The sequence below is a fragment of the Propionibacterium acidifaciens genome, from assembly GCF_003798325.1.
GTDB classification, from domain to species: domain Bacteria; phylum Actinomycetota; class Actinomycetes; order Propionibacteriales; family Propionibacteriaceae; genus Propionibacterium; species Propionibacterium acidifaciens.
The window spans coordinates 57,672-114,021 of record NZ_CP033719.1 but is presented as its reverse complement, the minus strand read 5'-3'; the positions used below and the strand labels follow the sequence as shown (position 1 = coordinate 114,021).

Annotated in this window: 51 protein-coding genes, 2 tRNA genes and 1 pseudogene (2 of these 54 only partly in view); 40 read left to right on the top strand and 14 right to left on the bottom strand. The window is 72.2% G+C overall.

Going from position 1 to position 56,350, the window contains the following annotated elements:
- On the bottom strand, positions 1 to 125 hold the start of the coding sequence (locus EGX94_RS00495; RefSeq protein WP_043121631.1) for a zinc-dependent metalloprotease. The gene continues 1,255 nt to the left of window position 1, outside the view; only the first 125 of its 1,380 coding nucleotides appear in the window; the start codon lies at positions 123 to 125; its stop codon lies beyond the left edge, outside the window.
- Between the two features lie 238 nt (positions 126 to 363).
- On the opposite strand from EGX94_RS00495, the gene EGX94_RS00490 reads away from it, so the two are divergent.
- The 3 genes from EGX94_RS00490 to EGX94_RS00480 are packed head-to-tail and all read left to right on the top strand — an operon-like array spanning position 364 to position 4,961.
- On the top strand, positions 364 to 1,407 hold the full coding sequence (locus tag EGX94_RS00490; protein WP_043121628.1) for a YlbL family protein: 1,044 nt from the start codon (positions 364 to 366) through the stop codon (positions 1,405 to 1,407).
- Between the two features lie 57 nt (positions 1,408 to 1,464).
- Positions 1,465 to 2,040, top strand: a complete 576-nt coding sequence (locus EGX94_RS00485; protein WP_021797577.1) for a PPA1309 family protein — start codon at positions 1,465 to 1,467, stop codon at positions 2,038 to 2,040.
- Positions 2,037 to 4,961 (top strand): UPF0182 family membrane protein, encoded by a 2,925-nt coding sequence (locus tag EGX94_RS00480; protein WP_021797587.1) that lies wholly within the window; start codon positions 2,037 to 2,039, stop codon positions 4,959 to 4,961. Before EGX94_RS00485 ends, EGX94_RS00480 begins: the two co-directional genes overlap by 4 nt.
- Before the next feature lie 18 nt (positions 4,962 to 4,979).
- Here the strand turns inward: EGX94_RS00480 and EGX94_RS00475 are convergent, their stop codons facing one another.
- A complete protein-coding gene (locus EGX94_RS00475) occupies positions 4,980 to 6,341 on the bottom strand; it encodes a M16 family metallopeptidase (RefSeq protein WP_021797581.1) in 1,362 nt (453 codons plus the stop codon).
- Positions 6,338 to 7,615 (bottom strand): M16 family metallopeptidase, encoded by a 1,278-nt coding sequence (locus EGX94_RS00470; protein ID WP_021797584.1) that lies wholly within the window; start codon positions 7,613 to 7,615, stop codon positions 6,338 to 6,340. Before EGX94_RS00470 ends, EGX94_RS00475 begins: the two co-directional genes overlap by 4 nt.
- 158 nt (positions 7,616 to 7,773) lie before the next feature.
- On the opposite strand from EGX94_RS00470, the gene EGX94_RS00465 reads away from it, so the two are divergent.
- From EGX94_RS00465 to bioB, 8 genes are all read left to right on the top strand, one after another.
- Entirely contained in the window at positions 7,774 to 10,116 is a 2,343-nt protein-coding gene (locus tag EGX94_RS00465) for a nitric-oxide reductase large subunit (protein ID WP_226906034.1), read from the top strand.
- Between the two features lie 5 nt (positions 10,117 to 10,121).
- Entirely contained in the window at positions 10,122 to 10,859 is a 738-nt protein-coding gene (locus EGX94_RS00460; protein ID WP_021797586.1) for a hypothetical protein, read from the top strand.
- Positions 10,860 to 10,862: 3 nt separating this feature from the next.
- Complete coding sequence (locus EGX94_RS00455; RefSeq protein ID WP_021797575.1) at positions 10,863 to 11,642, top strand: slipin family protein; 780 nt, start codon at positions 10,863 to 10,865, stop codon at positions 11,640 to 11,642.
- 112 nt (positions 11,643 to 11,754) lie between these two features.
- Positions 11,755 to 12,999 carry an alpha/beta fold hydrolase gene (locus tag EGX94_RS00450; protein ID WP_021797579.1) on the top strand — a complete coding sequence of 415 codons (1,245 nt, stop codon included), beginning with the start codon at positions 11,755 to 11,757 and terminating at the stop codon, positions 12,997 to 12,999.
- A gap of 120 nt (positions 13,000 to 13,119) precedes the next feature.
- The gene (locus tag EGX94_RS00445; protein WP_021797585.1) at positions 13,120 to 14,331 is read left to right on the top strand and encodes a cobalamin-independent methionine synthase II family protein; all 1,212 of its coding nucleotides are present in this window, start codon (positions 13,120 to 13,122) and stop codon (positions 14,329 to 14,331) included.
- Positions 14,332 to 14,360: 29 nt separating this feature from the next.
- Positions 14,361 to 14,651, top strand: a complete 291-nt coding sequence (locus EGX94_RS00440) for a GNAT family N-acetyltransferase (RefSeq protein WP_021797583.1) — start codon at positions 14,361 to 14,363, stop codon at positions 14,649 to 14,651.
- Positions 14,652 to 14,772: 121 nt separating this feature from the next.
- Positions 14,773 to 16,188 carry a sugar porter family MFS transporter gene (locus tag EGX94_RS00435; protein ID WP_021797582.1) on the top strand — a complete coding sequence of 472 codons (1,416 nt, stop codon included), beginning with the start codon at positions 14,773 to 14,775 and terminating at the stop codon, positions 16,186 to 16,188.
- Between the two features lie 130 nt (positions 16,189 to 16,318).
- Complete coding sequence (gene bioB / locus EGX94_RS00430) at positions 16,319 to 17,425, top strand: biotin synthase BioB (RefSeq protein ID WP_043149908.1); 1,107 nt, start codon at positions 16,319 to 16,321, stop codon at positions 17,423 to 17,425.
- A 214-nt stretch (positions 17,426 to 17,639) separates the two neighbouring features.
- Here bioB and EGX94_RS00425 read toward each other — a convergent pair whose 3' ends face one another.
- Positions 17,640 to 18,458 carry a class I SAM-dependent methyltransferase gene (locus EGX94_RS00425; protein ID WP_021798354.1) on the bottom strand — a complete coding sequence of 273 codons (819 nt, stop codon included), beginning with the start codon at positions 18,456 to 18,458 and terminating at the stop codon, positions 17,640 to 17,642.
- A gap of 938 nt (positions 18,459 to 19,396) precedes the next feature.
- On the opposite strand from EGX94_RS00425, the gene EGX94_RS00420 reads away from it, so the two are divergent.
- The gene (locus EGX94_RS00420; RefSeq protein WP_021798359.1) at positions 19,397 to 19,969 is read left to right on the top strand and encodes a manganese efflux pump MntP; all 573 of its coding nucleotides are present in this window, start codon (positions 19,397 to 19,399) and stop codon (positions 19,967 to 19,969) included.
- Positions 19,970 to 20,303: 334 nt separating this feature from the next.
- On the opposite strand, the gene EGX94_RS00415 is transcribed toward EGX94_RS00420, so the two are convergent.
- Positions 20,304 to 20,377: transfer RNA gene (locus EGX94_RS00415), tRNA-Met, on the bottom strand.
- 451 nt (positions 20,378 to 20,828) lie between these two features.
- Here EGX94_RS00415 and EGX94_RS00410 point away from each other — a divergent pair.
- The 7 genes and pseudogenes from EGX94_RS00410 to EGX94_RS00380 all read left to right on the top strand — a co-directional run.
- A complete protein-coding gene (locus tag EGX94_RS00410) occupies positions 20,829 to 22,352 on the top strand; it encodes an ABC transporter substrate-binding protein (protein ID WP_021798358.1) in 1,524 nt (507 codons plus the stop codon).
- Positions 22,353 to 22,357: 5 nt separating this feature from the next.
- Entirely contained in the window at positions 22,358 to 23,326 is a 969-nt protein-coding gene (locus EGX94_RS00405; protein WP_021798355.1) for an ABC transporter permease, read from the top strand.
- Positions 23,323 to 24,141 (top strand): ABC transporter permease, encoded by an 819-nt coding sequence (locus EGX94_RS00400; protein ID WP_021798360.1) that lies wholly within the window; start codon positions 23,323 to 23,325, stop codon positions 24,139 to 24,141. Before EGX94_RS00405 ends, EGX94_RS00400 begins: the two co-directional genes overlap by 4 nt.
- Position 24,142: 1 nt before the next feature.
- A complete protein-coding gene (locus EGX94_RS00395) occupies positions 24,143 to 24,991 on the top strand; it encodes an ABC transporter ATP-binding protein (protein ID WP_021798361.1) in 849 nt (282 codons plus the stop codon).
- Complete coding sequence (locus EGX94_RS00390; RefSeq protein WP_021798356.1) at positions 24,981 to 25,859, top strand: ABC transporter ATP-binding protein; 879 nt, start codon at positions 24,981 to 24,983, stop codon at positions 25,857 to 25,859. The genes EGX94_RS00395 and EGX94_RS00390 overlap by 11 nt, the downstream gene beginning before the upstream one ends.
- 10 nt (positions 25,860 to 25,869) lie before the next feature.
- Positions 25,870 to 27,063 carry a phosphoglycerate dehydrogenase gene (serA, locus tag EGX94_RS00385; protein ID WP_021798357.1) on the top strand — a complete coding sequence of 398 codons (1,194 nt, stop codon included), beginning with the start codon at positions 25,870 to 25,872 and terminating at the stop codon, positions 27,061 to 27,063.
- A gap of 309 nt (positions 27,064 to 27,372) precedes the next feature.
- A pseudogene (locus EGX94_RS00380) lies at positions 27,373 to 27,603 on the top strand (DUF4956 domain-containing protein); the annotation flags it as partial.
- A gap of 311 nt (positions 27,604 to 27,914) precedes the next feature.
- Here EGX94_RS00380 and EGX94_RS00375 read toward each other — a convergent pair.
- From EGX94_RS00375 to aroA, 3 genes are read right to left on the bottom strand one after another with little or no spacing between them, the layout of a single operon-like run.
- The gene (locus EGX94_RS00375; protein WP_021797482.1) at positions 27,915 to 28,739 is read right to left on the bottom strand and encodes an inositol monophosphatase family protein; all 825 of its coding nucleotides are present in this window, start codon (positions 28,737 to 28,739) and stop codon (positions 27,915 to 27,917) included.
- A 48-nt stretch (positions 28,740 to 28,787) separates the two neighbouring features.
- On the bottom strand, positions 28,788 to 29,828 hold the full coding sequence (gene rsgA / locus EGX94_RS00370) for a ribosome small subunit-dependent GTPase A (protein ID WP_021797472.1): 1,041 nt from the start codon (positions 29,826 to 29,828) through the stop codon (positions 28,788 to 28,790).
- A complete protein-coding gene (gene aroA, locus EGX94_RS00365; protein WP_028706016.1) occupies positions 29,825 to 31,159 on the bottom strand; it encodes a 3-phosphoshikimate 1-carboxyvinyltransferase in 1,335 nt (444 codons plus the stop codon). Before aroA ends, rsgA begins: the two co-directional genes overlap by 4 nt.
- Before the next feature lie 161 nt (positions 31,160 to 31,320).
- Between aroA and EGX94_RS00360 the strand changes: the two genes are divergently transcribed.
- A complete protein-coding gene (locus EGX94_RS00360) occupies positions 31,321 to 31,947 on the top strand; it encodes a sigma-70 family RNA polymerase sigma factor (RefSeq protein WP_021797473.1) in 627 nt (208 codons plus the stop codon).
- Entirely contained in the window at positions 31,944 to 32,255 is a 312-nt protein-coding gene (locus EGX94_RS00355) for a zf-HC2 domain-containing protein (protein WP_021797480.1), read from the top strand. The genes EGX94_RS00360 and EGX94_RS00355 overlap by 4 nt, the downstream gene beginning before the upstream one ends.
- A gap of 139 nt (positions 32,256 to 32,394) precedes the next feature.
- On the opposite strand, the gene EGX94_RS14180 is transcribed toward EGX94_RS00355, so the two are convergent.
- Positions 32,395 to 32,469 carry a 50S ribosomal protein bL37 gene (locus EGX94_RS14180; protein WP_377174161.1) on the bottom strand — a complete coding sequence of 25 codons (75 nt, stop codon included), beginning with the start codon at positions 32,467 to 32,469 and terminating at the stop codon, positions 32,395 to 32,397.
- 172 nt (positions 32,470 to 32,641) lie between these two features.
- Here EGX94_RS14180 and EGX94_RS00350 point away from each other — a divergent pair, with 172 nt between their 5' ends.
- Complete coding sequence (locus EGX94_RS00350; protein WP_021797483.1) at positions 32,642 to 34,126, top strand: sensor histidine kinase; 1,485 nt, start codon at positions 32,642 to 32,644, stop codon at positions 34,124 to 34,126.
- Positions 34,127 to 34,244: 118 nt separating this feature from the next.
- Here EGX94_RS00350 and EGX94_RS00345 read toward each other — a convergent pair whose 3' ends face one another.
- The 5 genes from EGX94_RS00345 to EGX94_RS00325 all read right to left on the bottom strand — a co-directional run bounded on the left by EGX94_RS00345 (position 34,245) and on the right by EGX94_RS00325 (position 39,316).
- On the bottom strand, positions 34,245 to 34,493 hold the full coding sequence (locus EGX94_RS00345; protein WP_021797476.1) for a WhiB family transcriptional regulator: 249 nt from the start codon (positions 34,491 to 34,493) through the stop codon (positions 34,245 to 34,247).
- A 426-nt stretch (positions 34,494 to 34,919) separates the two neighbouring features.
- On the bottom strand, positions 34,920 to 36,314 hold the full coding sequence (locus tag EGX94_RS00340; protein ID WP_021797475.1) for a glycosyltransferase family 87 protein: 1,395 nt from the start codon (positions 36,312 to 36,314) through the stop codon (positions 34,920 to 34,922).
- Positions 36,311 to 37,675 carry a glycosyltransferase 87 family protein gene (locus EGX94_RS00335; RefSeq protein WP_021797479.1) on the bottom strand — a complete coding sequence of 455 codons (1,365 nt, stop codon included), beginning with the start codon at positions 37,673 to 37,675 and terminating at the stop codon, positions 36,311 to 36,313. The genes EGX94_RS00340 and EGX94_RS00335 overlap by 4 nt, the downstream gene beginning before the upstream one ends.
- The gene (locus tag EGX94_RS00330) at positions 37,672 to 39,078 is read right to left on the bottom strand and encodes a glycosyltransferase 87 family protein (RefSeq protein WP_021797471.1); all 1,407 of its coding nucleotides are present in this window, start codon (positions 39,076 to 39,078) and stop codon (positions 37,672 to 37,674) included. The genes EGX94_RS00335 and EGX94_RS00330 overlap by 4 nt, the downstream gene beginning before the upstream one ends.
- Positions 39,079 to 39,244: 166 nt before the next feature.
- Positions 39,245 to 39,316: transfer RNA gene (locus EGX94_RS00325), tRNA-Arg, on the bottom strand.
- Positions 39,317 to 39,520: 204 nt separating this feature from the next.
- Between EGX94_RS00325 and lysA the strand changes: the two genes are divergently transcribed.
- From lysA to atpD, 18 genes are all read left to right on the top strand, one after another.
- Complete coding sequence (lysA, locus tag EGX94_RS00320; RefSeq protein ID WP_028706018.1) at positions 39,521 to 40,924, top strand: diaminopimelate decarboxylase; 1,404 nt, start codon at positions 39,521 to 39,523, stop codon at positions 40,922 to 40,924.
- Between the two features lie 9 nt (positions 40,925 to 40,933).
- Positions 40,934 to 42,262: a homoserine dehydrogenase gene (locus EGX94_RS00315; RefSeq protein WP_021797468.1), complete on the top strand. Its 1,329-nt coding sequence runs from the start codon at positions 40,934 to 40,936 to the stop codon at positions 42,260 to 42,262.
- Positions 42,263 to 42,295: 33 nt separating this feature from the next.
- Positions 42,296 to 42,910, top strand: coding sequence for a bifunctional phosphoserine phosphatase/homoserine phosphotransferase ThrH (gene thrH / locus EGX94_RS00310; protein WP_021797474.1), 615 nt, complete (start codon positions 42,296 to 42,298; stop codon positions 42,908 to 42,910).
- A gap of 449 nt (positions 42,911 to 43,359) precedes the next feature.
- On the top strand, positions 43,360 to 45,129 hold the full coding sequence (gene rho / locus EGX94_RS00305) for a transcription termination factor Rho (protein WP_123826405.1): 1,770 nt from the start codon (positions 43,360 to 43,362) through the stop codon (positions 45,127 to 45,129).
- A gap of 148 nt (positions 45,130 to 45,277) precedes the next feature.
- Positions 45,278 to 45,499, top strand: coding sequence for a 50S ribosomal protein L31 (rpmE, locus tag EGX94_RS00300; protein ID WP_021798054.1), 222 nt, complete (start codon positions 45,278 to 45,280; stop codon positions 45,497 to 45,499).
- Positions 45,500 to 45,619: 120 nt separating this feature from the next.
- Positions 45,620 to 46,696 carry a peptide chain release factor 1 gene (gene prfA, locus EGX94_RS00295; RefSeq protein WP_021798056.1) on the top strand — a complete coding sequence of 359 codons (1,077 nt, stop codon included), beginning with the start codon at positions 45,620 to 45,622 and terminating at the stop codon, positions 46,694 to 46,696.
- Positions 46,693 to 47,586 carry a peptide chain release factor N(5)-glutamine methyltransferase gene (gene prmC, locus EGX94_RS00290; protein WP_123825755.1) on the top strand — a complete coding sequence of 298 codons (894 nt, stop codon included), beginning with the start codon at positions 46,693 to 46,695 and terminating at the stop codon, positions 47,584 to 47,586. The genes prfA and prmC overlap by 4 nt, the downstream gene beginning before the upstream one ends.
- A 5-nt stretch (positions 47,587 to 47,591) precedes the next feature.
- On the top strand, positions 47,592 to 48,341 hold the full coding sequence (locus EGX94_RS00285) for an L-threonylcarbamoyladenylate synthase (protein WP_021796985.1): 750 nt from the start codon (positions 47,592 to 47,594) through the stop codon (positions 48,339 to 48,341).
- A 7-nt stretch (positions 48,342 to 48,348) separates the two neighbouring features.
- Entirely contained in the window at positions 48,349 to 49,467 is a 1,119-nt protein-coding gene (locus EGX94_RS00280; protein ID WP_021796975.1) for a glycosyltransferase family 4 protein, read from the top strand.
- Positions 49,464 to 49,916, top strand: coding sequence for a hypothetical protein (locus EGX94_RS00275; protein WP_021796983.1), 453 nt, complete (start codon positions 49,464 to 49,466; stop codon positions 49,914 to 49,916). The genes EGX94_RS00280 and EGX94_RS00275 overlap by 4 nt, the downstream gene beginning before the upstream one ends.
- The gene (locus EGX94_RS00270; RefSeq protein ID WP_021796971.1) at positions 49,906 to 50,163 is read left to right on the top strand and encodes an AtpZ/AtpI family protein; all 258 of its coding nucleotides are present in this window, start codon (positions 49,906 to 49,908) and stop codon (positions 50,161 to 50,163) included. The genes EGX94_RS00275 and EGX94_RS00270 overlap by 11 nt, the downstream gene beginning before the upstream one ends.
- The gene (gene atpB, locus EGX94_RS00265) at positions 50,160 to 51,047 is read left to right on the top strand and encodes a F0F1 ATP synthase subunit A (RefSeq protein ID WP_021796967.1); all 888 of its coding nucleotides are present in this window, start codon (positions 50,160 to 50,162) and stop codon (positions 51,045 to 51,047) included. The genes EGX94_RS00270 and atpB overlap by 4 nt, the downstream gene beginning before the upstream one ends.
- Before the next feature lie 50 nt (positions 51,048 to 51,097).
- Positions 51,098 to 51,319 (top strand): ATP synthase F0 subunit C, encoded by a 222-nt coding sequence (locus EGX94_RS00260; protein ID WP_021796988.1) that lies wholly within the window; start codon positions 51,098 to 51,100, stop codon positions 51,317 to 51,319.
- A 10-nt stretch (positions 51,320 to 51,329) separates the two neighbouring features.
- The gene (locus tag EGX94_RS00255) at positions 51,330 to 51,884 is read left to right on the top strand and encodes a F0F1 ATP synthase subunit B (protein ID WP_021796980.1); all 555 of its coding nucleotides are present in this window, start codon (positions 51,330 to 51,332) and stop codon (positions 51,882 to 51,884) included.
- A gap of 5 nt (positions 51,885 to 51,889) precedes the next feature.
- Positions 51,890 to 52,660 carry a F0F1 ATP synthase subunit delta gene (locus EGX94_RS00250; protein ID WP_021796978.1) on the top strand — a complete coding sequence of 257 codons (771 nt, stop codon included), beginning with the start codon at positions 51,890 to 51,892 and terminating at the stop codon, positions 52,658 to 52,660.
- A gap of 54 nt (positions 52,661 to 52,714) precedes the next feature.
- Positions 52,715 to 54,349, top strand: a complete 1,635-nt coding sequence (gene atpA, locus EGX94_RS00245) for a F0F1 ATP synthase subunit alpha (RefSeq protein WP_021796984.1) — start codon at positions 52,715 to 52,717, stop codon at positions 54,347 to 54,349.
- Between the two features lies 1 nt (position 54,350).
- Complete coding sequence (locus EGX94_RS00240; RefSeq protein ID WP_021796974.1) at positions 54,351 to 55,286, top strand: F0F1 ATP synthase subunit gamma; 936 nt, start codon at positions 54,351 to 54,353, stop codon at positions 55,284 to 55,286.
- A protein-coding gene (atpD, locus tag EGX94_RS00235) for a F0F1 ATP synthase subunit beta (RefSeq protein ID WP_021796968.1) crosses the window boundary here: on the top strand, positions 55,287 to 56,350 show its 5' portion. 388 nt of this gene lie beyond the right edge of the window; the window shows 1,064 of its 1,452 coding nt (coding positions 1–1,064); the start codon lies at positions 55,287 to 55,289; the stop codon falls past the right edge of the window.

Below are 56,350 nucleotides of genomic sequence, written 5' to 3'. Positions count from 1 at the left end.
CGGCCCATGAGCGCGTTGAGGTCGACCCCGTCCCCGGGCGGGTTGAGCCCCAGCCGACGCAGCAGCTCGCTGAGCGGATCCTCGCCCGATGCGCCGGCGGAATGGCTGGTGGTCTCGTCGCTCATCACTGGACTCCTCGTGGTGCGGCGCGGTCGAGGGGGACCGCTGCGTGCCTGCCCCCATTCAAGCGCGCCCGATCAATGCGGCGGGCCCCGCCCGGACCCTCGCCGCGGTCCCACCGCGCCGGGCCCGGCCCGGTGCACCCGATCGGCCCCTGAGCGGTGGGTGGACCGCTGAGCGGTGGGTAGACTGCGGGACCATGAGGGCAGTTGTTCCGACGACGAGGCGCACGGGGGCGCCGGCATGACGCGTCAGACCTGGACGGCGGTCGTCTCCGCGCTGACCCTCATCGTCCTCGCGGGCGTCATCGCCTTCACCCCGATCCCCTACGTGGCCTGGGACCCGGGCGTGACGAACGACGTGCTCGGCTCCTCCGACGGCGTCGACGAGATCACGATCAGCGACGTCGCGACGAGCGGCACGACGGGCCGCCTGCTCCTCACCTCCGTGTCGGTCACCTCCTCCGACGCGGCGCTGACCCTGCCCGCCGCGTTCCTCAACTATCTGCGCGGCTCCCACGACGTCGTGCCACGCGACTGGGCCTACCCGGTCGGGCGCAGCGACTCGGACCTGGCCAACGACGAGGCCCAGTCGATGAACGAGGCCGAGCAGGGCGCCACCGTCGCGGCGCTCGGTGCGGCGGGCATCCCCGTCCAGGAGAACCCTCTCGTCGACTCGGTCTCCACCGGCGGGCCCGCCTACGAGCTGCTGCAGACCGGCGACATCATCGAGACCGTCAACGACACCCCCGTGACCACCTCCGACGAGGTCAACGGCATCGTCCGGTCGCTGGCCGTCGGCGCCACCGCGACCTTCGGCATCGTGCGGGGCGGCTCCTCGATGGTCGTCCCCGTCACCACCCAGGCCAGCTCGACCGACCGCACCGTGCCGCGCGTGGGCATCACGATGCGCCCCGGCTACCGCTACGCGCCGCGCATCGAGTTCAACGTGCCCGGCAGGGTCGCCGACGAGAGCTCCGGCCTCGTGCTTTCGCTGGCCATCTATGCGAAGCTGCGCAGCGAGGACCTCATGGCCTCGCGTGTCGTCGCCGGCACCGGCACCATCGAAGCCAACGGCACCGTCGGCGCCGTCCCCGCGGTGGCGGAGAAGATGCGCGGGGCCGAGCAGGACGGGGCGCAGATCTTCCTCGTCCCGGCGGCCAACTGCTCCGATGCGGCGGGCGGCGCCACGGACATGGAGCTCGTGCGGGTGGCGAAGCTGTCCGACGCGGTCTCGTCCCTGGACGCCCTGGCCCAGGGCCACCCCGAGACGGTGCCGCGCTGCTGATCCCCCGTGCCGCCGGTCCCGTCCGGATCCCCGTCCCAAGAGCAGAGGAGTCGTCCGATGAGTCCCCAGTCCCAGACCGGTCCCGGGGCGCCCGGCGGCGGTCTCGCCGCGGCCCACGAGCTGCTCGCGGCCGCCCTCGTCGAGATCGAGCGCTACGTGGGCGCCTCCGGCTGGGACCAGCCGGCCCGGCTCTTCGCGCTGGCCCCGACCGCCCGGCTCCTGGAGGCCGAGCCAGTCCTGGCCGGCCAGCTCACGGTGACCGCCCCCGACCAGCTGTCCTCGATCGAGCAGGACGACTTCCACCCCGGCCAGGACGTCCTGGCCGGGCTGGCCGCCATCGCCTGGCCCGACACGGTGGCCGGCTGCGCGGTGTGCACCGAGCGCTCCTTCCTGCCGGCCGGCGTCGAGGACCGCATCCCCGACGACCCGGACGAGGCGGCCGAGTTCGTGGCCGCCCATCCGGCCCGCGAGGACATCCGCGTCGTCATGGGCGCCCTGCGCGACGGGACCACCTACGGCGTGGCCCGCCTGGCCAGCCACCCCGACGAGCTCCTGGCCGGGGACGGACTCGTCCCGGCCCTGTCCGGCGCACTCGTGCGCACCTTCGAGTGGGAGGACACCGACCAGTCATGAGCAGCGCATCGCAGGTCAGGAAGCAGCCGCGCCGCCACACGGCCCTGGGCGCGACCCTCGCCATCCTCGTGGTGCTCGTCGTCGTGTGGTGGATCGTCAGCGAGGTCGTCACCGACTGGCTGTGGTTCCGCAATCTGCACTTCGGGCAGGTCTTCACCACCCGGGTGGTCACCGGCGCGGTCCTCGCCGCGGCGCAGGGCGTGCTGCTGGGCGGCGCCTGCGCGCTCAACATGGCCCTCGCCTGGCGCAGCCGGCCCCAGCGCCCCGTGAGCGACTCGCCGACCCTCGACCACTACCGCTCGGCCCTGGCCCGGCGCACGGCCGTCATCGTCGCCGTCCCGTCCCTGCTCGTCGCGCTGGGCGCCGGCTCGTTGGCCGTGTCGCACACCGACGAGACCCTGGCCTTCCTCCACCGCACCCCCTTCGGCCAGTCCGACGCCTACTTCGGCATGGACGCCTCCTTCTACGTCTTCACGCTGCCCTTCCTCCAGGACGTCTTCTCCGCCGTCCTGGCCGCCCTCGTCATCGGCACGCTCGCCGCGGCGGCCGTCCACGTCGTCACCGGCTCCCTGTACGCCACGCCGGTGGCGGTGCGCCGGCACGGCTCCGGGGACGAGAGCGGCGCCCACCCGCCGACGGTCGAGCTGCGGAACCCACTCAACGCGGCCGCCCAGGTGCACCTGTCGGTGCTGCTCGGCCTCATCATGGTCGTCTACGGCTTCCAGCGGCTGCTGTCGCGCTACGAGTTCGCGATCAGCGACAACGACGCCCTGTTCACCGGTATCGGCTACACCGACGACCACGCGCGCATCACCGCCCGCCTCATCGTGGCGATCATCGCGTGGATCTGCGCGCTCATGTTCTTCGCCAACGTGAGGCTCAAGCTGTGGCGTGTGCCCGGCACGGCGATCGTCCTCATGATCGTCTCGAGCCTCATCATCCAGGCGATCTACCCGGTCGCCATCCAGCAGTTCACCGTGCGCCCCAGCGAGGTCAGCCAGGAGCGCAGTTACATCGAGCGGCAGATCGAGGCGACCCGGGCCGCCTACGACGTCGACGACGTGACGGTCTCGGACTACTCGGCGGAGACCAATGTGAGCGCCGGTCAGCTCAAGTCCGACGCGGAGGCCCTGCCGGGCATCCGGCTCATGGATCCGGCGCTGATCGCCGAGACCTACGAGCAGCTGCAGCAGGTGCGCGGCTACTACCAGTTCCCCGGTGTGCTCGACGTCGACCGCTACGCCATCGACGGGAAGACGACCGACACGATCATCGCGGCCCGCGAGATCAACATCGCCGGGCTGCCCGACCAGAGCTGGATCAACACGCACACCGTCTATACGCACGGCTACGGCGTCGTCGCGTCCTACGGCAACCGCAGCTCGTCCAACGGGGAGCCGGTGTGGACCGAGGGCGACATCCCGCCCCAGGGCCGGCTCGACGTCGACGAGTCGCGCATCTACTACGGCGAGGCCGAGAACCAGTGGGTCGTCGCCGGCAACGAGCCCGGCGCAGCGCCCATCGAGCTCGACACCCCGGGCGGCTCCGAGTCCGGCGGCGAGCAGCACTCCACGTACACCGGCGCCGGGGGAGTGGCGATCGGCAACCACGTGACGCGCGCCATGTACGCCACGACCTTCACCGACCTGAACCTCCTGCTGTCGAGCAATGTGAACAGCGCCTCGCGCATCCTGTACAACCGCACGCCGCGCGAGCGCATCGCCCAGGTCGCCCCCTGGTTGACCGTCGACCAGGACCCGTATCCGGCCGTCGTCGACGGGCGGGTCGTGTGGATCGTCGACGCCTACACGACGAGCGCCGACTACCCGAACTCCCAGCACGTCACCCTGCAGGACACCATCGCCGACTCGGCCCGGCAGACCTCCGGCGAGGACACCCAGGTCAACTACATGCGCAACTCCGTCAAGGCGGTCGTGGACGCCTACGACGGCACGGTCGACCTCTACGCCTGGGACGCCGACGACCCGATCCTCCAGACCTGGATGAAGGTCTACCCCGGTCTGCTCAAGGACCGCGGCGAGATCTCCTCCGACCTCATGAGTCATCTGCGCTATCCGCAGGACATGTTCAAGGTGCAGCGCCAGATCCTCGGGCGCTACCACATGGAGAACCCCGACAGCTGGTACAACCAGTCGGATCTGTGGGAGGTCCCGGCCGACCCGCGCGACTCCAGCGGCGCCTACGAGCCGCCCTACTACCTGTCGATCAAGTGGCCCGGCGACGAGTCCCCGGTGTTCAGCCAGACGGCCGTCTACGTGCCGAAGAACCGTGAGAACATGGCGGCCTACATGTCGGTCGTGGCCGACGCGTCGAGCCCCGACTACGGCACGCTGCGCGTCCTCAAGCTGTCCGACACGGCCCAGGTGCCGGGCCCGAACCAGACCTACAACGCGATCGTCTCCGACCAGCAGGTGGCCGACAAGCTTCTCCCGTTCATCGGCCAGGGCTCCGGGAGCTCGGCGGACGCGCTCTACGGCAATCTGCTCACGCTGCCGCTGGGCAACGGCCTCATCTACGTCGAGCCGATCTACACCCAGCGCAAGTCCGCCGGCACCGGGGCCTCGGCCGGCACCTACCCGGTGCTGCGCTTCGTCGTCGTCCGGTTCGGCACCCACATCGGCATCGGGGACACTCTCCAGGAGGCTCTCGACTCGGTCTTCGCCGGCGATGCCGGCGCGAGCACGGGCGAGGACACCGCGGGGCAGCCGTCCGAGCAGCAGGGCGGGGGGACCGGCCAGATGTCGAACGAGGAGGCGGCCAAGCAGCTGCTCCAGGAGGCGAGCGACGCCTTCGGCAGGGCGGACCAGGCGCTGAAGAACGGCGACCTGGGGGAGTACCAGGCCCAGATGCAGACCGCCCAGGACAAGACCCGGGAGGCCTACGAGAAGCTCAACGGCTGACCCGGACCGGTGGGGTCGTCACAGGACGGGGTCGATGACCTCGACCTGGAAGCCGTCGCCGCGCAGCTCGGGCACGATCCTCGAGGCGTCGCCGCACAGCACGGCGCGCATCCTCCCCTCGTGGGTGGCCCTGCCGACGGTGCCCTCGAAGGCCGCCGTGGCATGGGCCGCGTCGGTCGTCGCGAGTCCGTCGTGCAGGACGTTGACCCAGTCCGGGTCGACGCGGTGCGAGGCCAGCACGCCGGCTTGGCCGGCGATCGCGTCGGCGGTGTCGTAGCGCAGCGGGGCGACGCCCACGAGGTAGCGGATCGCGTCGTCGACCTCGGAGCGCCCGAGCGGGGCACGCGACAGGTCGAGCAGCTCGAAGACGCCGCGGAAGGCCCGCGCCGCCACCTCGGTGCGGAAGCTCGCCTGGATGGTGAAGCTTCCGTTGAACCGGCCGGCGGCCAGGCCGGCCTGCACCCCGTAGGTGTAACCCCGGCGCTCGCGCAGCTCCATGTTGAGCCGGCTGCCGAACAGCCCGCCGACGGCGCCCGTCGCGACCTGCATCGGCGCCCAGTCCGGCCAGGCCCGGCCCGGCACGACGAGCCCGACGCGCAGATCGGCGGCGACGGCGTCGGGACGGTCGATGACGTAGGTGGGGCAGGGCTCCGTCTCGGGCGAGGGGGCCCTCGCGCCGCTGCGCACCCCCGTCGCCGGCCAGGCGCCGAAGACCTCGGCGGCGTGCTCGACGAGGCCCTCGGGCAGGGCGCCCGCGAGGATCAGGACGGCGCCGTCGGGACGCCACCAGCGGTCGTGGAAGGCCCGCACGTCCTCCGCGGTGATCGTCGGCACCGACTCGGAGGTGCCGGCGGCGGCCAGTCGCTGGCGGCTGCCGACGACCCAGGTGCGCTGGGCCAGGCCGATCGCGGCCATCGCCGCCGAGTTCGCCCGCTGCTGGGCGATCTCGGTGAGGCGCAGGGCCTTGTGGCGGGCGACGTCCGCGTCGGCGTAGGCGGGCGTGCGGACGATCTCGTCGAGCAGTTCGAGGCCGGCGTGCGCGTAGGGCGCGGCGACCTCGACGCCGCACCGGGTGCCCCACCATCCGGCCGAGCCGTCGAAGAGCGCGCCGATGTCCTCGATGCGCCGGGCGAGCGCCTCGCCCGGGTGGGCCAGCGAGCCCTCGTCGCAGCAGTGCACGGCCAGCCGCGCGACGCCCTCCCCGCCGACCGGCTCGTCGGTGAGGGCCACGTCGAGGGCGATCTCGGCGGTGATGACGTACTGGCCGGGCAGGTCGTACGCCCAGATGCTCATGCCGTTGTCGAGGCGGGTGACCCGCGGCAGCGGGAAGCGCCAGTCGCTCGTCGGGTCGACCTGCGGGCGCGGGGCCTGGGGACTCATCGGGTGTCCTCCGCTTCGTAGACGAGCACGGCTCGGTGCTCGGGGGCCAGCCAGCTGCGGGCGGCCTCGGCGATCTGCTCGCCGGTCACCCCGTGCATGCGGGCGAGCAGCGTGTTGACCAGGTCCGGGTCGTCGGACAGGCTGGCGAAGCCGCTGATCTCGTCGGCGCGGGCCTCGACCCCGGCCAGGCGGGCGAGCCACTCGCGGTCGAAGACGGCGTTGACGCGGGTCAGCTCGGCCTCGTCGGGACCCTGCTCGCCGAGGCGGACGAGCTGCTCGAGGATCGTCGCGACGAGCTCCTGCGGGTCGTGGCCGCGTCGCACCCGGGCGCTGAGCGAGGCCATCGAGACGCCGCGGGCCAGGCCGAAGTCGCCGGAGCTGACGGCGTCGGCGCTCTCGCGCTCGCGCACGAGCAGGTTCGGCAGCCGGCTGGACTGGCCCGAGGCCAGCACGGCCAGGGCCTGCTCGACGGCGAAGCGCTCGGGGGAGTTGGCGTCGGGACTGCGCCAGCACAGGTGCACCATCGTGCTCGGCACGGCGCGCCGCACCCGGACGGTGGGGACGCCCTCGTGCCGGGGCAGGGCGGCAGTGGGCCGGGCCGGTTGCGCGGGCTCGGAGTCCAGACCGCCGAAGTACCTCTCGACGAGGGCGAACGCGCGGTCCGGCACGACCGGGCCGCAGAGCGTCAGGACGGCGTTGGACGGCTGGTACCAGCGCCGGTGGAAGTCCTGCACGTCCGACAGGGCGGCGGCGTCCAGATCGGCCGTCGAGCCGATCGTCGGGTGCCCGTACGGGTGCCCGGACGGGAAGTTGAGTCCGAGCAGCAGCTCGAGCTGGTCGCCGTAGGGCACGTTGTCGTAACGCTGGCGCTTCTCCTCCTCGACCACCTCGACCTGGGTCCGGAAGCCGGTCCCGGTGACCGCGAGCGTGCTCATCCGGTCGGCCTCGAGCCACAGCGCCAGCTCGAGCGCGCCCACCGGGACGGTCTCGAAGTAGTTGGTGCGGTCGAAGCTCGTCGTCGCGTTGGCGCTGCCGCCGACCGACTCCATGAGGGCCAGGTGCTCGCTCGCGGCGACGTGCTCCGAGCCGGCGAACATGAGGTGCTCGAAGAGGTGCGCGAAGCCGGTCGCCCCCGGGGGCTCGTCACCCGAGCCGACGGCGTACCAGATGTTCAGCGCCTCGGCCGGGGCGCCGGGATCGTGGTTGACGACGACGCGCAGCCCGTTGGCCAGGGTCTGCCGGGCGATGCGGTAGTCGAGATCGATGTGCGGCACGGGGGCAAGTCTATGGGGCGCCCGCCGGGGCCCCTCCCGGGAGGGGCCGGGTCGTCCCCGGACGACCGGTGTTCGCCCTCGGAATAAAAACAAGAGGTCAGGGAGAAATCAGGTGAGAAATAAACATGGAAGCGGCCATGGTAATTATCATGGCTGCCATGTCTTCTTCGCGCAGAGCTGTCGGACAGGGGACCGCGCCGCGACGCCCCATGGTGGTGAGCGGAGGCTGGGTCCAGGGCGTCGCCCTCGTGATGCTCCTCGGCTTCACCGTCCTGGGCGTCCTCGCCTGGCGCACGTACACGGACTCGATCCCCGTCCCCGACCGGGTCACCGACTCCTCCGGCCAGGTGCTGTTCACCCACGACGACATCTCGGCCGGCCAGCAGCTGTTCCAGAACCGCGGCCTCATGCAGTACGGCTCGGTCATGGGTCACGGCGGCTACCTCGGCCCCGACTTCACCGCCGACTACCTGCGCCGCGCCAGCGACGACACGCTGCAGCGCCACCGGGACGCGGGGGACGCCGACCCGACGGCGGCCAACATCGAGGACTGGCGCACCAACCGCCTCGACGAGGCGAGCGGGACGCTCCGGCTCTCGGACTACCAGGCCGACGCCTACCGGACGCTGACCGACCACTACGCCGACTACTTCGGGCAGGACTCCCACAACCTCGGCCTGCTCGCCAACGACATCACCGATCCGCAGCAGGTCCACCAGCTGGTGAGCTTCTTCGCCTGGACGGCGTGGGGCTCGGCGGCCCAGCGGCCGGGCCACGACTACTCCTACTCGAACAACTGGCCCGCCGAGAAGAATGTCGGGAACAGCCCCACCGCCGACATGGTGCTGTGGTCCGCGCTGTCCCTGCTCGTGCTCATCGGCGGCATCGGCGTGATGTTCGCCATCTACGGGCGCTGGAGCGCCAGGATCGGCTGGCACGCCTCCGACGCGCCCGCCATCCTGTTCGTCCCACCGGCCAGGGTCGGTCTCACGAGGTCCCAACGCGTCACCGCCTGGTTCTGGGCGGCCATCTCGGCACTCTTCTTGCTCCAGACGATCGTCGGCGCGGCGGCCGAGCACTACCGCGCCGATCTCACCAGCTTCTTCGGCTTCGACCTGGCCGGCTGGTTCCCCTACAACCTGGCCCGCACCTGGCACGTCCAGCTCTCGCTGCTGTGGACGGCGGCGTCCTTCCTGGCCGGCGGCATCTTCCTCGCGCCCTTCATCTCGGGCCGCGAGCCCAGGCACCAGAGCAGATGGGTGGGCGTGCTCTTCGTCGCCGTGTGCGTCGTCGTGTTCGGCTCCCTGGGCGGCGAGATGCTCTCGATCTACGGCGTCTCCTGGGCCAAGGGGCCGCTGCTCGGCCAGCAGTGGGAGTACCTGGACCTGCCGAGGATCTTCCAGGCGGCGCTGACCGGGGGCATGTTCCTGTGGGTCTTCATCATCGTGCGTGCCATCCGGGGTCGGCTCAGGACCGAGTCGCACGGCAATCTGCCCTGGGTCTTCTTCTTCTCGGCCCTGTCGATCCCGGCCTTCTACGCGGTGGGCATGCTCGCCGGCACGACGACGCAGATCTCCGTCGCCGAGTACTGGCGCTTCTGGGTCGTCCACCTGTGGGTCGAGGACTTCCTCGAGCTGTTCACCACCGTCATGGTCGCGTACATCTTCGTCATGCTCGGCGTGGTGCGTGAGAGGGTCGCCCTGGGGATCATCTACATGGACGTCATCCTCTACTCGGTCGGCGGCGTGCTCGGCACGATGCACCACGTCTACTTCTCGGGCACCCCGAGCTCGAACATGGCCGTCGGCGCCGTCTTCTCGGCCGCCGAGGTGATCCCGCTCACCTTCCTGACCGTCGAGGCGTGGGCCTTCACCCAGCTGGGCGCCCGGCGCGAGGCGAGGTCGAGCACCCCGTTCCCGCACCGCTGGTGCGTCATGTTCCTGGTCGCCGTCGGCTTCTGGAACTTCGTCGGGGCAGGCCTCTTCGGCTTCATCATCAACCTGCCGATCGTCTCCTACTACGAGATCGGCACGGCGCTGACCGCCAACCACGCGCACGGCTCGATGATGGGCGTCTACGGCATGATGGCGATGGCCCTGGCCATGTTCGCCCTGCGCTACCTCATCCCCCAGGACAGGTGGAACGAGAGGCTCGCCAAGGTCTCCTTCTGGTGCTCCAACATCGGTCTGGCCTGGATGGTCTTCGTCACCCTGCTGCCCCTCGGCGCCCTGCAGCTGTACCGCTCGGTCGGCTCGGGCTACTTCGAGGCGAGGTCGCTCAACTACATCACCGAGCACCGCAACGTCGTGCTCGAGTGGCTGCGCATGCCCGGCGACGTCGTCTTCATCGTCGGCGGGGTCGTGCCCTTCCTCGTCATGGCCGTCCAGGGCTGGATCCACCGCCACGACGGGCGCACCGTCGACGAGCTGCCCGTCGAGCGCCTCTTCGTCGAGGTGGGCGGGGAGGACCACGGCTACGCCGAGCTCGCAGGGGAGGACTGACGGCGATGGGTGCCGAGGACACGACCATCCAGGTCTACCTGTCCTGCCTCTACGCGGTCGTGCTCGTCGGCTTCGCGTGGGTCCTGGACGTCCTGGGCCGGCGCAGCGCCCGGCGCTCGCGCGACTGGCGGACGGGCAACTTCGTCTTCCACGAGGACCACGGGGCGTGGAAGTGCCACGAGGACCAGTGGCTGTGGCCGGCCAGCTTCGACCCCGTCAAGCGGGTCATCCGCTACCGGGGCCAGGACGAGATCTGCGGGCGCTGCCCCGTCAAGGACGGGTGCGCCCCGCACCTCGGCCCCCGCGAGATCACCCAACCGGTGGATCCCTGGCCCCACTCCGAGGCCGGGGTCTTCCACAGGGGCATGTCGCTGGCGATCATGGCCGCCGGCACGGCCCTGCCCCTGGCGATGCTGTTCGTCGCCTCCGGCGCGGCCCAGCGCGTGGCCCTGGCCGCCTCGGCGGTGTTCGTCGTCGTGGCGGCCTGGCCGATGGTCCGCTCGCTGCGCAACACGCCGACGAACGCGCCGGAGGACCTGCCGTTCGAGGCCTCGGCGCCCGAGGAGGCCGGGACCGCCTCCGACTCGAAGGACGGGCGTGCCGTCGTGGCCCGCGGCGCGCACGGGCAGGTGCAGTCCGAACGCGCGGCCGACGAGGCCTCCCGTCTCATCGAGCGCTACGCCTCGCACTGGTCGAGCGGGCGCACCCGCTACGCCTCCGCAGCCGACAAGGAAAGGGACTGAGTCATGGGCGCCACCCAGTGGTTCTTCACCGTGATCGCCCTGGCGGTCCTCGTCGCGGGCCTGCTCGTGACCTGTCTGAGGATCGTTCCCGAGTACGAGCGGGCCGTCATCTTCCGGCTCGGCAAGGTGCGGCCCCTCCACGGGGCGGGGCTGGCCTTCATCGTCCCGGGGCTCGACAGGCTCGTCCGCGTGGACACCCGCACGGTGACGCTGACCATCCCCCCGCAGGAGGTCATCACGCGCGACAACGTGCCCGCCCGGGTCAACGCGGTCGTGCTGTTCAACGTCACGGATCCGATGGACGCGGTGATGAACGTCGAGAACTACGCGGTGGCCACCAGCCAGATCGCCCAGACCACGCTGCGCTCGGTGCTCGGGCGCGCCGACCTGGACACCCTGCTGGCCCACCGCGAGAGCCTCAACCACGACCTGCGCGAGATCATCGAGGTGCGGACCACCCCTTGGGGCGTCGACGTCTCGGTGGTGGAGATCAAGGACGTGGAGATCCCCGAGGCGATGCAGCGCGCCATGGCCCGGGAGGCCGAGGCCGAGCGCGAGCGCCGCGCCAAGGTCATCAACGCCCGCGGCGAGCTGCAGGCCTCCGACGAGCTCAGGCGGGCTGCGGATGTGCTCTCCGCCAGCCCCGCGTCCCTCCAGCTGCGCTATCTGCAGACGCTGCTCGAGCTCGGCGCCGACCAGAACTCGACGGTCGTCTTCCCCCTGCCCATGGACCTCATCGGGCCCCTCGTCGCGGGGCTCGCCGCCGGCCGGGACTCCGACTGATCCCAGGGTGCCGCGGCCCCCGCCCCGCGCGGGTGCCCTCCAGCATGGGTTCATGTTCAGGCCCAGGCCAACACCCGCAGCCAGTTCAGCAGATGCCCTCTAGCATGGGTCCATGACGTGGCAGCGCAGCATTCCCGGTCTCCTGACCCGTGAGGTCCGGATCAACGTCCCCCTCGACCACTCGGACCCCGACGACGAGCGCGGCATCGAGATCTTCGCCCGCGTCGTCGCGACCCCGGAGGGCACCGAGCGGCCCCACCTGCTGTTCCTCCAGGGCGGCCCGGGCTGCGAGTCGCCGCGCCCGAGCCTCGACCCGGTCTGGCCCGGCTGGCTCGGCCGGGCCCTCGCCGACCACCAGGTCGTGCTGCTCGACCAGCGCGGCACCGGCCTGTCGAGTCCCGTGAGCGAGCCGCTCGGCTCGGCCGCCGACCAGGCCGAGTACCTCACCCATCTGCGCGCCGACGAGATCGTCGCCGACGCCGAGGACCTGCGCGCCCACCTGGGCATCGAGCGCTGGTCCGTCCTCGGCCAGTCCTTCGGCGGCTTCACCGCCCTTCACTACCTGTCGAGCCGTCCCGATGCGCTCCGGGCGGTCTACTTCACCGGCGGCCTGCCCGCCGTCGGCCGCAGCGCCGAGGAGATCTACGCCGCCTGCTACGAGACGATGGCCGGCAAGTCGGAGGAGTACTACCGGCGCTTCCCGTCCGACCGCGACCGCGTCGCGCGCCTCGTCGGGCTGGCCGGCCAGGAGGCCATCCGCACGCCGGGCGGCGACCTCGTGGGCCCCTCGCGCCTGCGCTCGCTCGGCCACCTGCTCGGCGCCTCCGGCGGGGCCGAGAGGCTGCACTACCTGCTCGAGCGCGACCCGGGTTCGCGCGGCTTCCGTCACGACCTGGCCGGGCTGCTGCCCTTCGGCGGACGCGACGTGCTCTACACGGTCCTCCACGAGTCGAGCTACGCCGACGGGGTCGTGACGAACTGGGCCGCCGCCCGGACGCTGCCCGGGGCCTTCCGGGCCGACCCCACCCTGCTGACCGGCGAGCACGTCCTCCCCGAGTGGTTCGACGAGGATTCCTCGCTGCGCCCCTGGAAGGACAGCGCCCGCCTCATCGCCGAGCACGCCTGGCCGAGGCTCTACGACCCGCGGGCCCTCGGCGAGGCGGACGTGCCGTGCGCCGCCGCCGTCTACGCCCACGACGCCTACGTGCCGCTGCACCACAGCCTCGAGACCGCCGCGCTGCTGCCCGACATGCACGTGTGGATCACGAGCGAGTACGAGCACAACGGCTCGAACGCCTCGGGCGGCGCGGTGCTCGACCGCCTCATCCGCCTCGCCGACGGACGGCTGGTCCGCTGAGCCGTTGGTCGACGGGGCCGGCCCGGGACCCGTTCGGCGACGGCGAACCGCGCCGCGCCCGTCCCCCGCCCGGAGCCGGATACCCTGGGGCGGGTAAGCACGATCGTCCGGAGGAACGGTATGGCCCATCGCATCCCGACCACCCACGTGGGCTCCCTGCCCCGCACCGACGAGCTGCTCGCGGCGAACGACCGGCGCGCCCGCGGCGCCATCGGCGACGAGGAGTTCGCCGCGGTCCTGGCCGACGGCGTCCGGCGCGTCGTCGCCCGCCAGCGCGAGACCGGCCTCGACATCGTCAACGAGGGCGAGTACGGTCACATCACCTCGGGCCCCGTCGACTACGGCGCCTGGTGGAACTACTCCTTCTCCCGTCTCGGCGGGCTCACGATGACCGACGAGGACCGCTGGGCGAATCCCGACATCGTGCGCTCGACACCCGGGAGGCTGCGGCTGACCTCCTTCCCCGACCGCCGCGACCGCGCGGCCTTCCGCGCCGCCTACGAGGACCCCGACTCGGGCATCCTCACCGGCCGGGCCGCGGTGGGCAATCCCAGGATCACCGGTCCGCTCACCTACATCGGCGCCGGCGCCGTCGGGGCCGACATCCGGCTGCTGCTCGAGGCCCTGGCCGACGCCGGCCTGGCGCCGTCCGACGGCTTCATCGCCGCGCTGTCGCCCGGCTCGGCGGCCCGCATGCGCAACGAGTACTACGACGACGACGTCGATCTGCTCGCCGCCTGCGCCGACGCGATGCACGAGGAGTACCGGGCGATCACCGACGCCGGGCTGACCGTCCAGATCGACGCCCCCGACATCGCCGAGAGCTGGGACCAGATCAACCCCGAGCCCACCGTCTCGGACTACCGCGACTTCATCGCCCTGCGCATCGACGCGGTCAACCGCGCCCTCGAGGGCATCCCCGAGGAGCAGGTGCGCCTCCACGTCTGCTGGGGCTCCTGGCACGGCCCGCACACGACCGACATCCCGTTCGCCGACATCGTCGACCTCGTCCTGTCGGTCCGCGCCCACGGCTACAGCTTCGAGGCCGCCAACGCCCGCCACGAGCACGAGTGGCGGCTGTGGCAGCGCGTCGGGCTGCCCGAGGACAAGGTCATCATTCCCGGCGTCGTCTCGCACTCGACGAACGTCGTCGAGCACCCCGAACTGGTCGCCGAGCGCATCGCGAACTTCGTCCAGGTCGTCGGCCCCGACCGCGTCATCGCGTCGACCGACTGCGGCCTCGGCGGCCGCGTCCACCCGCTCATCGCATGGGCCAAGCTGGCCTCGCTCGTCGAGGGCGCCCGGCTTGCCGGCGACCGGCTGGACGCCTGAGCCGGGGGAGAAGAGGAGGAGGGCATTCCATGGGCGAGGAACGGATCGAGATCGTCGACGACGCCGCCGAGCACCGCTACGAGGTGCTCGTCGACGGGGTCGGAGCCGGCTTCCTGGAGTACTCCGTCGCCGGCGACGTCGTGACGATGCCGCACACCGTCGTCAGCCCCGCCTTCGGCGGGCGCGGGCTGGCCGGCAGGCTCGTCCGACGGGCCCTCGACGACGCCGCGGCGGCGGGGCGCACCGTGGTCCCCAGCTGCTCCTTCGTCGCCGACTGGATCGCCCACCACCCGGGGTACGAGCGCCTCGTGCAGCCCTGACCCCTTGGGCCGAGCCCCCGGAATGAGTGGGACGGGCTCCTCATCGTCCCCTGCGGGCGTAGGTTCGGAGGACCATCCGGAACCATCCGCGATGGGTTCCACCACCTCTGGAGGCAGACGAATGTCCCACACCACCGCCGGCATCCAGCCGGCTCAGCCCACCAAGGCCAACGGCTTGGTGCTGCGAAGCGCCGTCGTGGCCGCCCTCGGCGGTCTCGTCTTCGGCTTCGACACCGCCGTGATCTCGGGAACCACGACATCGCTCGAGAAGGTCTTCCACCTCAGCGCCTCCGGCCTCGGCTTCACCGTGGCCATGGCCACGATCGGCACCATCGTCGGCGCCCTGTTCTCCGGCAACCTCGCCGACCGGTACGGACGCAAGCCGATGCTCTACGGCATCGGCTTGCTCTACGTCATCGGCTCGCTCGGCAGCGCGTTCACGCCGGGAGGGGCCCACGGGCTCTTCCTCGTGTTCCGCTTCTTCGGCGGCGTCGGCGTCGGCATGTCGAGCGTGTGCGCGCCCATCTACACCGCGGAGATCGCTCCGGCCGCCCACCGCGGGCGCCTCGTCGGCCTCGTCCAGGGCAACGTCGTGCTCGGCATCCTGCTGGCCTACCTGAGCAACTACGTCATCCGTCTCATCGCCCCCGAGGACGTCGCCTGGCGCTGGATGCTCGGCGTCATGGCCGTGCCCGCCATCGTCTTCCTCACCCTCCTCCTGGCCGTGCCCGAGACGCCCCGCTGGCTCATGTCCATGGGGCGCGAGGACGAGGCCGTCGCCATCAGCCGCCGCCTGTGCAGCACCCGGGCCGAGTCCGACGACCAGATCGCCGAGATCCGCGCCCAGCTCGCCGAGCAGGCGGAGCTGCGGTCGGTGAAGGTGAGGTTCTTCTCCAGACGCTACCGCAAGGTGATCCTCCTGGCGTTCTGCATCGCCATGTTCAACCAGATGTCCGGCGTCAACGCGATCCTCTACTACGCCCCGGTCGTCATCCAGGAGGCCGGCGCCTCGGCCGACTCGTCGTACCTCATGAGCGTGGCCGTCGGCCTCATGAACCTCATCGCGACGATGGCTGCCCTCACCGTCATCGACAGGATCGGCCGGCGCGCCCTCATGATCGTCGGCTCCATCGGCTACCTCGCCGCGCTGGGCTTCCTGGCCGGCGTCATGTTCGGCTTCTCGGGGCACTTCAACATGACCTCGTCGGTGCTCGTGCTCATCGGCCTGCTCGTGTTCATCGCCGCCCACGCCTTCGGCCAGGGCTCGGTGATCTGGGTGTTCATCTCCGAGATCTTCCCCAACCGTGTGCGCGGCCGCGGCCAGTCGCTCGGCTCGATGACGCACTGGTCCTTCGCCGCCCTCACCACCTACGCCTTCCCGCCCGTCGTCGCCTCGCTCGGCGGCGGTATCGCGTTCACGATCTTCTTCGTGTTCATGTGCGGTCAGCTGCTGTGGGTGCTCAAGGTCATGCCCGAGACCAAGGGCGTGCCCCTCGAGGAGATGGAGGCCCGTCTGGGCCTGGCCGGGGACGACTGATCCCGGTCGGGGCCGCCCCGGGCCCTTCGAAGGCGCTCCCACCCGCCTACTTGAACATCGTTCAGGTGGGCGGGTAGGGTGCTGTCCATGCCGGACGGGACTCTCCCGTCGGGGCGGACGGAGGTGTGGGATGGATCTCGATGCGATGGTCCGGGACGCGGTGCGGGGACGGTCGATCCCACGGGAGGGCGCCCTGGAGCTGCTGGCCGCCGACGACGCCCGGACACTGCCGATCGTCGCCGCCGCCGGGCGGGTGAGGCGCCACTTCTTCGGCACCGGCGTACGACTCAATCACCTCGTGAGCCTCAGGTCCGGCATGTGCCCCGAGGACTGCTCCTACTGCTCTCAGGCCCTCGGCTCGTCGGCGGAGATCCCCCGGTACACCTGGCTCGACGACGAGCAGGTGCACGAGTCGGTGGAGGAGGGCATCGCGCGGGGCGCCTCGACGATCTGTCTGGTGGCCTCGGGGCGGGGCCCGTCGCCCCGGGAGACGGCCAGGGTCGCCGGGCTCGTCGCCCGCATCCACCGCGAGCATCCCGAGGTGCACCTGTGCGCCTGCCTCGGTCTGCTCGATGAGGACCGGGCCGCGATCCTGCGCGAGGCCGGCGTCGACCGCTACAACCACAATCTCAACACGGCCCGCTCGCACTACGGCGAGATCTGCACCAGCCACGGCTACGACGACCGCGCCGCCACCGTGCGCGCGGTCCGCCGGGCGGGGATCAGCCCCTGCTCCGGGCTCATCGCCGGCATGGGGGAGAGCGACGAGGAGCTCGTCGATGTGACCTTCGCCCTGCGCGAGCTCGGCGTCGGCTCGGTGCCGGTCAACTTCCTCCTGCCCTTCGAGGGCACGTCGTTGGCGGGTCACCGCGAGCTGACCCCGCAGCGCTGCCTGCGCATCCTGTCGATGGTGCGCCTCGTCCACCCCGACGTCGAGGTGCGCTCCGCGGCGGGCCGCGAGTACCACATCCGCACCCTGCAGCCGCTCGTCCTCGAGGTGGCGAACTCGATCTTCCTCGGCGACTACCTCACGAGCGAGGGCGGGCCCGGCCGCGACGACCTGGCGATGATCGCCGATCTCGGTTTCCACGTCGAGGGGGCCGGGGCCGAGGCGGGCACGATCTGCCTCGGCGACGGCCAAGCGGGACCCGGGGCGCGGCGGCCCTCGCGCCTCGACGCGGCCGGCGTTCCCCTGCGCCGCAGGGGGCCGGGGATCCCGCGGGCCGCGACGTCCTGAGGCGGGCGGCGGCCCGGGGCCCGGTCCCGCGGGCCTGTGATCCTCTCATCCCCGAGCCCCCTCACCGGCCGCCGACTCCCGCCTGCCCCGCCTCGGGCGTGTCCCGTGGACGATGTGCTCTGCCCGGCGTCGGCACTCGTTCGGGTCCGGGCCGCGGGCTGCGATCCGGTCGGCAGCGGCCGGCCGCGCGGCTCGCGAGCCGGGCGGGCCCGCGTCAACCGGACTGCGGCCTGCGGGCCACGAGGGCGATACCGCACATGACGTCCTCGTGGGCCCTGAACGTCGTCGCCATGGAGCGGACGCGCCGACGCAGCTCCTTGTCGCCGGCGAGGTTGCGCACGATCCGCCAGACGCCCGACCAGCCCTCGTCCTCGAGATTGCGGCGCGGCTCGAGTAGGGCCATCGGTGCGGTGCCGACCCAGTCGACGACCAAGCCGGCGTCCTCCAGGAGCCCCCGCCAGGCGGCTGCGGTCATGGGGCGGGCGTTCACGTGGATGGCGCGGGCCAGGTCCCGGCGCAGTCGCGTGCACCGGGCCTCGTCGATGTCGTCGGGGACGACGCCGAGCTCGTGGATCGCGTAGCGCCCGCCGGGGCGCAGGACCCGCGAGACCTCGGCGACGATGGCCTGCTTCCCCCTGTCGCCCTGCATGGTGAGCATGGCCTCACCGATCACCGCGTCGGCGCATCCGTCGTCGAGGCCGGTGTCGGCGGCCTCGCCCCGGCGGCAGACGCCCCGGTCGCCGACGATGGCGGCGACACGGCGGGCGGCCTGCGGATCCCGGTCGATCGCCGTGTACGAGCCGGGCCCGCGACGCATCACCTCGACGGCGGTGCGCCCCATGCCGGGGGCCAGCTCGACGACATCGGCGCCGGCGATCCCGACGTGGTCGAGCATCGTCCGGGACAGGGCGGCGCCTCCGGGGCGCAGCACCCGCTTGCCGGCGCGCGCCAGCACCCAGTGGCCGGGTGCGGTGGCGATGGGCCGGTCGGCGAAGGGCAGCGGGATGTCGGGTTCGCTGTTCTTGTCGGTCATGATGGAAGGCTAGGCTCTCGACCGCGTTTAAGTAAGGGAAGACGACCCTAATTCTCAAAGAGGCGACGGAATCCTGGCCGACATGCCCGGTACGACCCCGGTGCGACGGTCCTCGAAGGTCCGCGATGATGAGGAGGACCCGTGGAGGGCAGCCGTCTCCGTCGAGTCCGGGGCGGTGCGCGTGGTGGAGGACCGCCCCGAGTCCGTCGCCGAGAGGCCCACCGACGCCGACGGCACCCTCGTGGCGGTGCCCGGTGCGCCCGGGGACCACTCCGACCCGGCGCGCAGGGGCCTGCTCACCCTGTCCGACGTCATGGCGACCGGCCACCACGCGCCCGCATGGCCGAGGTCGGCCCGGCGCCGCGGCGGTCGGCCTGGCCCGCCCCGGCGCCATCATCGGCGGGGTCGGGGTGCCCCACGACGTGACCATCGACCTGATGGGCCTGTTCCGGCGCAGCACCGGCCCGCGCGGCGGTCCCGGCCTCGGTGACGACCTACGACCGGGAGGTCCTGCTCGACGCCGTGCTCTCCGGGGCGATCGTCCCGGGCCGCGTGGTCACCGGCCGAGTCCGACCTCGGCGACGTCCGGGACGCCCACGAGGCCGTGGACGAGCGCAGGGCGGTCGAGTCGCTGCTGCGGGCGGGCCGCGTCCGAGCGGTGGACGGCTCCGTTGACGGCCCGCCCGGCGGGCCGTGTAGCCTCCCCGATGAAGGGGAGTAGCTCCCACTCAGGGCCCCACGGCCCGGAGATGCGTCGACACACTGGCGGGCGATCCCGCCCGGCGCATCGCTTCGCGGATGCCCGTCCCGCGTCATGGCCTCGCGGAGGCCGTGCCCTCGACGGCATCGCCCCTCGAGGGCGGCGGAGTGAGCGAGACCTTCGGCTGTCCATGACGGCCGGGGTCCCGCGGTTCCTCGGCCACCGACCGAGAGGCCCCATGTCCACCATCGCGATCGTCCTCATCGCCCTCGGCGTCGCCGCCGACGCCTTCGCCGCCTCCATGGCATCGGGGGTGCGCATGCGCCGTCTCCACTGGGGCCGGGCGGTTCTCGTCGCCGGTACCTTCGGATTCTTCCAGGCCCTCATGCCCCTGATCGGCTGGGCGCTGGCCTCCCGGTTCGCCGAGCTCGTCGCCCCCGTCGACCACTGGATCGCGTTCGGTCTGCTCGCCCTCCTCGGCGTCCGAATGATCCAGGAGGCCCTGGGCCCGGACGACGAGGACGGTCCCGGCGCCGAGTGGATGGGCCTGCGCCGGCTCCTGCTCCTGGGCGTCGCCACGAGCATCGACGCGGCCGCCGTCGGCGTCTCCTTCGCCGTGCTCGACGTCTCGATCCTCGGGGCGGTGACGATCATCGGTCTGGTCACCTTCGTCGTCAGCCTGCTGGCCGTGCCCGTCGGCCACGGCCTGGGCAACCGCTTCCGCACCCCCGCCGAGATCATCGGCGGCGCGGTGCTCATCGTCCTCGGCACGAGGATCCTGCTGGAGCACCTGGGCGTCCTCGCCTCGTGACGCCCCGGCCCGCGGGGCGCCCGCCATGTGGCGGCGAGCCGGGACGGGGCGACCCGTCCGCCCGGGCGAGGGGGCCGTCGGGACAGGCTCCACCGACCGGGCCGCAGATCCGTCCGCCCGTGAGGGGGAGGGAGTCGAAACCACCCGCGACGCCGTCGCCGTGCGCAGACCCGTCCGCCCGTGAGGGGGAGGCCGTGGGACGATCGTCGTCGCCGGCGGCGCCGCCCGCCGACCGCGGCCCGTGCGGGGAGACCACGGAATGACCGGGCCCGCCGCGCGCCGGACGCACATGCAGAAGAGGTCCCGGCCCATCGGGCCGGGACCTCTCGTCTCGTAGCGGGGACAGGATTTGAACCTGTGACCTCTGGGTTATGAGCCCAGCGAGCTACCGAACTGCTCCACCCCGCGTCGGCTCCTCCCATCGTAGGCACCCCCGTGGCAAAGTCAAGATCGGTTCTCTGCCGGTTCTCGGCGCCACCGGCCCGGGCGCGGTCCGTCGAGGGGCGGCGCTCCCGCGGCCGCCTCGGCAGGCAGCGCCTTGCCGGTACGGCACCGCCCGACGCGGGGACGCCCGCGCGGGACCCGTCAGGCGGGCCCATGGAGGACGGGCGGTGGGCGACCTTCAGGGCAGTGAACGATGTTCGGGGTTGTTGCTGGGTTGTTTCCGTGTCGAAGCTGGGTGTTGCTGAGCATGGCCGGCTGAGAAACTCGCCAGTCGTTCCCAGGCGCGCCGGGGCGGGTCACTGGCGTAGGATCGCGGAAGACCCGTCCCGTTCGGACAACGCAGGCCGGCCCGGCCGTTCGGCCACTCCCCGTGGCCGGCGGGCCGCGGGCCACGAGATCGAGGGGGAGACCTTCAATGAACATCCGGCTCGGACGCCGCTCGTTCCTGAGCGCGGCGGCGATCGGCGCGGCGGCGTCGCTCGTCGGCTGCTCGGGCGGCGAAGCGGAGGAGACCCAGGAGCAGGCCCGGCAGCTGGTCATCGGCGCGACGGCCGCCCCCGCGGCGCTCGACCCCTCGACCAACAGCGGCGCGGCCATCTCGCAGGCCCTGCTGTACAACGTCTACGAGACCCTCGTGAAGATCGATTCGTCCGGCGACATCGTGCCGCTGCTCGCCACGGGGTGGAACGAGTCCGAGGACGGGCTCACCTACACGTTCACGCTGCAGCCGAAGGCGACCTTCGCCAGCGGCGCCCCGCTGAACGCCGAGGCCGTCAAGACATCGCTCGAGCGCATCGTGAACGACGACTCGGTGATCGCCACCCTCAAGTCGCAGCTCGGCTCGATGGAGTCGGTCGCCGCGCAGGACGACTCGACCGTCGTCGTGAAGCTGTCCCAGCGCGACAACAACTGGCTCTACTACGCGGCCCAGACCGCCGGCATCATCTACGAGCCCGACAGGCTCGACCAGCTCGACACCGCCCCGGCCGGCTCCGGCCCCTTCGTCTTCGACTCCTGGAGCGAGGGCAACCCGATGGTGCTGCGGCGCAACGACTCCTACTGGGGCACGCCGACCGTCTTCGACAGCGTGACCATCAAGTACTTCAGCGACCCGAATGCCGAGAACTCCGCCATGAGCAGCGGCGACCTCGACGTCATCTCGAACGTCCAGGCGCCGCAGTCGATCAGCCAGTTCCAGGGCACCGACCAGTACACGATCCTGAACGGCACGACGATGGGCGAGGTCGTCCTCGGCTTCAACCACCAGCGCGAGGCCTTCTCGGACGTGCGCGTGCGCCAGGCCATCAACCATGCCATCAACCGGTCCGACCTGCTCCAGACGGTCACCGCCGGCTACGGCACGCTCATCGGCTCGATGGTCGCCCCCACCGATCCCTGGTACGAGGACCTGTCGGGCACCTACGACTACAACCCCGACACCGCCCGCCGGTTGCTGGCCGACGCCGGCCACCCCGACGGTCTCACCTTGGCGTTGCGCGTGCCCAACCTGCCCTACGCCACGAGCGCCGCCACCTTCATCGCCAGTCAGCTGTCCCAGGTCGGCATCACGGTGACCACCGACACCCTCGAGTTCCCGGCCCGCTGGATCGACGAGGTCATGACGAAGTCGAACTACGACATGACGATCATCAGCCACGTCGAGGGCCGCGACATCGAGAAGTGGGCCAACCCCGACTACTACTGGCACTACGACAACGCCGAGTTCCAGCGGCTCATCACCGAGGCCAGGACGGGCCCGGCCGACGAGCAGACCGAGAGGATGAAACAGGCCGCCCGTCTCCTCGCAGACGACGCGGCCGCCGACTTCCTCTACTCGATGGCCAACCTCGTCGTCCTGCGCTCGGACATCTCGGGCGTCCCGGAGAACCTCACCAGCGAATCATTGGACCTGACCGCGGCGTCATCGACGAACATCTGACCGGCATGCGTACCCTCGGCTCCGTCGGGCGCCGGCTGCTGAGCCTGGCTGTCAGCCTGCTCATCACCTCGTTCATCGTGTTCATGCTCGTCAACGCGCTGCCCGGTGATGTCGCCGCGACGATCCTCGGCCCGAACTCCGACGCCGCGTCCATCGAGGCGCTGCGTCGGCGCCTCGGTCTCGAACGGCCCCTGCTGCTGCGCTACGCCGAGTGGCTGGGCGGGCTCCTCACCGGGCGTCTGGGCACGTCCGCGCTCTCGAGCACGCCGATCGTCTCGATCATCGGCTCGAAGCTGGCCGTCACCGCGTGGCTGGCCACCGGAGCGATGCTCCTGGCGGTGGTCCTGGCGGTCCCGGCGGGCCTGTACGGCGCGGTGCGCCGCAAGCGCGCCGACGGCGTCGTCATCTCGGGCCTCACGCAGCTCGCCATGGCCGTGCCTCACTTCCTCGTCGGCCTCGTGCTCATGATTGTCTTCGCCGTCCGGCTGCGCTGGTTGCCCGCCAACGGCTACACGCCGCTGACCCGCGACCCGCTGCAGTGGCTGCGGCACCTCGTGCTGCCGGTCGTCGCCATCGCCGTCGTCGAGGCGGCCATGCTCACCCGCTATGTGCGCTCGGCGTTCATCGAGGTGCTCGGCGAGGACTACTTCCGCACCGCCCGCGCGGTCGGCTGGCGGTTCGTCCCGGCCGTCACCCGCCACGGCCTGCGCAACGCCAGCCTCGGCGTGGTCACCGTCGCCGGCCTCCAGCTGGCCTCGCTGTTCGTCGGCTCGATCGTCGTCGAGAACGTCTTCCTCCTGCCGGGCCTGGGATCGCAGCTGCTCACGTCGGTCAACCAGCGCGATCTCCCGGTCGTGCAGGCGATCGTCATGATCTTCGTCGCGATCGTCCTCGTCATCAACACGGCGGTCGACATCGTCCACCAGCTCCTCGACCCGCGCGTGCGCACCCGGGAGGAGGCGGTCGGCTCATGAGGCGCAGCGTCTCGCTCGTCGTGGGCGCCGTGCTCGTCGGAGTCGTCGTCGCACTGGCCGTCGTCTCGTTCCTCTGGACGCCGTACGACCCCGGGGTCGTCGACGCGCCGAGCGCGCTCCAGGGCCCCAGCGGAGCGCACCTGCTCGGCACCGACGGCTTCGGCCAGGACATCTTCTCGCGGGTCCTCGTCGGCGCCCGCATCTGCATGCTCGTCGGCGTCATGGCGGCGGCGATCGGCGCCCTCATCGGCGTGCCGGTCGGCATCTGGGCCGGCATGAGCCGGCGCCGCGTCGGGCACCGCATCATGCGCTGGGCCGACATCCTCTACGCCTTCCCAGCGCTGCTGCTCGCCATCCTGCTCGCCGCCGCCCGCGGCACCGGCTCGACGGCGACCGCCATGGTCGCCATCGGCATCAGTGCCATCCCCGCCTTCGCCCGCGTCGCCAACAGCGCCAGCCTCGGCGTCATGAGCCGCGACTACGTCGCGGCGGCGCGCTCCTCGGGCATCAGCTGGCCGGCCATCGCCTGGCGCCACGTGCTGCCGAACATCCTGCCCGTCGTGCTCGTGCAGGTCTCCTCGGCGCTCGGCACGGCGATCCTCGCCGAGGCGGCGCTGAGCTACCTGGGCGTCGGAACCCAGCCGAGCACGCCCACATGGGGACGCATGCTCTACGACGCGCAGAAGTTCATCTACGACCATCCCGCCCAGCTCGTCGTCCCGGCGGTGTTCATCGCCACGGCGGTGCTCGGCTTCAACCTGCTCGGCGACGGGCTCCGCGAGCTCCTCGATCCCAGACTGAGGCAGGAGGACTGAGGTGGGTGCGCTGCTCAGGGTGCGCGATCTGCACGTCGACTTCGGCAGGCGCCGCGTCGAGGCGCTGCACGGCATCGATCTGACCGTCGAGGCGGGCGCCCGCGTCGGCCTCATCGGCGAGTCCGGTTCGGGCAAGTCCGTCACGGCGCTCGCGGCGATGGGCCTGCTGCCCGACAACGCCCACGTCTCCGGCTCCATCGAGTTCGCCGGCCGCGAGCTCGTCGGCCTGTCCGACGCGGGCTTCGCCGCGCTGCGCGGCGATCTCGTCTCGATGATCTTCCAGGAGCCCATGACGGCCCTCGACCCGACGATGCGTGTCGGACGCCAGGTCGCCGAGGTGCTGCGCCTGCACCAGGGGGCTCCGGCGGGCATGGCGCGGGCGCGCGTCCTCGAGATGCTCGACCGGGTCGGCCTTCCCGATCCGGGTCGCATCTCGATGAGCTTCCCCCACCAGCTGTCCGGCGGCCAGCGCCAGCGCGTCCTCATCGCCATGGCCCTCATCAACCAGCCCGGTCTCGTCATCTGCGACGAGCCGACGACCGCTCTCGACGTCACCGTCCAGGCCAGAGTGCTGCGCCTGCTCGACGAGCAGCTCGACGCCGCCGGCGCCGCATGCCTGTTCATCAGCCACGACCTGGCCGTCGTCTCGCAGGTCTGCGACGAGGTGGCGGTCATGTACCGCGGCGACATCGTCGAGGCCGGGTCGATCGCCGAGGTGCTCGCCCGCCCGCGGCACCCGTACACGGCGGGCCTCATCGCCACCGCGCGCATCGACGAGCTCGCGCCCGGGGACCGCCTGCCGGTCATCGAGGACTTCTGGGACGGACGGGGGAGCGCCCATGGCCGGTGACGAGCGCGCCGGGGCGGACGTCCCGGTCTTCGAGGCCCGCCGCCTCACCCGCACCTTCCGGCGCAGCGGCACCGGGGGGCGGGTCATCGCGCGGGCCCTCGACGGCGTCGACCTCTCCGTGCGGGCCGGCCAGCGGCTGGGCATCGTGGGGGAATCCGGTTCGGGCAAGAGCACCCTCATCCGCGTCCTCGACGCGCTGCTGCCCCCGAGCTCGGGCGAGGTGCTGTTCCGCGGCCGCCGCATCGACGACGCCTCGGCCTCCCGGCTCGGGGATCTGCGCTCCAGCGTCCAGATGGTCTTCCAGGACCCGCGCAGTTCCCTCGACCCGCGCATGAGGGTGGGCGACATCGTCACCGAGCCGCTCCGCTCGCCCCTGCTGCGCGGGCGGGCCGACATCCCGCGCGACCACCGCGAACGTCTCCACGAGGTGCTCGCCCAGGTGGATCTCGAGGCCGACGCGGCGGACCACTACCCGCACGAGTTCAGCGGCGGGGAGCGCCAGCGCATCGCCATCGCGCGCGCCATCGCCCCCCGCCCCGACGTCCTCATCGCCGACGAGGCGGTCTCGGCCCTCGACGTGTCGGTCCGCGCCCACGTGCTCAACCTGTTCGCCGAGCTCGTCCGCGGCGGGGGGCTGACCCTCGTCTTCGTCAGTCACGACCTGGCCGTCGTGCGGCACGTGTGCGACTCGGTCGCCGTCATGCGCGGCGGCCGGATCGTCGAGTCCGGGCCGATCGAGCGGGTCTACGGGCGGCCCGAGCAGGAGTACACCCGGACCCTGCTGGCCTCGGTGCCGAGGCTGCGGGTCCGGCCCGCCCGGGGCGGGCACGATGAGATGGGCGCGTCCGACGCGGGGTCGCCCGCATAGGATTCACGCCATGAAGGCACTTCTGCTCGAGAACGTCCACCCCGAGGCCACGAGGATCCTCACCGAGGCCGGCTACGACGTGGAGACGCGCGCCGGGGCGCTGGGCGAGGACGAACTGGTGTCCGCACTCGACGGCGTGGAGCTCCTGGGCATCCGATCGCGCACCAACGTCACCGACAAGGTCCTGGCGCGCATCCCCTCCACCCTCAAGGCCATCGGCGCCTTCTGCATCGGCACGAACCAGATCGCCCTCGAGTCCGCCGCGGCCAAGGGCATCGCCTGCTTCAACGCCCCGTACTCCAACACCCGCTCGGTCGTCGAGCTGGCCATGGCCGAGATCGTCGCCCTGGCCCGCCACCTCACCGACCGCAACGCCCAGATGCACGAGGGCACGTGGAACAAGTCGGCGTCCGGCTCGCACGAGGTGCGCGGCCGCCGGCTCGGCATCGTCGGCTACGGGAACATCGGGTCGCAGCTGTCCGTGCTGGCCGAGGCCTTCGGCATGCGCGTCCACTACTACGACATCCAGGACCGCCTGGCCATGGGCAACGCCCAGCGCTGCGACACCCTCGAGGAGCTGCTCTCTCGGGTCGACGTCGTCTCGCTGCACGTCGACGGGCGTCCCGAGAACACCGGCTTCTTCGGCGAGGACGAGTTCGCCGCGATGCGGCCCCGCTCGTTCTTCCTCAATCTCTCCCGCGGCTCCGTCTTCGACCACAGGGCCCTCGCCGACGCGCTGCGCTCGGGCCACCTGGCCGGCGCCGCGGTCGACGTCCACCCGACCGAGCCCAGGAGGGCGGGGGAGCGCTTCGTGTCGCCGCTCCAGGGCCTGCCGAACGTCATCCTCACCCCGCACGTGGGCGGATCCACCCAGGAGGCCCAGGTGAGCATCGGCCGGTACGTCGCCGGCAAGCTCAGCGAGTACGTCACGACCGGAGGGACCTCGATGAGCGTCAACCTGCCCGAGGTCACCGTCCCGGCGCGCGAGGGCAGCCGGGTGGTCCACATCCACCGCAACGTCCCGGGGGTCCTCGGCGCCGTGAACTCGGTGCTGTCCGAGCACAACGCGAACATTGCCTTCCAGGCCCTGTCCACCCGCGGCGAGGTCGGCTACGCGGTCACCGACGTCGTGGCGGCCGAGTCCGGCTGGTTCGACGCCCTGGCCGAGGTGCCGAACACCATCAGCTGCCGGGTGATCCGCTGAGGCACCGGCCGGGAGGCCTCCCGGGGACGCGTCCTGCGGTCCCGGGCGTCGGCTCCTCGACGACGGGCCGGCACCGAGGGGCGGATGGATCTGCGTCCGGGCGCCGTACCGACCCTGGAACGGGCCCCGGAGACCCCCTGACGCGGCCCCGCCTCTGAGAGCCGCCGGTCCGGGGCGGTTCCGCACGGTTGCCGTAGCCCTATCGGGGCACGGACTATCGGGGCACAGAGCGCATCACCCTCCGCACGGGGTGCCCGCGGTTCTGCGCGGCTGAGCCGTTCGCAAACCCCGGAGGAATGGAGCCTGATCATGTCGAGCCACGTCCTCGTCGCCGTCGACGCAGTGGTGATCTGCCTTCTCGTGTTCGGCGTCCACCTGCCGAGGCACCACCGCAGGGACATGGTCGTCTCGTACATCACGGTGGGCATCGGCGTCCTCGCCGTGGCCGTCGCGCTGTCCATCAGCGCGACGGCGGCCGGCCTGGGCATGGGGCTGTTCGGCGTCCTGTCGATCATCCGTCTCCGCTCCGAGGAGCTCGGCCAGATCGAGACCGCCTACTGCTTCAGCGCCCTGGCGCTCGGCCTGCTCGGCGGGGTCGGCGTCCGGTCCCGCGCCGGGGCCCCGCGGCCCGGCGCGGCGCGGGCCGCCTCGACCCGGGGCCGCCGCACAACAGGTGGCACCGGACGATGGGCGGCCTCGCCCCCGACCTCACCGTCGTCGAGGGGCCCCCTCGCGACCGGTGAGCGCGGGGAGCGGTCGGGCGCGGGCCAGCCGGACGGTCGGCACGGCCGGCGGCAGGGCGCCCCGACGGGGTCCGGGAGCGGTCGCTCGGGCGGCCGGCGGCCCGGGCTTCAGGGGCGCCCGTCGTCCGGATCGGGCCCCTCGTCGGGGGCCAGGCGCTCCAGTACCTCGTCGTGGAGGATGCCGTTGGTGGCCAGCGCGCCACGACCGACCGGGCCCGGGGCCCCGTCGAGGTTCGTGAAGCGGCCGCCGGCCTCGGTGACGATGGGCACGAGGGCCGCCATGTCGTACAGCTCCAGGTCCGGTTCGCAGGCCAGGTCGACGGCCCCCTCGGCGACGAGCATGTAGCTGAAGAAGTCGCCGAAGGCCCTCGTCCGACCGCAGTCGCGCATGAGATCGACGAAGCCTTGGCCACGCCCCCCGTCGATCCAGCCGTGGATGGAGGAGTACGACAGGAAGGCGTCGGCGAGGTGTGAGGTGCCCGAGACGCGGATGGGGTTCGGGGTGAACAGCGACGTGCCGGTGAAGGCGCCCGAGCCCTCGGCCGCCCACCAGCGGCGCCCCAGCGCCGGGGCGCTCACGACGCCGACGACCATCTCTCCGCCCACCCGGAGGCCGATGAGCGTGGCCCAGATCGGCACGCCGCGCACGTAGTTGGCGGTGCCGTCGATGGGGTCGATGATCCACTGACGCGGCCCGTAGCCGGTGTCGGGCATCTCCTCGCCGTGGACGGCGTCGCGGGGACGGGCGGTGGCGAGCGTGTGCCGCACCGAGGCCTCGATGGCCTGGTCCGCCTCGGAGACGGGCGTGCGGTCGGCCTTCGCCCGGACCTTCAGGTCCCGCGCCTTGAAGCGGTTCAGGGCGAGGGAGTCGGCGTTGTCGGCCATGAGATGGGCGAGGCGCAGATCATCGGTGTAGTCGGGTGCAGCGGCCATGCGCCCGACTCTAACCGTTCGGTCCTCCGCCGGCCCGGCGGCGCCGGCTCAGCGGCGGGTCACGGGCCGGTCGACGGCCTCCAGGACGCGGCGGAACGAGCCGAGGCGGGCCTCGGAGAGCTCCCCGCGCCGGGCCGCCTCGTTCAGCCCGCACTCGGGCGTCCCCGCGTGGTGGTTGCAGCCGCGGGGACAGTCGGCGGTGAAGCCGGCCAGATCGGTGAAGGCCGCCAAGATCGTCTCCGGCCGCACGTGGCTCAGGCCGAAGCTGCGCACGCCGGGGGTGTCGATGACCCAGCCCGGCTCTCGGTCGTCGACGGACGGCAGGGCGAGGGCCTCGGCGGAGGTCGAGGTGTGGCGCCCCTTGCCGGTGACGTCGTTGACGCGCCCGGTGACGCGTCCGGCGCCGGGCACGAGGCGGTTGATGAGGGTCGACTTGCCGACGCCGGAGTGGCCCACGAGAACGGTCACCCGGCCGGCCAGGAGCGCGCGCAGCCCTGACAGGTCGGAGCCGGGCGCGCAGACGATGATCGGCACGTCGAGCGGCTCGTACAGGGCGACGAGCCCGGCCGGGTCGGCCAGGTCGGCCTTGGTCAGCGCGATGACCGGTCGAACCCCGGCGTCGTAGCCGGCCACGAGGACGCGGTCGATCATGCCGGGGCGGGCCGGGGGATCGGCCAGCGAGGTCACGACGACGAGCTGGTCGGCGTTGGCGACGATCGGGCGCTCGCTCGGGTCGGTGTCGTCGGCGGTGCGGTTCAGCTCGGTGCGCCGCGGCTCCACCTCGACGATGCGCGCCAGCGTGCCGCGCTCGCCGCTCGTGTCGCCGACGACGCGCACCAGGTCGCCGACGATGACGCCCCTGCGGCCCAGCCGACGGGCCTTGGTGGCCAGCAGCGCGCTCCGGTCGCCGTCGACCATGCGGCAGTGGTAGCGGCCGCGATCGACGGTGATGACGCGGGCGAGCCGCGCCGCCGAGTAGTCGGGGCGGTCCTTCGTCCGGGGACGACTGCGCCGGGCGGGGCGCCCGAAGTCGTGCGCGTCGAAGTCGGTGCCGCGGCCGATGGCGCCGCGCGTGCGGCGGGGGCTCATCGGGCGGCCGCCATCGCGTCCCAGCGCGCGGCGAAGTCGGGCATCGTCTTGGCGGTGCAGCCCACGTCGTCGAGCCGCACACCGGGGACGACGAGCCCCATGAGCGCGCCCAAGTGCGCCATGCGGTGGTCGCCGTGGCAGGCGAACAGGCCATCGCCCGCGCTGGGGTGCAGCGCATCGAGCCGCCCGGCCATGCCGGTGACGACCAGCCCGTCGTCCAGCTCGCGCACCGGGACGCCGAGACGGCCCAGCTCGGCGGCGATGGCCCTGATGCGGTCGGTCTCGTGACCCCGGATGTGCCCGACGCCCGTGATCGTCGTGGGGCCCTCCGCCACGGCCGCCAGCGCGGCGACGACCGGAGTCAGCTCGCTGGCCTCGTGGAGGTCGAGCGGGGCGCCGGCGAGCGGGGCGGCTGAGGCGCTCAGCCCGTCGGGGGCGGCGGTGACGGCCGCGCCCATGCGGATCAGGACGTCGCGGATCGCCGCGCCCGGCTGGGTGCTGCGGCGCGGCCAGCCGGCGATCGTCACCGTCCCCCCGGTGAGCACGCCGGCGGCCAGGAAGGCCGCTGCGTTCGTGAGGTCCGGCTCGATGCGCTCGTCGCGGGCCTCGACGACGCCCGGACGGACCCGCCAGTGACGGCCCCCGACGAGGGTCTCGACGTCGATCCCGTGCCGGGCGGCCATGGCGATCGTCATCGCGATGTGCGGAGCCGAGGGCACCGGGGGGCCGACGTGCTCGACGTCCAGGCCCCGCGGGAGGCGGGCGCCGACGAGCAGGAGCCCGGAGACGTACTGGCTGGAGCCGCTCGAGTCGATCCGCACCGGGCCCCCGGCCAGCCCGTCGCCGGCGTCGAGCGTGAAGGGGAGCGCGTCGGCGTCGACGGCGGCGCCGAGGGCGCGCAGGGCCGCGAGCAGCGGGGCGACGGGGCGTTCGCCGGCCCGCTCGTCGCCGACGAACGAGGTCCGTCCGCCGGCCAGCGCCGCGATCGGCGGGACGAAGCGCATGACGGTGCCCGCCAGGCCGCAATCGATCGGCCGCGCGGCCGCGTGGAGCGGGCCCGGCACGACGCGCAGGGCGGGGCCCTCGGCCTCGACGGTGGCGCCGAGGGCGCGCAGGGCGTCCGCCATGAGGCGGGTGTCGCGGGCGTCGAGGACGCCGCGGATGGTGCTGGGGCCCTCGCTCAGCGCGGCGAGGACGAGCGCCCGGTTCGACTCGGACTTCGACCCGGGCACCTCGACCACCGCGCGGAGGGGCCCGGCCGGGCGGGGCGCCCGCCAGGGGCCCACGGCGGACGGTCGGGGGGCGCGCGTGCCGGTCGCGGGTTCGCTCATGGGCCCCAGACTATCGAGTCCTCCCGCCGGCCCTCCGGGGGCGCGCACCCGGCCGGCCCCGGCGGGAATACCCGCGCCGGTTCCGGCGTTGTCCGGGTGTGATGACAGCGACGGCGCCGGGTGATTCGGTACTGTCATGTGCGATGAACCCGACTGATGAAATGCGCGATGCCGACGTCGACCCGCCCCGGCGGGACGCCGACATCCGCGACACCGAAACCGACGAGCAGCGGATCGCCCGGTTCGAGCGCGACGCCATGGTCCATCTCGACCAGCTCTACGGCGCGGCGCTGCGCATGACGCGCAACCCCAGCGACGCCGAGGACATCGTGCAGGAGACCTATGCGAAGGCCTTCGGCTCGTTCAAGCAGTTCCGGCCCGGCACCAATCTCAGGGCATGGCTGTACCGCATCCTCACGAACACGTACATCAACAGCTACCGCAAGGCCCAGCGCCAGCCGCGGACCAGCGGCGGCGAGGAGGTCGAGGACTGGCAGCTGGCGAAGGCGGCCTCCCACGACTCGAGCGGGCTGAGGTCCGCCGAGACGGAGGCGCTGTCGGCCATCCCGGACCAGGCGGTCACCGATGCGCTCAACGCGCTGTCGGACGACTTCCGCCAGGCGGTGCTGCTGGCCGACGTGGAGGGCTTCTCGTACAAGGAGATCGCCGAGATCATGGGCACGCCCATCGGCACGGTGATGTCGCGGCTCAACCGGGGCCGAGCGCAGCTGCGCTCGTCGCTGGTCGACTACGCGCGCGAGCACGGCTTCGGAAGGCAGCAGAGATGAATGAGATCGGTCCCGAGCTCTTCCCGGTGGAGGCGACCGACGAGGAGGCCTGCGAGTACGCCATGGCCAGCGTGTACGCCTTCCTGCACGGCGAGCTGCCCGAGGCGACGGCCGACGAGATCCGCCATCACCTCATGATCTGCGAGAACTGCATGGATGACTTCGACATCGAGTCGACCATTACGACCCTCGTGCGGCGCAGCTGCGCCGACACGCCCTGCGCCTCCGTCGAGCTGCGCGCCCGCATCGTCCGGCTCGCCTTCATCGGGCGGCAGGCCTCCCGGGCCACCGGGCAGCAGGCCTCCTAGGCCCGGACGGTTCCCGTCCGACGCCCGGGTCGGCTCCGCGGCGCGGGCGGGAGCCTCCGTCCGCCGGGCCCCGCCGCCCGAACCTCCGTGGGGGACGGGGCGGGCGCGCATCGCGCCGGGGCCCGGACGGGCGTCCGGCTCAGGCGTTGGGGCGCTTGCCGTGGTTGGCGCCGTTCTTGCGGCGGGCGCGGCGCTTGCGACCGGTCTTGGCCATGTCGACCTCCAGAAGTCCAGGGCCGGGCCCGGCGGCCCGACGTCGATGATCCACGGCCCCGGCCGGTGCGGTCGGGGCACGGCCTCTGAGTCTGCCACGCGCCGGGCCCGCAGTCGAACCGGCGCGTCGGCGTCCGGCCGGCCCGGTCGCGCCGCCCGCTAGGATCGGCTTCATGCTGACGATGGACCGGGTGCTCACCCAGCGCACCACGCTCGCCGAGGAGGACCGGGACTGGCTCGACTCCTTCGTCCGCGAGTGGCACGTGCTGGCCGACACGAGCTTCTCCGACCTCGTCCTGTGGGTGCCCGACGTCGACGACAACATCTTCTGGGCCGTCGCCCAGCGCCGCCCCGTCACCGGCCCGACCGCCCTCGAGGAGGACGTCGTCGGTTCCGAGATCCGCTACGAGCCGGACTCGCTCGTCGTCGAGGCCTATCTGTCGCGCGAGATCTGCGAGACGAGCGACAACAAGTTGCAGGCCGGCATCCCCGTCGACGTCTGGGCCATCCCCGTCATCCGCCACGGCGAGGTCATCGGCGTCGTCGAGCGGCACACGAACCGGATGGGCGTCCGTGCGCCGGGCGCCATGGAGGACGCCTACCTGAGGATCGCCGACACCCTGTCCAACATGCTCTGGCACGGCGACTTCCCGATCGACCCGCCGGGCGACCTCACGCTCAGCCCCCACGTCGGCGACGGCCTCATCCTCGCCTCCGCCGACGGCGAGATGACCTACGCCAGTCCGAACGCCGTCTCGGTCTACCGCCGGCTGGGGCTGGTCGGCGACCTCATCGGCGAGAACCTGTGCCGGCTCACCGTCGACGGCCTGGGCGCCGAGGTGCAGCCCGTCGAACCCACCCGCATGCGCTTCAACGGCCGTCGGGCGGGGGAGTACGAGGCGGAGAACGGCGCGGGCTCCATGCGGCTGCGCGTCCTGCCGCTGAGCGAGGACGGCGAGCGCATCGCGATCATGGCGCTGTGCCGCGACATCACCGACCTGCGCTACCGCGACCGCGAGCTCATGACGAAGAACGCGATGATCCGGGAGACCCATCATCGGGTCAAGAACAACCTGCAGACCGTCGCCGCCCTCCTGCGCCTCCAGTCGCGCCGGGCCACCTCCCAGGAGGCCCGCGACGACCTCGACGACGCGATGAGCCGCGTGCAGTCGATCGCGATCGTCCACGAGATCCTCTCGCGCAGCTTCGACGAGGCCGCCGAGTTCGACGAGATCGCCGACAAGATCCTCCAGATGGTCGGCGACGTGGCGGCCAGCTCCGGTGTCGTGCGCGCCACGCGCGAGGGCAGCTTCGGGCTCGTCCCGGCCAAGGCGGCCACCTCGCTGTCGCTCATCATGACCGAGCTGTGCCAGAACGCCATCGAGCACGGCCTGGACGCGGGCGCCGGCGCGGTGCGCGTCGTCCCGCAGCGCCGGGAGGACGGGGGGCTGGTCCTCGACGTCGTCGACCAGGGCGTCGGGCTGGCCGACGACTTCCGGCTCTTCCAGACCGACAGTCTGGGGACCTCGATCGTCGCCGCGCTCGTGGCCGACATGCACGGCGAGTTCACGCTGTTCAACAACGCCGACGGCGTCGGCGCGACCTCGCGGGTGGTGATCCCGGCCGAGACCCTGGCCGTTCCGGGTTCCGGGGCGTGAGCCCGCCCGCGCACCGGAGGATCCCGGACCCGGGGCGGGCGGCGCGGACAGGACGCACGAGGGAGGGGCGTCCGCCGATGCGGACGCCCCTCCCTCGTGTCTGCTGCCGGGTGGCTGCTCAGGCGGCCCTGCGTGCGCGTGCGGCGCGCCGCTTCATGGCGCGGCGCTCGTCCTCGGACAGGCCGCCCCAGACGCCGTGGTCCTGGCCGGCCTCGAGGGCCCAGGCGAGGCACTCGTCGCAGACGCCGCAGCGGCTGCAGACCTTCTTGGCCTCCTCTATCTGGGCGAGGGCCGGGCCGGTGTTGCCGATGGGGAAGAAGAGTTCCGGGTCCTCGACCCGGCAGGCGGCTTCGTGGCGCCAGTCCATTTCGTGCACGACTCCTTAGGCGAATGGCGGGCCCGTCGGCCCGCCGTCCCGTCGTCCGCGTCCGGGCCCGTCGGCCCATCGCGGATGCGGTGACGATTCCTGGGACAATCCTGAGCTGGTCAGGGGATCCGGTCGCCGGCGCCGTTCGCGCACGATCGAGTCCCGCGATGCGGTCCACGGCGCGAGGGCGACGGAGGATTCGAACCCCGAGCACCTAGCTTGCCATGCGCGCCGCGATTGATCCAGAGCCGGTGAGCACATTTGTTCCCGTTGTGCAACTCGATCGTCGGGTTGCACTCTTCGAACCGATCGTCCACACCGACTTGACAAGGGATGTCGCCGTGGCGGGAGCCGGTCGGGAAGGGAGCGGTCCGCGGTGGAGCAGCCGTCGGCCCGGTCGCCCCGCCCCGGCGCGCGACCGGTTCGTCAGGGCGTCCGTCGGGGTCGCCGCGCCGTTCTGAGGGCCTCCCCCCAGGCCGCCACGGCCAGGGCGACCATGGCGAGGTTGCGCAGCACGAGGAGCATCGTCGCCCCGATGCTGGGATCGGTGAGGGCGATGAGGCCGCTGTAGGTGAGCGGGTAGACGAGCTGGGTCAGGGCCACCGAGACGAGTCCGAGGGTCACCAGGCGCCGGGCCGCCGGCGCCCGGTCCCGTCCGGTCGGGGAGGGCGGGGGCTCCTGATCCGCCTGGGGGGACGGGACGCCCCGGCCCGCCTGTGCGGGAGGGGCGCTCCGGGGGGCCGTGGAGGACGCGATGACGGCGAGGGGTCCGAAGAGCCAGATCATGTACTGAGGGCTGAGGGTCTTGTTCACCACGATCCATCCGGCGATGATCGCCAGGACGGCGAGCCGGACGGCCCACTCGTGCTCGGCCGTCTCCTCGGTCGGGGGCGCATCAGGGGATGTCCCCCATTCGCCTCTGGAGAGGACGATCAGGGTTGACAGCACCAGGGTCAGTGCGATGAGCACGAGCATCGAGACGCCCGCCGCGGTCCGCCAGCCGGCCACGGCGGGGGAGAAGACCTCGTAGGCCTTGAACCCGCTGAAGGCGACGTTCACGTCCGTGCCGCCGAGAGCGCGGGCGAGCATGAGGGGCGTGGCCCACACCGACTCGATCTGCAGTCCGCGCCCGGACTGCCAGCCCAGCGGGGAGCACGTCCGCGCCAGGCCCGAGGTGAGCAGCGAGACGAGGACGAGCGCCGAGCCGGTGACGACGAAGCCCGCGCCGCGGTGCCGCGCAGCGCGCGAGCGCCCCAGCATCGGCAGGATGAGCAGGGCGGGCCACAGCTTGAACCCGGCGCCGAGTGCCAGCAGCACCCCCGACAGGGCGGGCCGGCGGCGCATCCAGTGCAGGGCGCCCAGGACGCACAGGGCCGGGGCGATGTCGAGCCGGAACCACAGCAGCGGGCCGAGCAGGGCGCCGCAGATCGCCCAGACCCACGCGGCGAGGGCGCTCTCACGCCGACGCAGAGCGAGGCAGCACGCCCCGTCGGCGACCGCGATGAGCAGCCCGAAGAGCAGGACGTACAGGTCGACCGAGCCGCCCGAGGGCGCCTCGAGGAGCTGGAGGAGCCAGACCAGGGGGGCGGGGTACTCCTCGAGCACGCCGGTCAGGTCCGACAGGACCGGCACCGGGCGCCCGGCGACCGACATCGCGTAGTAGTTCACGTCGTTGCGGATGAAGCCGCACAGCGCCTGCCACAGGCACAGCATGACGATGCGGCTCAGGACCCAGAACAGGACGAGCCAGACGATGTCGTCGACGGGTCCGCGGGGGGGCTCCCCGGGAACCGTCGTCTGGTGGGTTCTCCTGCGGCTCATGCGTGCGGCTCCTCGTCGTCGGGCTGGGTCGATGATGGCAGGTGCGCCGGCGCGGGGCGTCCCAGGCGCCACGCCCCGGACAGGGCCAGTGCGGCGGAGTGCCCGGCGAGGACGCACATGAGCGCATTGCGCGCCACGAGCAGGGCGCTCACCGCGACGCCCGGGTCGGTCGCCGTCACCAGGGCCGAGTAGTTGAGCGGGAAGATCAGCTGCGTCAGGGCCGCGCAGCACAGCGTCATGACGACCAGCACCGCCCCGTGGCGCCGGTCCCCGCTGCGCCACTGCGCCGAGCTGAGCACGGCGAAGGGCCCGGCCAGCCAGATCATGTACTGCGGGCTGAAGGTCTTGTCGGCGACGATGACGGCGCAGATCATCGCGACGAGTCCCAGCAGGAGCGCCCGGTCGCGGTCCCGGCGCCGCTCCGGGGCCAGGGCCGCCGACAGCCGGTGACCGGGCAGTCCGGCGCCGCCGAAGCCGATGAGCCAGCACAGCACCAGGCCCAGCCCGACCACGACGAGCATCGAGCCCGAGGCGAGCCGCACCAGCGTCGGCACGCCCGGCCCGAAGACCTCGTAGGCGTTGTACCGGCTCAGGCGCACGTGCCAGCCGTCGCTGACCAGCCGGGCGGCCATGAGGGGGGTCGCCCAGACCGACTCGACCTGCAGGCCGCGTCCGTTCTGCCAGCCCAGGGGTGAGACCGAGCGCGTCCAGCCCTCGGCGAGCCACGAGAGCGCTCCGAGCGCGCCGCCGAGCCCGACGAGGCCGAGGCCCCGGCGTCGCCCCGCCCGGTCGGCGCCCAGCAACGGCAGGACGAGCAGGGCGGGCCACAGCTTCATCGCGGCGCCGAGCCCGACGGCGGCGCCGGACAGCACCGGGCGCCGGCTGCGCTGGTGGGCCGCCACGAGCACGCAGACGGCCGGGACGAGGTCGATGCGGAACCACAGGAGCGGCCCGATGCAGAAGGTGAAGCCGATCCACAGCAGCGCCCCGAGCCGGGAGTGGTGCGTCCACAGCGCCCAGCAGCAGAACGTGTCGAGGAGCACCATGAGCAGGGCGAAGGCGTAGACGTAGACGGCGCTCGAGGCGCCAGCCGGGACGCGGAGCGCCTCGAGGAGCCACACGGCCGGCACCGGGTACTCGACGAGCGTCCCGCCGAGGCCGTGCGAGCGCAGCATCGGGACGCTCTGCAGCTGGACGGCGTAGTAGCCGACGTCCTCGCGCACGTACAGGCACAGCGTGGCCAGGACGAGCGCCATCACCGAGCGGGTGCCGAGCCAGGCCACGACGCCGACCCAGCCGCTGAGCGGCAGGTGGCGCCGGAGCCGTTCGACCCCGGACGCCGTACCGTGCGAGGGCCTCATGCGTCCGGGGTGCGGGCCGGTCCGGGGTGCACGGCCGAGCGCACCGCCCGGACCGCGGACGGGCGCAGGAAGCTCCACACCCAGCGCACGACGAGCCCCAGGACGATGACCACGGTGATGTTGCGGGCCGCCAGCAGCCCGGTGGCGGGCAGGCGCAGCAGCTCGTCGCCGACGTTCCAGTCGCTGACCAGCCGGTTGTAGCTGAGCGGGTAGACGAGCAGGGTGAAGGCCGTGGTCACGAGCATCCACATGGAGATCGCGTTCATGCGCGAACGGTCGGTGAAGAATCTGCTCGTGCGCTGGCTGCGCGCGCCGAGCACAGCGTAGGCGGCGGCCTGGGGACCGCCGACCCACATGATGTACTGCGGGCTGAAGGTCTTGTTCGTGACGATCATGATGAGGATCACCAGCTGCACGAGCGCGACGGCCTCGATGATGCGGCCGTGGCCCCGCCACAGCCACACCAGGTAGGCGGCGAACGCGGCGAGCAGACCGGCGTAGAAGGCCAGGTCGGCGATCGTGACGATCGGGTGGACGCCCGGGCCCCAGATCTCGTAGGCCTGGTAGCGGCTCAGCGTCACGACGTAGTCGCCGGTGCCCAGCGCGCGTCCGAGCATCGGGACGGTGGCCGCGATGGACTCGATCTGGAGTCCGCGTCCGGACTGCCAGTGCAGCGGCGACATGAGGCGGTCCCAGCCGGCGAATGCGATGGAGGCGGCGGTGAGCGCGGCGCCGGTGAGGGCGAAGCCGAGCGTCGTGGTGATCTTCTGCCGTCTGGCGCCCGGCAGGAGGGCCGGCCACAGCAGCGCGGGCCACAGCTTCACCGCCGCGCCCGCGGCGGTGAGCGCGCCGGCCGTGACGTTGTGCCGCCGCAGCAGGAAGATGACCGACCAGCCGGCGAGGACGCACGTGATGAGGTCGAAGCGCAGATAAGCGGTGGGCCCGACGAGGGCCAGGAAGAGCGTCCAGAAGACGACGGCCTGGCCCTTCATCGCCCCGCCGGTGTGCCACAGCGACCAGGTGAAGGCCGCGTCGATGGCCAGCATCATGAGCGCGAAGACGATGACGTAGCCGTGCTGGGTGCCGAGGCCGAGCAGATAGGGCACGGCGAGCAGCCCGATGACCGGGGTCGGGTACTCGGTGAGGGTGCGGGCCGGCCCGGAGCCGAACAGCACCTGGATCTTCTCGTAGTAGTAGACGACGTCGCCCTGCGTCGAGGGCGTGAGGAAGGCCCAGATGCAGAAGATGAGCAGCCGGGCGGCGAACCAGAAGAACAGGAGGAAACGGCCCGACTGGAGGCGCTCGCGGGTGAAGGCCAGCGTGATCCGGCGCGAGATGCGGGTGGACAACCGGGAGGGGGTGGCCGCCGTCGCGCCGGCGTGGACGAGCGGCTGATCCGTCATCGCCGTGCCCCTTCCGCAGCGCAGGTGTGCCGAACCTCGTCCGTGGTGCCCGCGTCGGCGCGCGGTCCATGAGGTTCGTTTCGGGTGCGCGGTCGATGAGGCCCGCCCCGGGGCGCAGGACAGCGGAGCCGCGCCACGGCGCAGGGAGGGATGCCTCCTCGGGCAGCGCTCCCGGAGGGATTCGAACCCTCGCACCCGCCTCCGGAGGGCGGTGCTCTATCCCCTGAGCTACGGGAGCCGGACCCGTTCGACGGGACCGTGCCTCAGCTTAGCGCCCCGTCCGGAGCACGGCGAACCGCGCCGCGCCGGACGCCGCTGCGGAACCGTCCCGGAGGACCCCGCGGGGCGCCCGCCGAGGAGGGCCCTCCCCGGGGCCCGGGCCGTGGTCCGCCTGATGTTCGTCGATCGCCGCGTTTCACCCCGTCTGGAAAGATTGCTGATCGTGACCCACATGCATGTCGCCGGCGCGATCCACGCCGATGTCGCCGCCCCGAGCCCCCAGTGGCTCACCGAGCCCGATGACCTCAACGCCCTCGACCCGGCGCTGTGGAGTCGCACAGTCGCGCGCACCGGCGAGGGCAGCCTGGAGGTGGGCGGGGTCGACGTGCGGACCGCCGTCGAGCGCGAGGGCTCGCCGGTCTACCTCTTCGACGAGGACGACTTCCGGGCCCGCGCCCGGGAGTTCGCCCGCGCCTTCACCGGCTGGGACGTCTACTACGCCGGCAAGGCGATGCTCACGCGCACGGTCGCCCGCATCATCTCGGAGGAGGGCCTCGACCTCGACGTCTGCTCGGGGGGCGAGCTCACCGTGGCGCTCGCCGGGGGCATGGACCCGGCCCGCATCGGCATGCACGGCAACAACAAGACCCCGGAGGAGCTCGAACTGGCGCTGTGCTCGGGCGTGGGCCGCATCATCGTCGACTCCCTCGACGAGATCGGTCGCATCGAGGAGCTGTGCCGCGAGGGCGGCTGGCGGGCGAAGGTCATGGTGCGCGTGACCCCCGGCGTCGAGGCGCACACCCACGAGTACATCGCCACCGCCCACGAGGACCAGAAGTTCGGTTTCTCGATCGCCAACGGCCAGGCCATGGTCGCCATGGTCCGCTGCCACTACAGCCCCTGCATCGAGCTGCTCGGCGTGCACAGCCACATCGGCTCCCAGATCTTCGACACCGGCGGCTTCGAGATCGCCGCCCGGCGCACCATCAAGCTCATGGGTCAGTTCGCGGACGCCACCGGCGTCCACCTGCCGCAGCTCGACCTGGGCGGGGGCTTCGGGATCGCCTACACGAGCGCCGACTCGCCGGCCACCCCCGAGCACCTCGCGGCCGGCCTGCGCGAGATCGTCGAGCACGAGGCGAACGTCTACAGCATGGCGGTGCCCCGCATGTCCGTCGAGCCCGGCCGGGCGATCGCCGGGCCGAGCACCATGGCCGTCTACACGGTCGGCACGGTGAAGGTCGTCGACCTGGACGGCGGCGCCCAGCGCGTCTACGTGAGCGTCGACGGCGGCATGAGCGACAACATCCGCCCGGCCCTCTACGCGGCCGAGTACTCGGGCGTGCTGGCCAACCGCGCCTCGGACGAGAGCGGCGTGCTGTGCCGCGTCGTCGGCAAGCACTGCGAGGGCGGCGACATCCTCGTCCGCGACGTCTTCCTGCCCGGCGACATCGTCCCGGGGGACCTCATCGCGGTGCCGGGGATGGGCGCCTACAGCCGCGAGATGGCCAGCAACTACAACCACGCGCTGCGCCCGCCGGTGGTGCGCGTGAGCCGCGGCGCACTGCATCCGATGATCCGTCGTGAGACCATGGATGATCTGATGAGCCTGGACGTCGGCGACTGAGAGGGCGAGATGGTCAACGAGACGAACGAGGTGGACGCGCCGCGCGTGCTGCGGGTGGCGCTGCTCGGCTGCGGCACGGTGGGGGCGCAGGTGGCCCGCACCATGCTGACCCAGCGCGAGGACCTGGCCGCCAAGAGCGGCTGCGAGCTCGACCTTGTGGGCGTGGCGGTGCACGACGCCGGCCGGCCGCGCCCGGGCATCCCCGACGAGCTGCTCACCGACGACCCCGAGGCGCTCGTCGCCGACGGCGGCGCCGACATCGTCATCGAGCTCATCGGAGGCATCGACCCGCCGCGCCGGCTCGTCCTGTCGGCCATCGACCGCGGCGCCTCCGTCGTCACCGCCAACAAGGCGCTGCTGGCCAAGCACGGCGAGGAGATCTACGCCGCGGCCGAGCGCGAGGGCGTCGACATCTACTACGAGGCCGCCGTCGCTGGCGCCATCCCGATCGTGCGCCCCCTGCGCGAGTCGCTCGTCGGCGACCAGATCCTCACCATCATGGGCATCGTCAACGGCACGACCAACTACATCCTCGACAAGATGACCACCGAGCACCAGGACTTCGCGACGGCCCTGGCCACGGCGCAGCGGCTCGGCTTCGCCGAGGCCGACCCGACGGCCGACATCGAGGGCTTCGACGCCGCCTCCAAGGCCGCCATCCTGGCCTCGCTGGCGTACCACTCGACGGTGCGCATCGACGACGTCTACCGCGAGGGCATCACCGGTGTCACGAGCGAGGACATCGAGGCCGCCGAGTCGATGGGCTGCGTCATCAGGCTGCTGGCCATCGCCAGGCTCGACGAGGCCGGCCGCATCGAGGTGCGCGTCCACCCGGCCACCGTCGCCCGCGAGCACCCGCTCGCGATGGTCCAGGGCGCCAACAACGCCATCTTCGTCGAGGCGGCGAACGCCGGCCGGCTCATGTTCATGGGCCCCGGCGCCGGCGGCTCGCCGACGGCCAGTGCCGTCACCGGCGATCTGGTGACCGTCGCCCGCAACCGGCTGCGCGGCGTCGAGAACCCGGCCCACTCGGTCTACCAAGGCCTGCCCGTGGCGCCGATGAGCGAGACCCGCACCCGCTACCACCTGAGGTTCCAGGTCGTCGACCAGCCCGGCGTGCTCGCCGCGGCCGCCGGGCTGCTGGCCGGCAACCGCGTGTCGATCCACTCGGTGCACCAGCACGCCCCCCGCGCCGACGACCGGCCCACCGGCACCGCCGTCCTGTCGATGGTCACCCACCTGGCCCGGGAGGCCGACGTCATGGCCTGCATCGCCGAGCTCGAGAGGACCGGCTACGTCCACGGTCAGGTGCGCTTCATGCGCGCCGAGGGCCTCTGAGCCGCCGTCCGCCACGAGGAGGGAGCACGCATCGTGCACGTCGCATGCCTGGACATGGAGGGCGTCCTCGTCCCCGAGATCTGGATCAACGTCGCCGAGGCCACCGGCATCGACGAGCTGCGCCTCACCACGCGCGACATCAGCGACTACGACGAGCTGATGGGGCACCGCCAGCGGGTCATGGCCGAGCGCGGTCTGCGGCTGAGCACCATCAAGGAGGTCATCGCCGACATGGGCCCCATGCCCGGCGCCGTCGACTTCCTCGACTGGCTGCGCGGGCGCTGGCAGCTCGTCATCCTCTCGGACACCTTCTACGACTTCGCCGATCCGCTCATGGCGCAGATGGGCCGTCCGACGATCTTCTGTCACGACCTGGTCGTCGAGGGCGATCGGATCGTCGGCTACCGGCTGCGCCTGGACGACCAGAAGCGCGAGGCCGTCCGGGCGTTCCGGCGCCTCAACTTCACGACGCTGGCCGCCGGAGACTCCTACAACGACACCCGCATGCTCCTCGAGGCCGACTACGGCGCGCTGTTCCGCCCGCCCGCCAACGTCGTCGCCGAGTTCCCGCAGCTGCCGGTCGCCGCCGACTACGACGCGCTGGCCCGGCTCTTCGAGCAGGCCGGGGCCCGCCTCGAGGGCCGCTGAGGCCGCTCCGCGACGCGCGGGGCGCGCCCCGGTCGCCGCGGCTCCGATCCGCTGGTACAGTCGTCCGTGACGAGGCGCTCAGGGTCCTCGTCCTCGCAAGGCCCCGGCATTGAGCCGAACGGGCCGGTCCTCGAATCCTCATTCGCTGTGGGCCTCCTCCCTGCGCGTCGGACGCGCAGTGTGTGCGCCGCGATCCGGAACTCGCCGAACCGACTCCTCGATGTCACGACGCGCCGCACGGGTGCCCCGGTCCGCAGGGACGAGCGGGGCCCGTGACGCGTCCAGGGGCACGCACACGTTCGCCGCGCTCGGACGACCGACGCGGCGCCGCCCGACTCGACGACGTACCGCCGCAGCCGCGTGCGGTTGTTGAAAGGAAACCAGTGACCGAATCCCAGGCCGCCCTCGCCATCGCCGGCGAGGGCTCCACCACCGCCGCACTGAGCGCCATGAGGCTGCCCGAACTGAAGGCGGTCGCCGCAAAACTCGGCATCAGGGGCGCCGGGAGCATGCGCAAGAGCGCTCTGGTCGAGGCGATCAACGCCCAGCGCCCCGGCGCCGGCGCCGAGAGGGGCGACGCGGGCTCCGCAGCCGAGGGGCACGGCGCCGAGGGGCGCACCGGGCAGCAGGCACCGCGCCGGCGCCGCGGCGGCGAGGGCCAGCGCCCGGACCGCGGCGGCGGGGCCGCCGGCGGGACCGGGGCCGAGCGGCACGCCGACAAGGACGCCGACGAGGCCCCTCTGTCGACGGCCGACGCCGTGGCCGCCCGCCTCGAGGCGGCCGAGCAGCGCTCCGGCCGTCACCAGCGCCCCGCCCGCGAACGTGCCGCCGAGGGCCGCGACGGGTCGTCCGACAGGGGCGCCGAGTCCGACACCGCCGGCGAGGTCGGGGCCCGCCTCGACCGGCTCTCCGGCCGGGGCGGCGAGTCGGACGCCGGCAGGTCCGCCGGCGGCGAGCAGCGCCGCAACCGCCGCGACGACGAGGAGTCCGGCGGCTCGCGCCGCTCGCGCCGACGCCGCAACCGCGATCGCTCCAACCGTCGTCGCGGCGGCATGAACGAGCTCGAGGACCCGGTGGTGCGCGAGGACGACGTCCTGCTCGACGTCGCGGGCATCCTCGACGTCCTCGACAACTACGCCTTCGTCCGCACCAGCGGCTACCTGCCCGGCCCCAACGACGCCTACGTCTCGCTGTCGATGGTCCGCAGGAACGGCCTGCGCAAGGGCGACGTCATCACCGGCGCCATCCGTCAGCCCCGCGAGGGCGAGCGCCGCGAGAAGTACAACCCCCTCGTGCGCCTCGACACCGTCAACGGCGCCGCCCCCGAGGCCATGCGCCAGCGCCCCGAGTTCGCCAAGCTCACGCCGCTGTACCCGCAGGAGCGCCTGCGCATGGAGACGACGCCGGGCAACATGACCGGGCGCATCATCGACCTCATGTCGCCGATCGGCAAGGGCCAGCGCGGCCTCATCGTCTCCCCGCCGAAGGCCGGCAAGACGATGGTCATGCAGAACATCGCCAACGCCATCACCCTCAACAACCCCGAGGTGCACCTCATGGTCGTCCTCGTGGACGAGCGCCCCGAGGAGGTCACCGACTTCCAGCGCACGACCACGGCCGAGGTCATCGCCTCGACCTTCGACCGCCCGGCCGAGGACCACACGACGATCGCCGAGCTGGCCATCGAGCGCGCCAAGCGCCTGGTCGAGCTGGGACGCGACGTCGTGGTCCTCCTCGACGGCATCACCCGCCTGGGGCGCGCCTACAACCTGGCCGCCCCGGCCTCGGGACGCATCCTGTCCGGCGGCGTCGACTCGGCGGCCCTCTACCCGCCCAAGAAGTTCTTCGGGGCCGCCCGCAACATCGAGAACGGCGGCTCGTTGACGATCCTCGCCACCGCGCTCGTCGAGACCGGCTCCAAGATGGACGAGGTCATCTTCGAGGAGTTCAAGGGCACCGGCAACATGGAGCTGCGCCTCTCGCGCCAGCTCGCCGACAAGCGCATCTTCCCGGCCATCAACGTGGAGGCCTCCGGCACCCGCCGCGAGGAGCTGCTCATGAGCGCCCAGGAGCGCGACATCATCTGGAAGCTGCGCCGGGTGCTGTCCGGGCTGGACGAGCAGAAGGCCTCCGAGACGCTGCTCGGGCGGCTGCGCAAGACCCGCAACAACTCGGAGTTCCTCGTCGTCATCTCGCGGACGACGCCCGGGAACGACTGAGCCGGTCTCGCCGGCGGGGTGGGCCGCGGCGCGGCTGGAACGGCCCCGACCGATCGGCTACCATTGAGCGGCGCTCCGGTTCACGCCCGGCCCGGCACCTGGTGCGGGCCCCACGATGGCGACCCGGACGACGGAACAGGAGAGACTCATGAAGAAGGCCACCCATCCCGAGTACCACGACATCAGGGTCGTGTGCACCTGCGGGAACCGGTTCACCACCCGCAGCACCCACCCGGGCGAGACCATGTCCGTCGACGTGTGCAGCAACTGCCACCCCTTCTACACCGGCAAGCAGAAGATCCTCGACACCGGTGGCCGGGTGGCCCGCTTCGAGCGCCGCTACGGCAAGCGCAAGGCGGCGGCCAAGTAGTTCTCATCGGCAGGCGCCGGGGTCCCGTCCCCCGGCGCCTGCCGTCGTCTGCGGGCGCCCGTCGCCCGCCGTGCCGATCACCGGGCCGGAGCGCCGGGCCGGAAGGGGAGAGGGGTCCACGTGTTCGAGGCCGCGCAGTCGCTGCGCGAGGAGTTCGTCCGGCTCGAGACCCAGCTCGCCGATCCGGCGGTGATCGGCGATCCCCGGCGCTCGCGCCGGATCGGTCGGCGCTACTCGGAGCTCTCCGGCATCGTGCGGGCCCTCGACGAGCACGACCGGCTCGCCGACGACCTCGCCGCCGCCGAGGAGCTCGCCGGGGACGACTCCGACTTCGCCGCCGAGGCCGACTCGCTCGGCGCCCGCCTCGCGTCCGTCACCGAGCGGCTCACCCGCCTGCTCGCCCCGCGCGATCCCAACGACGCCGACGACGCGATCCTCCAGATCAGGTCCGGCGAGGGCGGAGAGGAGTCGGCGCTGTTCGCCGCCGACCTGCTGACCATGTACACCCGGTTCGCCGAGCGCGTCGGCTGGGCCGTCGAGCCGCTCGAGGCCGAGGGCACCGACCTGGGCGGCTACCGGTCGGTCACCGTCGCCCTCCGCGCCGCCCCCGGCGCCGACGCGGACGAGGCCCCCTACGGCGTCCTCAAGTTCGAGGGCGGCGTGCACCGCGTCCAGCGCGTGCCGGTCACCGAGTCCGCCGGGCGCATCCACACCTCGGTCGTCGGCGTGCTCGTCATGCCCGACGTCGAGGAGGACGAGGTCGAGATCGACCCGGACGACCTGCGGATCGACGTCTACCGCTCCACGGGCAAGGGCGGCCAGGGCGTCAACACCACCGACTCGGCGGTGCGCGTCACGCACCTGCCCAGCGGCATCGTCGTCACCTGCCAGGACCAGCGCAGTCAGCTGCAGAACAAGGAGCAGGCCCTGCGCATCCTGCGCGGCCGCCTCGTCGCGGCCGCGCAGCAGGAGGCCGCCGCCGCGGCCGAGCAGGCCCGCCGCTGTCAGGTGCGCACGGTCGACCGCTCAGAGCGCATCCGCACCTACAACTTCCCGGAGAACCGCATCACCGATCACCGCATCGGCTTCAAGGCGCACAACCTCGACGCCGTCCTCGCCGGCGAGCTCGGCCCGCTCCTCGAGGCCCTGGCCGCCGCCGACCTCGCCTGGCGCCTCGAGAGGGTGGGGCGCTCGTGAGCGCCCGCCGCCCCGCGGCGCTGCTCAGGGACGGCGTCGCCCGGCTCGCCGGGGCGGGCCTGCCGACGCCGCGGGCCGACGCCCGCCTGCTCCTGGCCCACGCCGCGCGGATGGATCCGTCCGGCCTGGCCACGACGCGCGAGCTCGACGAGCCCGTCGCCGCCCGCTACGAGCGGCTCCTCGTCCGGCGGGCCGCCGGCGAGCCCGTCCAGCACCTGACCGGCGTCGCCTGGTTCCGCACGATCCGGGTGCTCGTCGGCCCCGGCGTGTTCATCCCGCGCCCCGAGACCGAGACCGTCGTCCAGTTCGCGCTGCGCCGGCTCGTCGCCCTGCGCCCCGGCACCGGCCCGACACCCCTCGTCGTCGACCTGTGCACCGGCTCGGGCGTCATCGCCGCGGCGATCGCCGAGGAGTGCCCCGGCGAGCCGCGCATCCACGCCGTCGAGAGCTCCGCGGAGGCCCTCGTGTGGGCCCGGCGGAACCTCGAGCCGCGCGGGGTCCGGGTCGTCCACGCCGACATGGCCGAGGCCCTCCACGAGCTCGACGGCCGCGTCGACCTCGTCGTCGCGAACCCGCCGTACCTGCCCGCCGCGGCCGCCGGGGCGCTGCCCGCCGACGTGCTCGACCACGACCCGCCCGAGGCCCTCTTCTCCGGTGAGGACGGCCTGGACGCCCTCCGCGTGCTCGTCGGCGCGGCCGCAAGGCTCCTGCGACCGGGCGGCTGGCTCGTCGCCGAGCACGACGAGACCCAGGACGGCTCGGCGCCCCGGCTGCTGGCCGACTCCGGCGCCTTCGGCACGATCGAGGACCACCCCGACCTGACCGGCCGCCCCCGTTTCGTCAGCGCGGTGCGTGCGTCCGGGGCCCGGCGGCCCGAGGTGGAAGAATGAGCGCCGTGAACGAGTCCGAGCCGAACGGGCCGGGCCGCTGTCTCGACCTGCGCACCGAGCACGACGAGGCGATGGCCGCGGCCAGCCGGGCCGTGTGCGAGGGGCGTCCGATCGTCCTGCCCACCGACACCGTCTACGGCGTCGGCGTCGACCCGTTCTCGCCCGAGGCCGTCCAGGGCCTCCTCGACGCCAAGCGCCGCGGGCGCGACATGCCCCCGCCGGTGCTCATCGCCGAACCCGGCATGCTCCCCGCGCTCGCCTCGGCCGTCCCGCCCGGCGCCCGGCGCATGATCGCCCGCTTCTGGCCCGGCGCCCTCACCCTCATCCTGCGGGCCCCGACGAGCCTGCGGATGGACCTGGGGGAGAGCGGGGGCACGATCGCCGTGCGCGTCCCGGACCACGACGACGCCCGGGAGCTGCTGCGCCGCACCGGCCCGCTGGCCGTCTCGAGCGCCAACGTCTCGGGCCGACCGCCCGCCACCGACGTGGCCGCCGCCCGCTCCATGCTCGGCGACAGCGTCGCCGTCTACCTCGACGGCGGCCCGACCCCCGGCCCGACGGCTTCGACCATCGTCGACTTCACCAGGGGCTACGGCGGCCGCATGCTGCGCGCCGGCGTCATCGGCTTCGAGGCCCTGCGCGAGTGCAGCCCGGGCCTCGAGGGCCTCCCCCGCGCCGACGGGGGGCCGGACGCCGAACCGGTCCGGTCGTCCCGCCCGGCCGACGCCGGCCGGGACGACCGGACCGGGGGCTGAGGCGGCCATGCGCGAGTACCTCCTGGTCATGCTCATCGCGGCCCTCGGCACCTTCCTGCTCTGCGGACCGTGCCGGCGCGTCGCCGTGCGCACGGGCGCCCTCGCGCCGGTGCGCGAACGGGACGTGCACTCGCGCCCGACGCCCTACCTGGGCGGCGTGGCCATGCTCATCGGCGTCCTCGCGGCCTTCCTCCTGGCCATCCACCTGCCCTTCCTCGGCCGCCACGCCACACTCACCCACGACGCCCTGGGCATCTTCGTCGCGGCGGCGGTCATCTGCGTCATCGGCGCCATCGACGACGCGATCGACCTGCCGTGGATGGCGAAGATCGCGGGCCAGGTGCTCGCCGCCGGCGTCGTCGTCCTCAACGGGGTGCGCATGTACTGGGTGAGCCTGCCGCACCAGATCATCGCCCTCGACACGCCCACGTCGCTGCTCGTCACGGTGCTCTACATCTTCGTCTGCGTGAACGCCGTCAACCTCATCGACGGGCTCGACGGGCTGGCCTCCGGGGTCGTGGGCATCGGCGCGCTCGCGCTGCTCCTCTACACCTATCTGCTGGCCTACCAGCAGCAGTTCGCCGTCGCCACGACGGCCTCGCTCGTCAGCGCGACGATCGCGGGCATCTGCGCCGGCTTCCTGCCGCACAACTTCCACCGCGCGCGCATGTTCATGGGCGACTCCGGCTCGATGCTGCTGGGCCTGCTGCTGGCCTGCAGCACGATCTCGCTGACCGGCCAGATCGACTCGTCAGCCCTGACGCCCAGCAGCGGCGACATCCTGCCCGCGCTGCTGCCGATCCTGCTGCCGATCGCCGTCATGGCGATCCCGCTGGCCGATCTGACGCTCGCCTACGTCCGCCGGACCTGGAACGGCAACTGGTGGTTCGTCGCCGACAAGAAGCACCTGCACCACCGGCTGCTCCAGCGCGGTCACTCGCAGGTCAAGGCCGTCCTCATCATGTACATGTGGACCGCCCTGGTCGCCTTCGGCGTCATCGTCCTCGGCCTGGTCTGGAACGGCTGGCTCGTCGCCGCGCTCGTCGTGCTCGTCATCCTCGCCGTTCTCGTCACCGTCGGCCCGCTCAGCGCGCGCCATCGTCGTGCGGGGCGGGACGCCCGGTGACGAGGACGACCTCGCGGCGCTCCTGGCCCCGCACGATGCTGAGCGGCGGGACGGCCGGGGCGCTGCTGTGCAGCGTCCCGGCCGCCGTGGGCGGTCTCGTCGCCGCAGGCGCGGACGGCTTGCTAGGCTGGGCGCTGGCGCTCGTCGTCGTCGGCGGCTGTCTCGCGGTGGGCGTCGTCTGGAATGCGCGCGCGCTGCGCGTCCCGAGCGCGCGGGCCCTCGGCCCGGTCCTGGTCGGTTTCGTCGTCCGGGTGGCCCTGGTGCTCCTGGCCATGCGGGGGCTGACGGCGGCGGGCTGGCTCGCCGGGTGTGGCCGTGTGGACTGGTTCGCCTGGACGACGGTAGCCTTGGTTTGCGGCTGGTCCGGTGGGATCATACGGGTTCTGCGTCGTACACGGAGCTACGTCTACGACTGCGATGGAGCGGAGGGGGACGCCGATGAGTGCTGAGCACCGGCCCGACGCCCCGGCGACCGACGTCGAGCAGCGCGTCCCCGGGGCCGCGGACGCCGGGACCGCGCGCGGCGACGGCATCACGGCGGTCTCCCATCTGCTCGCCGGCATCGGCTTCTACGGGGCGCTCGGCTGGCTCGCCGATCGCCTCCTGCACGCGACCGTGTTCCTGCCCATCGGTCTCGTCGTGGGGACGGCTGCTGCCGTCTACCTGATCATCAAGCGGTTCGGAGGGGATGAATGAGCACTGCCCAGGGGACGGCTCCCGAGGAGTCCGTGCGTCGGAGGGGCACGAGCCCGGCCCTCATCGCGGTGCTCGTCATCATCGTGTGGATCGCGACCACATGGGGCTCGCAGCTGCTCACGGGCGCCACCACCGGATGGCGGGCCCCGAGCACCGAGGACTTCCAGTTCGAGGGCTGGTTCGGCACCACCTGGTTCACCAAACCGCTCCTTCTGGCCCTCGTCGCCTTCGTCGGCATCCTCGCCTTCTGGCTCATCGCCGCCCACCGGCTGCGGGTCGTCCCCACGAGGGGGCAGTTCTTCGCCGAGTACGTCTACGACTTCGTGCGCGACATCGGCCGCGACATGATCGGCCCGGGCTACCGCCGGTTCGTGCCCTGTCTGCTCACCGTCTTCTGCTTCGTGCTCGTGAGCAACTGGTTCGGCGAGACCTTCCTGTTCATGTTCCCGACGTTCTCCCGGGTCGGTTACGCCTACGCGGCGGCGATCCTCACCTTCGCGGCCTACGTCGTGTCCGGCTTCAAGCAGCACGGGTTGGGCTACCTGCGGGTCGCCATGCTGCCCTCGGGCGTCCCGGCCTGGCTGGTCCCGGTGATCATCCCGATCGAGTTCATCTCGACCTTCCTCACCCGGCCGCTGACCCTGTCGGTCCGGCTCTTCGCGAACATGTTCGCCGGCCACATGTCGATCATGGTCTTCGTCGGCGGCGGCGCCGCCCTGCTCACGTGGGCCCACAGCGTCTTCTACAACGTCACCGGCGTCGTGACACTGCTCTTCGGCGTGCTCATGCTGTGCCTCGAGCTGTTCATCGGCTTCCTGCAGGCCTACATCTTCGCGATGCTGACCGCGCAGTACATTGGGTCATCCGTGGGCGAGGCCCACTGAGGAGCCCCTCAGCCTCTTCATCCGAAGGAAGACATCCGAAAGGAAATGCAATGACTCCGTTGGAGATCAGCGGCTCGCTGAACGTTCTCGGCTACGGCCTGGCGACACTCGGCCCGGGCATCGGCGTGGCACTCATCTTCTACGCCGGCATCAACGGCATCGCCCGCCAGCCCGAGGCCAGGGGCACCATCATGCAGCCGGTCTACATCGGCTTCGCCATCGTCGAGGCGCTCGCCATCCTCGGCTTCGTCCTCGCCTTCGTCATCCGGTGAGCGGTCCGCGATGACACCGTTCGAACTGGTGCCGCTGCTCGACCTCGGGCCCCTGCTGCCCGAGCTGCCCGAGTTCCTCGCCGGGCTGGCCCTGCTCGCCCTCATGTGGCTCATCGTGGCCAAGGCGGTGGCCCCTCGGTTCGAGGAGCTCTACGAGCGGCGGTCCGACGAGATCGAGGGCGGCATCAGGCATGCCGAGCAGGTCCAGGCCGAGGCGGACGCCGCCCGGGCCGAGTACCGCAAGCGGCTCGACGCGGTGCAGGCCGAGGCCGCGCGCGCCCGGGACGAGGCCACCGAGCGCGGCGACCTCATCGTCGCCGAGGCCAAGCAGCGGGCCGCGCAGGAGCAGGCGAGGATGATCGCCGAGGCCCGCGCGCAGATCGCCGTCGAGCGCGAGGCCGCCCTGACCGAGCTGCGGTCCCAGGTGGGTGGCCTGGCCACGACGCTCGCCGGTCGCATCGTGGGGGAGTCCCTCGACGACGACGAGCGGGCCCGGCGCACGGTCGACCGCTTCCTCGCCGAGCTCGAGTCCCAGCCCGTGTGCGTGTCGGGCGCGGGGGAGTGAACGCCGTGCCCGAGAACCGATCCGCGGCGCTCGACGCGGCCGCCGACGGGCTCGCCCCGACCGCCGCGCTGGTCGGCGAGCTCCTCGAGCTCGCCGACGCGCTGCGCGACAATCCGCCGCTGCGCCGCGCGCTGACCGACACGACGCTCGAACCGGACGCCCGCGGCCGGCTCGCCGAGCGCTTGGTCGGCCGGCGGATCGGCCCCGGGGCGACGGGGCTGCTCGCGCGCGCCGTCGCCCTGGACTGGCCGTCGGGGTTCGCGCTCGCCGACGCGCTCGAGGAGCAGGGGGTGCGCATCGGCGTCCGCTCGGGCGACCCCGAGGCGGTCCGGGCCGAGCTCGGGGCCTGCGCGCGGCTCATCGGCGCCCACGTCGAGCTCGACCAGGCGCTGTCGGCGCACGGGACCGGCCCCGAGGAGCGCTCCGCGCTCGTGACGCGGCTGCTCGGCCCCCGGCTGAGCGCCGCCGCGCTCGTCCTTGTCCAGCACGCCGCCCGGTGCGGCGGGCGGGTCGGCCGGACGCTCGCCGGCTACGAGGAGATCGCCTCGGGCGTCCTCGGACGGCGGCTGGCCCGGGTCACCGTCGCCAGGGCCCTGCCCGAGGACCAGGCGGAGCGGTTGAGGGCCCAGCTGGCGCGCCTCTACGCGGCGCCGGTCGACCTGAGCATCAGCGTCGACCCGGACGTGCTCGGCGGCGTGCGCGTGCTCATCGGCGACGACGTGATTGACGGGACGATCGCGGCCACCCTGGACCAGGCCCGCAGACAGCTCGCCTGATCCCCACAGACCTGCCCCCGGGGGCACATGGAGAATCGAGGAAGACAGGACGCCATGGCTGAACTGAGCATCAGCTCGGACGAGATCCGCAGCGCGCTGGACAGTTTCGTGCAGGACTTCACGCCCGACCGGGCGGCACCGGAGGAAGTGGGCCGCGTGACGAGCTCGGGCGACGGCATCGCGCACGTCGAGGGCCTGCCCCATGCGATGGCCAATGAGCTGTTGCGCTTCGAGAACGGCACGACGGGCATCGCCCTCAACCTCGACCTCCGCGAGATCGGCGCCGTCATCCTCGGCGACTCGGAGGGCGTCGACGAGGGCTCGGCCGTCCACGGCACCGGCGAGATCCTCTCGGTGCCCGTGGGCGACGGCTACCTGGGCAGGGTCGTGGACGCCACCGGCAGCCCCATCGACGGCAAGGGGCCGCTGGCCGGCATCGAGGGGCGCCGCGCCCTGGAGCTCCAGGCCGCCGACGTCATGCACCGCCAGGAGGTCCGCGAGCCGCTCATGACCGGCCTCAAGGCCATCGACTCGATGGTCCCGATCGGCCGCGGCCAGCGCGAGCTCATCATCGGGGACCGCAAGACCGGCAAGACCGCCATCGCCACCGACACGATCATCAACCAGCGCGAGAACTGGCTCACCGGCGACCCGGACCGGCAGGTGCGCTGCATCTACGTGGCCGTCGGCCAGAAGAACTCGACCGTCACCGAGGTGCGCGAGAACCTCGAGAAGACCGGCGCGATGGAGTACACCACCATCGTCAACGCGCCGGCCTCCGACCCGGCCGGCTTCAAGTACATCGCGCCGTACGCCGGCTCGGCCATCGGCCAGCACTGGATGTACCACGGCAAGCACGTGCTCATCGTCTTCGATGACCTCACCAAGCAGGCCGAGGCCTACCGCGCCATGTCTCTGCTGCTGCGCCGCCCGCCGGGCCGCGAGGCCTACCCCGGCGACGTCTTCTACCTGCACAGCAGGCTGCTGGAGCGCTGCGCCAAGCTGTCCGACGACCTGGGCGGCGGCTCGATGACCGGCCTGCCGATCGTCGAGACGAAGGCGAATGACATCTCGGCCTACATCCCGACGAACGTCATCTCGATCACCGACGGCCAGATCTTCCTCCAGTCCGACCTGTTCAACGCGAACCAGCGCCCGGCGGTCGACGTCGGCCTGTCCGTGAGCCGCGTCGGCGGCGCCGCCCAGACCAAGGCGATGAAGAAGATCTCCGGCACGCTGAAGATCGACTTGGCCCAGTACCGCGACATGCAGGCCTTCGCCATGTTCGCCTCCGATCTCGACGCGACGAGCCGGCGCCAGCTCGACCGCGGCGCCCGACTCACCGAGCTGCTGCGCCAGGGCCAGGCCAGTCCCGTCCCGATGGCCGAGCAGACCGTCGCCCTGTGGTCGGGCATCAACGGGCACCTCGACATCGTCCCGGTCGCCGACGTGCTGCGCTTCGTCGACGAGTTCATCGAGCACCTGCGCGGGCAGACCGACGTCCTCGCCGCGATCGAGGGCTCCGGCGAGCTCTCGGACGAGTCCGCCGACGAGCTCACCCGCCGGATCGAGGCCTTCACGGATCTCTTCCGCACCGCCGACGGCCAGCCGCTGCGCCGCGAGGAGACCGACGAGGGCGCCGCGAAGGGCATCGGCCAGGCCAGGATCGTCGCGACGAAGAGGTCCTGACATGCCCGCATCCCTGCGCGAACTGCGGCAGCGCAAGAACTCCGTGGCCACGACGATGAAGATCACGAAGGCCATGGAGCTCATCGCCGCCTCCCGCGTCACGAGGGCCCGGCGGAAGGCTCGCAACTCGGACGAGTACACGCGCGAGCTGGTCCGGGCGGTCTCCTCGGCCGCGGCCTACTCCCGCGTGAGCCACCCGCTGACGAACGACATCACGACGGCCACCCGCGTCGCCGTGCTCGTGGTGAACTCCGACCGGGGCCTGGCCGGGGGCTACCCGGCCAATGTCATGCGGGCGGCCGGGGGCCTCGTCGACCGGCTGCACGAGCTCGGCCGCGAGGTCGACATCTACACGGTCGGGCGCAAGGCACAGGAGTACTTCGCCTACCGCAGCGTCGAGCTGACCGGTTCCTGGACCGGGTTCAGCGAGGAGCCCCACTACGAGCACGCCTTCGAGATCGGCAGCACCCTCATCGACGCCTTCCTGCGACCGACCGACGAGGGCGGCGTCGACTCGATCCACGTGGTGTTCACCCGCTTCCGGTCGCTCGTGACGCAGGAGACCGAGATCATCCGGCTGCTGCCGCTCAAGATCGTCCGGGACAGCGGGGACGTGGCCGAGAGCCCCGACGTGGCGCTGGAGCGGCCCGAGGGCTTCGTCCCGCCGTACCTGTTCGAGCCGGACCCCGAGACCGTGCTCGACGCGCTCCTGCCGCTGTACGTCATCGACCGCATCAAGTACATGATGCGCGAGTCCGCCGCCTCCGAGCTGGCGGCCCGGCAGCAGGCCATGCACTCGGCCACCGACAACGCCAGGACCCTCATCGACACGCTCACGCGGCAGGCCAACCAGGCGCGTCAGGGCGAGATCACCCAGGAAATCAACGAAATCGTGGGCGGCGCAGGAGCGTTGTCCGAATCCACGCAGGAGATCTGAATGACTGTCACAGCACAAGCTCCCGATCCCGCCACGACGACGGTCAACGGCCGCGTCGTCCGCGTCATCGGCGCCGTCGTCGACGTCGAGTTCCCTGACGGCCGCATCCCCGAGATCAACAACGCCCTCCACGTGTCCTTCGACGCCGGCGAGGGCAGCCGCACGATCACCCTCGAGGTGGCGCTGCAGATCGGCGGCAACACGGTGCGCTGCATCTGCCTCAAACCCACCGACGGCCTGCGCCGCGGCACCGAGGTCGTCGACACCGGCGCCCCGATCAGCGTGCCCGTCGGCGAGGTCACGAAGGGCCACGTGTGGAACGCCACCGGCGACGTCCTCAACGTCGACCCCGCCACCGTCAGCGTCCAGGAGCGCTGGCCGATCCACCGCGACCCTCCGCCGTTCGATGTGCTGGAGCCCAGCACCCAGATGCTGGAGACCGGGCTCAAGGTCCTCGACCTGCTCACCCCGTACGTCCAGGGCGGCAAGATCGGGCTGTTCGGCGGCGCCGGCGTGGGCAAGACGGTGCTCATCCAGGAGATGATCTACCGCATCGCCCACAACTTCGGCGGCACCTCGGTGTTCGCCGGCGTCGGCGAGCGCACCCGCGAGGGCAACGACCTCATCCACGAGATGGACGAGGCCGGTGTGCTCAAGGACACCGCCCTCGTCTTCGGTCAGATGGATGAGCCCCCGGGCACCCGGCTGCGCGTCGCCCTGAGTGCCCTCACGATGGCAGAGTACTTCCGCGACGTCCAGAGCCAGGACGTGCTGCTGTTCATCGACAACATCTTCCGCTTCACCCAGGCCGGTTCGGAGGTCTCCACGCTGCTGGGCCGCATGCCCTCGGCGGTGGGCTACCAGCCCAACCTGGCCGACGAGATGGGCCAGCTCCAGGAGCGCATCACCTCGACGCGCGGCCACTCCATCACCTCGATGCAGGCCATCTACGTGCCGGCCGACGACTACACCGACCCGGCCCCGGCCACGACCTTCGCGCACCTGGACGCCACGACCGAGCTGAGCCGCGAGATCGCCTCGCGCGGCCTGTACCCGGCCGTCGA

Bases quoted from the DNA above. Each gene is read 5' to 3' on its own strand.
- EGX94_RS00490 (WP_043121628.1), top strand. From the start codon at position 364: ATGACGCGTCAGACCTGGACGGCGGTCGTCTCCGCGCTGACCCTCATC.
- EGX94_RS00485 (WP_021797577.1), top strand. From the start codon at position 1,465: ATGAGTCCCCAGTCCCAGACCGGTCCCGGGGCGCCCGGCGGCGGTCTC.
- EGX94_RS00480 (WP_021797587.1), top strand. From the start codon at position 2,037: ATGAGCAGCGCATCGCAGGTCAGGAAGCAGCCGCGCCGCCACACGGCC.
- EGX94_RS00475 (WP_021797581.1), bottom strand. From the start codon at position 6,341: ATGAGTCCCCAGGCCCCGCGCCCGCAGGTCGACCCGACGAGCGACTGG.
- EGX94_RS00465 (WP_226906034.1), top strand. From the start codon at position 7,774: ATGTCTTCTTCGCGCAGAGCTGTCGGACAGGGGACCGCGCCGCGACGC.
- EGX94_RS00460 (WP_021797586.1), top strand. From the start codon at position 10,122: ATGGGTGCCGAGGACACGACCATCCAGGTCTACCTGTCCTGCCTCTAC.
- EGX94_RS00455 (WP_021797575.1), top strand. From the start codon at position 10,863: ATGGGCGCCACCCAGTGGTTCTTCACCGTGATCGCCCTGGCGGTCCTC.
- EGX94_RS00450 (WP_021797579.1), top strand. From the start codon at position 11,755: ATGACGTGGCAGCGCAGCATTCCCGGTCTCCTGACCCGTGAGGTCCGG.
- EGX94_RS00445 (WP_021797585.1), top strand. From the start codon at position 13,120: ATGGCCCATCGCATCCCGACCACCCACGTGGGCTCCCTGCCCCGCACC.
- EGX94_RS00440 (WP_021797583.1), top strand. From the start codon at position 14,361: ATGGGCGAGGAACGGATCGAGATCGTCGACGACGCCGCCGAGCACCGC.
- EGX94_RS00435 (WP_021797582.1), top strand. From the start codon at position 14,773: ATGTCCCACACCACCGCCGGCATCCAGCCGGCTCAGCCCACCAAGGCC.
- bioB (WP_043149908.1), top strand. From the start codon at position 16,319: ATGGATCTCGATGCGATGGTCCGGGACGCGGTGCGGGGACGGTCGATC.
- EGX94_RS00425 (WP_021798354.1), bottom strand. From the start codon at position 18,458: ATGACCGACAAGAACAGCGAACCCGACATCCCGCTGCCCTTCGCCGAC.
- EGX94_RS00420 (WP_021798359.1), top strand. From the start codon at position 19,397: ATGTCCACCATCGCGATCGTCCTCATCGCCCTCGGCGTCGCCGCCGAC.
- EGX94_RS00410 (WP_021798358.1), top strand. From the start codon at position 20,829: ATGAACATCCGGCTCGGACGCCGCTCGTTCCTGAGCGCGGCGGCGATC.
- EGX94_RS00405 (WP_021798355.1), top strand. From the start codon at position 22,358: ATGCGTACCCTCGGCTCCGTCGGGCGCCGGCTGCTGAGCCTGGCTGTC.
- EGX94_RS00400 (WP_021798360.1), top strand. From the start codon at position 23,323: ATGAGGCGCAGCGTCTCGCTCGTCGTGGGCGCCGTGCTCGTCGGAGTC.
- EGX94_RS00390 (WP_021798356.1), top strand. From the start codon at position 24,981: ATGGCCGGTGACGAGCGCGCCGGGGCGGACGTCCCGGTCTTCGAGGCC.
- serA (WP_021798357.1), top strand. From the start codon at position 25,870: ATGAAGGCACTTCTGCTCGAGAACGTCCACCCCGAGGCCACGAGGATC.
- EGX94_RS00375 (WP_021797482.1), bottom strand. From the start codon at position 28,739: ATGGCCGCTGCACCCGACTACACCGATGATCTGCGCCTCGCCCATCTC.
- rsgA (WP_021797472.1), bottom strand. From the start codon at position 29,828: ATGAGCCCCCGCCGCACGCGCGGCGCCATCGGCCGCGGCACCGACTTC.
- aroA (WP_028706016.1), bottom strand. From the start codon at position 31,159: ATGAGCGAACCCGCGACCGGCACGCGCGCCCCCCGACCGTCCGCCGTG.
- EGX94_RS00360 (WP_021797473.1), top strand. From the start codon at position 31,321: ATGCGCGATGCCGACGTCGACCCGCCCCGGCGGGACGCCGACATCCGC.
- EGX94_RS00355 (WP_021797480.1), top strand. From the start codon at position 31,944: ATGAATGAGATCGGTCCCGAGCTCTTCCCGGTGGAGGCGACCGACGAG.
- EGX94_RS00350 (WP_021797483.1), top strand. From the start codon at position 32,642: ATGCTGACGATGGACCGGGTGCTCACCCAGCGCACCACGCTCGCCGAG.
- EGX94_RS00345 (WP_021797476.1), bottom strand. From the start codon at position 34,493: ATGGACTGGCGCCACGAAGCCGCCTGCCGGGTCGAGGACCCGGAACTC.
- EGX94_RS00340 (WP_021797475.1), bottom strand. From the start codon at position 36,314: ATGAGCCGCAGGAGAACCCACCAGACGACGGTTCCCGGGGAGCCCCCC.
- EGX94_RS00335 (WP_021797479.1), bottom strand. From the start codon at position 37,675: ATGAGGCCCTCGCACGGTACGGCGTCCGGGGTCGAACGGCTCCGGCGC.
- EGX94_RS00330 (WP_021797471.1), bottom strand. From the start codon at position 39,078: ATGACGGATCAGCCGCTCGTCCACGCCGGCGCGACGGCGGCCACCCCC.
- EGX94_RS00315 (WP_021797468.1), top strand. From the start codon at position 40,934: ATGGTCAACGAGACGAACGAGGTGGACGCGCCGCGCGTGCTGCGGGTG.
- rho (WP_123826405.1), top strand. From the start codon at position 43,360: ATGAGGCTGCCCGAACTGAAGGCGGTCGCCGCAAAACTCGGCATCAGG.
- rpmE (WP_021798054.1), top strand. From the start codon at position 45,278: ATGAAGAAGGCCACCCATCCCGAGTACCACGACATCAGGGTCGTGTGC.
- EGX94_RS00280 (WP_021796975.1), top strand. From the start codon at position 48,349: ATGCGCGAGTACCTCCTGGTCATGCTCATCGCGGCCCTCGGCACCTTC.
- EGX94_RS00270 (WP_021796971.1), top strand. From the start codon at position 49,906: ATGAGTGCTGAGCACCGGCCCGACGCCCCGGCGACCGACGTCGAGCAG.
- atpB (WP_021796967.1), top strand. From the start codon at position 50,160: ATGAGCACTGCCCAGGGGACGGCTCCCGAGGAGTCCGTGCGTCGGAGG.
- EGX94_RS00260 (WP_021796988.1), top strand. From the start codon at position 51,098: ATGACTCCGTTGGAGATCAGCGGCTCGCTGAACGTTCTCGGCTACGGC.
- EGX94_RS00255 (WP_021796980.1), top strand. From the start codon at position 51,330: ATGACACCGTTCGAACTGGTGCCGCTGCTCGACCTCGGGCCCCTGCTG.
- atpA (WP_021796984.1), top strand. From the start codon at position 52,715: ATGGCTGAACTGAGCATCAGCTCGGACGAGATCCGCAGCGCGCTGGAC.
- EGX94_RS00240 (WP_021796974.1), top strand. From the start codon at position 54,351: ATGCCCGCATCCCTGCGCGAACTGCGGCAGCGCAAGAACTCCGTGGCC.